Source organism: Roseobacter sp. HKCCD6576-2 (assembly GCF_013179285.1).
Classification (GTDB): Bacteria; Pseudomonadota; Alphaproteobacteria; order Rhodobacterales; family Rhodobacteraceae; genus Rhodophyticola; species Rhodophyticola oceani.
In genome coordinates this window covers 227,334-279,278 of sequence record NZ_WVNW01000005.1, presented here as the reverse complement: position 1 = coordinate 279,278, position 51,945 = coordinate 227,334, and the positions used below count along the sequence as shown (strand labels likewise).

General features: G+C 59.3%; 61 protein-coding genes and 1 tRNA gene (1 of these 62 cut by a window edge). 57 read left to right on the top strand and 5 right to left on the bottom strand.

Annotated features, from left to right (window positions below):
* A partial coding sequence (gene tuf, locus GTF44_RS17945) for an elongation factor Tu (RefSeq protein ID WP_145214922.1) occupies positions 1-1,176 on the top strand: 1,176 nt, incomplete at its 5' end.
* A gap of 78 nt (positions 1,177-1,254) precedes the next feature.
* Here tuf (GTF44_RS17945) and GTF44_RS17940 read toward each other — a convergent pair.
* The 3 genes from GTF44_RS17940 to GTF44_RS17930 form a co-directional block, all read right to left on the bottom strand.
* On the bottom strand, positions 1,255-1,509 hold the full coding sequence (locus tag GTF44_RS17940) for a hypothetical protein (protein ID WP_171562951.1): 255 nt from the start codon (positions 1,507-1,509) through the stop codon (positions 1,255-1,257).
* Between the two features lie 436 nt (positions 1,510-1,945).
* Entirely contained in the window at positions 1,946-2,512 is a 567-nt protein-coding gene (locus tag GTF44_RS17935; protein ID WP_171562950.1) for a peptide-methionine (R)-S-oxide reductase, read from the bottom strand.
* Positions 2,513-2,638: 126 nt separating this feature from the next.
* Positions 2,639-3,334, bottom strand: a complete 696-nt coding sequence (locus tag GTF44_RS17930; protein WP_171562949.1) for a lysophospholipid acyltransferase family protein — start codon at positions 3,332-3,334, stop codon at positions 2,639-2,641.
* A 154-nt stretch (positions 3,335-3,488) separates the two neighbouring features.
* Between GTF44_RS17930 and gndA the strand changes: the two genes are divergently transcribed.
* Positions 3,489-4,898 carry an NADP-dependent phosphogluconate dehydrogenase gene (gene gndA / locus GTF44_RS17925; RefSeq protein ID WP_171562947.1) on the top strand — a complete coding sequence of 470 codons (1,410 nt, stop codon included), beginning with the start codon at positions 3,489-3,491 and terminating at the stop codon, positions 4,896-4,898.
* Here the strand turns inward: gndA and GTF44_RS17920 are convergent.
* Positions 4,895-5,176, bottom strand: coding sequence for a hypothetical protein (locus GTF44_RS17920; protein WP_171562945.1), 282 nt, complete (start codon positions 5,174-5,176; stop codon positions 4,895-4,897). The two genes, gndA and GTF44_RS17920, sit on opposite strands and share 4 nt — an antisense overlap.
* A 158-nt stretch (positions 5,177-5,334) precedes the next feature.
* On the opposite strand from GTF44_RS17920, the gene GTF44_RS17915 reads away from it, so the two are divergent.
* From GTF44_RS17915 to rplP, 25 genes are all read left to right on the top strand, one after another.
* Positions 5,335-5,985, top strand: coding sequence for a CatB-related O-acetyltransferase (locus tag GTF44_RS17915; protein ID WP_171562943.1), 651 nt, complete (start codon positions 5,335-5,337; stop codon positions 5,983-5,985).
* Between the two features lie 56 nt (positions 5,986-6,041).
* Positions 6,042-6,117, top strand: a tRNA-Trp gene (locus GTF44_RS17910).
* A gap of 238 nt (positions 6,118-6,355) precedes the next feature.
* A complete protein-coding gene (gene secE, locus GTF44_RS17905; protein ID WP_171562940.1) occupies positions 6,356-6,553 on the top strand; it encodes a preprotein translocase subunit SecE in 198 nt (65 codons plus the stop codon).
* Positions 6,554-6,761: 208 nt separating this feature from the next.
* Positions 6,762-7,295, top strand: a complete 534-nt coding sequence (gene nusG, locus GTF44_RS17900) for a transcription termination/antitermination protein NusG (protein ID WP_145214945.1) — start codon at positions 6,762-6,764, stop codon at positions 7,293-7,295.
* Between the two features lie 736 nt (positions 7,296-8,031).
* Positions 8,032-8,484 carry a 50S ribosomal protein L11 gene (gene rplK / locus GTF44_RS17895; protein ID WP_145214948.1) on the top strand — a complete coding sequence of 151 codons (453 nt, stop codon included), beginning with the start codon at positions 8,032-8,034 and terminating at the stop codon, positions 8,482-8,484.
* Positions 8,485-8,487: 3 nt separating this feature from the next.
* Positions 8,488-9,189 carry a 50S ribosomal protein L1 gene (gene rplA, locus GTF44_RS17890; RefSeq protein WP_145214951.1) on the top strand — a complete coding sequence of 234 codons (702 nt, stop codon included), beginning with the start codon at positions 8,488-8,490 and terminating at the stop codon, positions 9,187-9,189.
* 423 nt (positions 9,190-9,612) lie between these two features.
* Positions 9,613-10,131, top strand: a complete 519-nt coding sequence (gene rplJ, locus GTF44_RS17885; RefSeq protein WP_171562937.1) for a 50S ribosomal protein L10 — start codon at positions 9,613-9,615, stop codon at positions 10,129-10,131.
* Between the two features lie 75 nt (positions 10,132-10,206).
* Positions 10,207-10,590, top strand: coding sequence for a 50S ribosomal protein L7/L12 (gene rplL / locus GTF44_RS17880; protein WP_145214957.1), 384 nt, complete (start codon positions 10,207-10,209; stop codon positions 10,588-10,590).
* Between the two features lie 254 nt (positions 10,591-10,844).
* Positions 10,845-14,981: a DNA-directed RNA polymerase subunit beta gene (gene rpoB, locus GTF44_RS17875; RefSeq protein WP_171562934.1), complete on the top strand. Its 4,137-nt coding sequence runs from the start codon at positions 10,845-10,847 to the stop codon at positions 14,979-14,981.
* Positions 14,982-15,075: 94 nt separating this feature from the next.
* Positions 15,076-19,284, top strand: a complete 4,209-nt coding sequence (gene rpoC / locus GTF44_RS17870; protein WP_171562931.1) for a DNA-directed RNA polymerase subunit beta' — start codon at positions 15,076-15,078, stop codon at positions 19,282-19,284.
* Between the two features lie 306 nt (positions 19,285-19,590).
* Entirely contained in the window at positions 19,591-20,508 is a 918-nt protein-coding gene (locus GTF44_RS17865; protein WP_171562928.1) for a DMT family transporter, read from the top strand.
* Positions 20,509-20,881: 373 nt separating this feature from the next.
* Positions 20,882-21,253 (top strand): 30S ribosomal protein S12, encoded by a 372-nt coding sequence (gene rpsL, locus GTF44_RS17860; RefSeq protein WP_121899615.1) that lies wholly within the window; start codon positions 20,882-20,884, stop codon positions 21,251-21,253.
* A 12-nt stretch (positions 21,254-21,265) separates the two neighbouring features.
* Positions 21,266-21,736, top strand: coding sequence for a 30S ribosomal protein S7 (gene rpsG / locus GTF44_RS17855; RefSeq protein ID WP_145214969.1), 471 nt, complete (start codon positions 21,266-21,268; stop codon positions 21,734-21,736).
* Between the two features lie 52 nt (positions 21,737-21,788).
* The gene (gene fusA, locus GTF44_RS17850; RefSeq protein WP_145214972.1) at positions 21,789-23,906 is read left to right on the top strand and encodes an elongation factor G; all 2,118 of its coding nucleotides are present in this window, start codon (positions 21,789-21,791) and stop codon (positions 23,904-23,906) included.
* A gap of 57 nt (positions 23,907-23,963) precedes the next feature.
* Complete coding sequence (gene tuf / locus GTF44_RS17845) at positions 23,964-25,139, top strand: elongation factor Tu (RefSeq protein ID WP_145214922.1); 1,176 nt, start codon at positions 23,964-23,966, stop codon at positions 25,137-25,139.
* Between the two features lie 80 nt (positions 25,140-25,219).
* Positions 25,220-25,534, top strand: coding sequence for a 30S ribosomal protein S10 (gene rpsJ, locus GTF44_RS17840; RefSeq protein WP_121899052.1), 315 nt, complete (start codon positions 25,220-25,222; stop codon positions 25,532-25,534).
* Between the two features lie 13 nt (positions 25,535-25,547).
* The gene (rplC, locus tag GTF44_RS17835; protein ID WP_145214975.1) at positions 25,548-26,399 is read left to right on the top strand and encodes a 50S ribosomal protein L3; all 852 of its coding nucleotides are present in this window, start codon (positions 25,548-25,550) and stop codon (positions 26,397-26,399) included.
* On the top strand, positions 26,396-27,016 hold the full coding sequence (gene rplD, locus GTF44_RS17830) for a 50S ribosomal protein L4 (RefSeq protein WP_145214978.1): 621 nt from the start codon (positions 26,396-26,398) through the stop codon (positions 27,014-27,016). Before rplC ends, rplD begins: the two co-directional genes overlap by 4 nt.
* Entirely contained in the window at positions 27,013-27,309 is a 297-nt protein-coding gene (locus GTF44_RS17825; RefSeq protein WP_145214981.1) for a 50S ribosomal protein L23, read from the top strand. The genes rplD and GTF44_RS17825 overlap by 4 nt, the downstream gene beginning before the upstream one ends.
* Positions 27,310-27,447: 138 nt before the next feature.
* Complete coding sequence (locus GTF44_RS17820; RefSeq protein WP_171561503.1) at positions 27,448-28,593, top strand: serine/threonine-protein kinase; 1,146 nt, start codon at positions 27,448-27,450, stop codon at positions 28,591-28,593.
* Positions 28,594-28,770: 177 nt separating this feature from the next.
* Complete coding sequence (rplB, locus tag GTF44_RS17815) at positions 28,771-29,613, top strand: 50S ribosomal protein L2 (protein ID WP_145214987.1); 843 nt, start codon at positions 28,771-28,773, stop codon at positions 29,611-29,613.
* 3 nt (positions 29,614-29,616) lie between these two features.
* Positions 29,617-29,895 (top strand): 30S ribosomal protein S19, encoded by a 279-nt coding sequence (rpsS, locus tag GTF44_RS17810; RefSeq protein WP_171561501.1) that lies wholly within the window; start codon positions 29,617-29,619, stop codon positions 29,893-29,895.
* Positions 29,892-30,272 carry a 50S ribosomal protein L22 gene (gene rplV, locus GTF44_RS17805; RefSeq protein WP_145214993.1) on the top strand — a complete coding sequence of 127 codons (381 nt, stop codon included), beginning with the start codon at positions 29,892-29,894 and terminating at the stop codon, positions 30,270-30,272. Before rpsS ends, rplV begins: the two co-directional genes overlap by 4 nt.
* Complete coding sequence (gene rpsC / locus GTF44_RS17800) at positions 30,272-30,976, top strand: 30S ribosomal protein S3 (protein ID WP_145214996.1); 705 nt, start codon at positions 30,272-30,274, stop codon at positions 30,974-30,976. Before rplV ends, rpsC begins: the two co-directional genes overlap by 1 nt.
* 12 nt (positions 30,977-30,988) lie before the next feature.
* The gene (gene rplP, locus GTF44_RS17795; protein ID WP_145214999.1) at positions 30,989-31,402 is read left to right on the top strand and encodes a 50S ribosomal protein L16; all 414 of its coding nucleotides are present in this window, start codon (positions 30,989-30,991) and stop codon (positions 31,400-31,402) included.
* Between the two features lie 157 nt (positions 31,403-31,559).
* Here rplP and GTF44_RS17790 read toward each other — a convergent pair whose 3' ends face one another.
* Complete coding sequence (locus GTF44_RS17790; RefSeq protein ID WP_171561499.1) at positions 31,560-32,543, bottom strand: arginase family protein; 984 nt, start codon at positions 32,541-32,543, stop codon at positions 31,560-31,562.
* A 114-nt stretch (positions 32,544-32,657) separates the two neighbouring features.
* On the opposite strand from GTF44_RS17790, the gene GTF44_RS17785 reads away from it, so the two are divergent.
* From GTF44_RS17785 to GTF44_RS17640, 30 genes are all read left to right on the top strand, one after another.
* The gene (locus tag GTF44_RS17785; RefSeq protein ID WP_171561497.1) at positions 32,658-33,281 is read left to right on the top strand and encodes a 2OG-Fe(II) oxygenase family protein; all 624 of its coding nucleotides are present in this window, start codon (positions 32,658-32,660) and stop codon (positions 33,279-33,281) included.
* The gene (locus tag GTF44_RS17780; RefSeq protein ID WP_171561496.1) at positions 33,268-33,954 is read left to right on the top strand and encodes a hypothetical protein; all 687 of its coding nucleotides are present in this window, start codon (positions 33,268-33,270) and stop codon (positions 33,952-33,954) included. The genes GTF44_RS17785 and GTF44_RS17780 overlap by 14 nt, the downstream gene beginning before the upstream one ends.
* 117 nt (positions 33,955-34,071) lie before the next feature.
* Positions 34,072-34,281 (top strand): 50S ribosomal protein L29, encoded by a 210-nt coding sequence (rpmC, locus tag GTF44_RS17775; RefSeq protein WP_171561494.1) that lies wholly within the window; start codon positions 34,072-34,074, stop codon positions 34,279-34,281.
* A 4-nt stretch (positions 34,282-34,285) separates the two neighbouring features.
* Positions 34,286-34,516, top strand: coding sequence for a 30S ribosomal protein S17 (rpsQ, locus tag GTF44_RS17770; protein WP_145215008.1), 231 nt, complete (start codon positions 34,286-34,288; stop codon positions 34,514-34,516).
* A 66-nt stretch (positions 34,517-34,582) separates the two neighbouring features.
* Positions 34,583-34,951 (top strand): 50S ribosomal protein L14, encoded by a 369-nt coding sequence (rplN, locus tag GTF44_RS17765; RefSeq protein ID WP_068340767.1) that lies wholly within the window; start codon positions 34,583-34,585, stop codon positions 34,949-34,951.
* A gap of 2 nt (positions 34,952-34,953) precedes the next feature.
* Entirely contained in the window at positions 34,954-35,259 is a 306-nt protein-coding gene (gene rplX / locus GTF44_RS17760) for a 50S ribosomal protein L24 (RefSeq protein WP_171561492.1), read from the top strand.
* Positions 35,259-35,822 (top strand): 50S ribosomal protein L5, encoded by a 564-nt coding sequence (gene rplE / locus GTF44_RS17755; RefSeq protein ID WP_171561490.1) that lies wholly within the window; start codon positions 35,259-35,261, stop codon positions 35,820-35,822. Before rplX ends, rplE begins: the two co-directional genes overlap by 1 nt.
* A gap of 19 nt (positions 35,823-35,841) precedes the next feature.
* Positions 35,842-36,147 (top strand): 30S ribosomal protein S14, encoded by a 306-nt coding sequence (gene rpsN, locus GTF44_RS17750; RefSeq protein WP_145215020.1) that lies wholly within the window; start codon positions 35,842-35,844, stop codon positions 36,145-36,147.
* 14 nt (positions 36,148-36,161) lie between these two features.
* Positions 36,162-36,554: a 30S ribosomal protein S8 gene (gene rpsH, locus GTF44_RS17745; RefSeq protein ID WP_145215023.1), complete on the top strand. Its 393-nt coding sequence runs from the start codon at positions 36,162-36,164 to the stop codon at positions 36,552-36,554.
* 10 nt (positions 36,555-36,564) lie between these two features.
* On the top strand, positions 36,565-37,098 hold the full coding sequence (rplF, locus tag GTF44_RS17740) for a 50S ribosomal protein L6 (RefSeq protein ID WP_145215026.1): 534 nt from the start codon (positions 36,565-36,567) through the stop codon (positions 37,096-37,098).
* 11 nt (positions 37,099-37,109) lie between these two features.
* The gene (gene rplR, locus GTF44_RS17735) at positions 37,110-37,469 is read left to right on the top strand and encodes a 50S ribosomal protein L18 (protein WP_171561489.1); all 360 of its coding nucleotides are present in this window, start codon (positions 37,110-37,112) and stop codon (positions 37,467-37,469) included.
* Between the two features lie 123 nt (positions 37,470-37,592).
* Complete coding sequence (gene rpsE / locus GTF44_RS17730; protein ID WP_171561487.1) at positions 37,593-38,174, top strand: 30S ribosomal protein S5; 582 nt, start codon at positions 37,593-37,595, stop codon at positions 38,172-38,174.
* 5 nt (positions 38,175-38,179) lie between these two features.
* A complete protein-coding gene (rpmD, locus tag GTF44_RS17725; protein ID WP_171561485.1) occupies positions 38,180-38,368 on the top strand; it encodes a 50S ribosomal protein L30 in 189 nt (62 codons plus the stop codon).
* A gap of 136 nt (positions 38,369-38,504) precedes the next feature.
* A complete protein-coding gene (locus GTF44_RS17720) occupies positions 38,505-38,924 on the top strand; it encodes a globin domain-containing protein (protein WP_171561483.1) in 420 nt (139 codons plus the stop codon).
* A gap of 177 nt (positions 38,925-39,101) precedes the next feature.
* The gene (gene rplO / locus GTF44_RS17715; RefSeq protein WP_145215038.1) at positions 39,102-39,575 is read left to right on the top strand and encodes a 50S ribosomal protein L15; all 474 of its coding nucleotides are present in this window, start codon (positions 39,102-39,104) and stop codon (positions 39,573-39,575) included.
* A 131-nt stretch (positions 39,576-39,706) separates the two neighbouring features.
* The gene (gene secY / locus GTF44_RS17710; RefSeq protein ID WP_145215041.1) at positions 39,707-41,074 is read left to right on the top strand and encodes a preprotein translocase subunit SecY; all 1,368 of its coding nucleotides are present in this window, start codon (positions 39,707-39,709) and stop codon (positions 41,072-41,074) included.
* Positions 41,071-41,718, top strand: coding sequence for an adenylate kinase (locus GTF44_RS17705; RefSeq protein WP_145215044.1), 648 nt, complete (start codon positions 41,071-41,073; stop codon positions 41,716-41,718). Before secY ends, GTF44_RS17705 begins: the two co-directional genes overlap by 4 nt.
* A 193-nt stretch (positions 41,719-41,911) precedes the next feature.
* Positions 41,912-42,280 (top strand): 30S ribosomal protein S13, encoded by a 369-nt coding sequence (gene rpsM, locus GTF44_RS17700; RefSeq protein WP_145215047.1) that lies wholly within the window; start codon positions 41,912-41,914, stop codon positions 42,278-42,280.
* Positions 42,281-42,292: 12 nt separating this feature from the next.
* Positions 42,293-42,682: a 30S ribosomal protein S11 gene (gene rpsK / locus GTF44_RS17695; protein ID WP_145215050.1), complete on the top strand. Its 390-nt coding sequence runs from the start codon at positions 42,293-42,295 to the stop codon at positions 42,680-42,682.
* Positions 42,683-42,798: 116 nt separating this feature from the next.
* The gene (locus tag GTF44_RS17690) at positions 42,799-43,815 is read left to right on the top strand and encodes a DNA-directed RNA polymerase subunit alpha (protein WP_171561481.1); all 1,017 of its coding nucleotides are present in this window, start codon (positions 42,799-42,801) and stop codon (positions 43,813-43,815) included.
* A 126-nt stretch (positions 43,816-43,941) separates the two neighbouring features.
* The gene (gene rplQ / locus GTF44_RS17685) at positions 43,942-44,361 is read left to right on the top strand and encodes a 50S ribosomal protein L17 (protein WP_145215057.1); all 420 of its coding nucleotides are present in this window, start codon (positions 43,942-43,944) and stop codon (positions 44,359-44,361) included.
* 177 nt (positions 44,362-44,538) lie between these two features.
* A complete protein-coding gene (locus tag GTF44_RS17680; protein ID WP_367383468.1) occupies positions 44,539-45,306 on the top strand; it encodes an autoinducer binding domain-containing protein in 768 nt (255 codons plus the stop codon).
* 79 nt (positions 45,307-45,385) lie between these two features.
* Positions 45,386-45,973, top strand: a complete 588-nt coding sequence (locus GTF44_RS17675) for an acyl-homoserine-lactone synthase (RefSeq protein ID WP_145215059.1) — start codon at positions 45,386-45,388, stop codon at positions 45,971-45,973.
* A gap of 83 nt (positions 45,974-46,056) precedes the next feature.
* Positions 46,057-47,373, top strand: coding sequence for a replication-associated recombination protein A (locus GTF44_RS17670; protein WP_145215062.1), 1,317 nt, complete (start codon positions 46,057-46,059; stop codon positions 47,371-47,373).
* A 32-nt stretch (positions 47,374-47,405) separates the two neighbouring features.
* On the top strand, positions 47,406-47,786 hold the full coding sequence (gene crcB, locus GTF44_RS17665) for a fluoride efflux transporter CrcB (RefSeq protein ID WP_171561480.1): 381 nt from the start codon (positions 47,406-47,408) through the stop codon (positions 47,784-47,786).
* Positions 47,783-48,832 (top strand): RluA family pseudouridine synthase, encoded by a 1,050-nt coding sequence (locus GTF44_RS17660; protein ID WP_171561478.1) that lies wholly within the window; start codon positions 47,783-47,785, stop codon positions 48,830-48,832. Before crcB ends, GTF44_RS17660 begins: the two co-directional genes overlap by 4 nt.
* Positions 48,829-49,518, top strand: a complete 690-nt coding sequence (locus tag GTF44_RS17655) for an HAD-IA family hydrolase (RefSeq protein ID WP_171561476.1) — start codon at positions 48,829-48,831, stop codon at positions 49,516-49,518. Before GTF44_RS17660 ends, GTF44_RS17655 begins: the two co-directional genes overlap by 4 nt.
* A complete protein-coding gene (locus GTF44_RS17650) occupies positions 49,515-50,228 on the top strand; it encodes an ATP12 family chaperone protein (protein WP_171561474.1) in 714 nt (237 codons plus the stop codon). Before GTF44_RS17655 ends, GTF44_RS17650 begins: the two co-directional genes overlap by 4 nt.
* A 236-nt stretch (positions 50,229-50,464) precedes the next feature.
* The gene (locus GTF44_RS17645; protein WP_171561473.1) at positions 50,465-51,481 is read left to right on the top strand and encodes an amino acid ABC transporter substrate-binding protein; all 1,017 of its coding nucleotides are present in this window, start codon (positions 50,465-50,467) and stop codon (positions 51,479-51,481) included.
* A gap of 129 nt (positions 51,482-51,610) precedes the next feature.
* A protein-coding gene (locus GTF44_RS17640; protein ID WP_171561471.1) for an amino acid ABC transporter permease crosses the window boundary here: on the top strand, positions 51,611-51,945 show its 5' end (the start). The gene runs 883 nt beyond the window's last position; only the first 335 of its 1,218 coding nucleotides appear in the window; the start codon lies at positions 51,611-51,613; the stop codon falls past the right edge of the window.

Sequence of the window (51,945 nt, the reverse complement as noted above, 5' to 3'; positions counted from 1 at the left end):
ATGGCAAAGGAAAAGTTTGAGCGTAGTAAGCCGCATGTGAACATTGGCACGATTGGCCATGTTGACCATGGCAAGACGACGCTGACGGCAGCGATTACGAAGCAGTTTGGCGATTTCAAAGCCTATGACGAGATTGACGGTGCGCCGGAAGAGAAAGCGCGCGGGATCACGATCTCGACGGCGCATGTGGAATATGAGACGGACAACCGTCACTACGCCCATGTGGACTGCCCCGGCCACGCCGACTATGTGAAGAACATGATCACCGGTGCGGCGCAGATGGATGGCGCGATCCTGGTGGTGAACGCGGCTGACGGCCCGATGCCGCAGACCCGTGAGCACATCTTGCTCGGCCGCCAGGTGGGTATCCCCTACATGGTCGTGTTCATGAACAAAGTGGACCAGGTCGACGACGAAGAACTGCTGGAGCTGGTCGAGATGGAAATCCGCGAACTGCTCTCCTCCTACGAGTATCCGGGCGACGATATCCCGATCATCGCAGGGTCGGCCCTGGCCGCTCTGGAAGGTCGCGACGACGCCATCGGGTCGGAGAAGATCGCTGAGCTGATGGCGGCGGTTGACGAGTACATCCCGACGCCGGCGCGCGCCGTGGATCAGCCGTTCCTGATGCCGATCGAAGACGTGTTCTCGATCTCTGGCCGCGGCACGGTTGTGACCGGTCGGGTTGAGCGTGGCGTGATCAATGTGGGTGACGAGATCGAGATCGTGGGCATCCGCGACACCTCGAAAACCACCTGTACCGGCGTTGAAATGTTCCGCAAGCTGCTGGATCGCGGTGAAGCGGGCGACAACATCGGCGCGCTCTTGCGTGGTGTGGACCGTGACGGCGTTGAGCGTGGCCAGGTTCTGTGTAAGCCGGGTTCTGTGACCCCGCACACGAAGTTCGAAGCCGAGGCGTATATCCTGACCAAGGAAGAGGGTGGCCGTCACACGCCGTTCTTCGCGAACTACCGCCCGCAGTTCTACTTCCGGACCACGGATGTGACCGGCACGGTTGAGCTGCCCTCGGGCACCGAGATGGTGATGCCGGGCGACAACCTGAAGTTCAACGTTGAGCTGATCGCGCCGATCGCGATGGAAAACGGCCTCCGCTTCGCCATCCGCGAAGGCGGCCGCACCGTCGGCGCCGGCGTCGTCTCCAAAATCATCGAGTGACATAAAGGGCGACAACGCCTTTGGACCAAAAGGAAGGGGCCGCATCATGCGGCCCCTTCTGTGTTTTAGGTGCGATGCTTATTCGTTGACGAACACATCGATCGACCGACGCATCTCGCCAGCGCTGTCGCCATTGGCGAGCATCTGTTGCACAAGGCGCAGCTCTGCAATTGTCAGGTTTTCCAGGCCTTCCGTTTCGATACCCCGGCTCGACAGCTCTCCTTCCAGGGCCTCCATCAAGGCATCAATCTCGGCCTCCATGGCAAAGCTGGCTGGCGCAAGCCCCACGGACAGGGTTGCGGCCAGGGCAAGTGCGGTCAAAGTCGCTTTCATTATCAATCTCCTCAGATTGTCTTGGTTTCACAAGGCGCGGGGTTGTCGGCCCCGCACGCACAACATCGGGAGTTGGATCACCCCGGTAAAAACACCATTTTCCTCACGCTCCCTCGCGCAGGGTTTGGTTGCTTGGCAGTGGCTGTGAAGAGAGCGTGATCAAAGGCGATGGATCGGCGTCATTGCTTTGATAAAGAACCACAAATTCCTTCACATTTCGGCCACTCTGCGTGAGCAGTATGGGTCTTCAGCGCGGCCTCGGCCCCCGGTTGTGCAAAGGTTGCAACGCAACACCATTCCGTGTGTCAAAACGCTGTGATCGTCTTGGGGGCCGTTGCTCACCAGCGCGTCAAAAAACCCCTGGTCTGTGTTACAAGACCAGGGGCAAGGGGCAGTGAAACCAGAGCGGGCAGCGACTCAGTCTTGCGCTGATCGGTTAGGCGAGTTGGAAATCCAGGCTGGTGCCATTGATGCAATGCAACACCTGACCCTCGATCGCAACGATATGGCCCAGATGGCTGCCGCAGCGACGGCAATGCGCTTCGACAAAGGCTTGATCTGGATCGCCATTGCCCATGTCTGCGCTGGCTTCTTCCGTGACCTCCGCATCGGGCGGCTGCGGGCCAGAATCGATGCCGGTCAGCACGGCGTTGGGTCGCGAATGGTGAAAGAACACCCAGCCCATTGGCAAGATGACCTTCCAATCGCTGTCATAGAGCGTCAGGTCGCAACCGCGGCAGCAATAAGTCCCGGCGCGGGTCTCCTGCCAAAGCGGGCTGGAGCGCGGCACTTCCGTTTGGTTGAGCCGCATGACTTGAAACTCTTGCTCGCTCAACCGGCTCAGCCATTCTGAGAAGCTGCGAGTGACCTCGTATTGAAACTCTTCGGAGCCGCCGGCGGCAGGCTCCGAGGCGGCACTGGCTTGCCCGGCAAGCAAGCTGGCCGCCGATGTGGCAGTGGCCGCGGCCAGAAACCGGCGGCGGGGGAGGTTTGGTAAAGACATTCGGGTTCTCCTGGTGCTTGGGAGTCCAGGATAGGTCCGGGAGGTGATAACGGCCCAACCAACCCTGCGTGACGGGCCGTGATGGGCTGATCGCTTTTTGGTGAAACGGGCCCGCGGCGGGGGGGCTCAAAGCTGCGGTGTCGCGTGCCCCACGCGCGCGTCACACTCGGCGCTGACCGCGTTCATGAAATCCCCCAGCTCGACGGCCAGCGCGTCTGCCTCGGCCGCGTCCAACCGGCGCGGCACTGCGCGGTCCCAACGGCGCCACATCAACTCCACCCGGGTGAAGGGCAGGGGGAACATCAACCTATCCCAGGTGGGCCAGGTCCAATAGCGCCGGGCCGAGAATGTGAACACGAAAACAGGGATTTGCGTGGCCCGCGCCCATTGGATCGGCGTGACTTTGGCAACCCGGGGCGGGCCTTGCGGGCCGTCGGGCGAGATGCCGATGGAAATCCCATTCTGTAGGCCGCGCAGCACATCGCGGATCGCGCCTGCGCCCAGCATCCCGCGTTTCATCGGCATGGTTTCATAGCCAAATGCCCGGTGTATCCAGCCCACCAGCCGCCCGGCTCGGCCATCTGAAGTCAAGCTCCGGCAGGGCGCTTGGCTCAGGTCGAACATCCAGGGTGTCATCATCAAACGCTGATGCCAGCAGACGATCAAAACTGCGCCATCTGTCTCTAGGGCCTCGGCGACGGCCTCCCAACCATCGTCACGCCCGCGTGAGGTGGCCCGCACCAGCCGCATATATCCGCCGAACAGCGCCGCAACCGCTCGGTTCGAGCGCGGATGATCGGCGATGCGTTTGCGAAGGCTCATGAGCAGGCTGCGAGGTCCGTTGACGGGTCCAGGTGACATGGCCGGTCTCTCCGCGCGGGTCAATCCCATGCCGATCGGTCTCGGCACTGGCGGTGGCGCGTCCTGCCCGCTAGGGTCGGATCAAACGCGACATCTCAGGGACAGGGCAAACCCCATGGCAGAGCAAGCAGAGATCGGCCTCATCGGCCTTGGCACGATGGGCGGCAACCTGGCGTTGAACATCGCCGAGAATGGCCACCAGATCGCCGTTTTCAACCGGACCTATGCGCGGACTGAGGCGTTTCTGGCCGAGGCAGGCCCGCTGGCGGACCGCCTGACGCCTGCCGAGACGCTGGAAGGATTCGTTGCCGCGCTGCAATCGCCGCGCCGGATCATCCTACTGGTGCCAGCGGGCAAGCCGGTCGATGACCAGATCGCGGCGCTGAAACCGCTGCTCGACCCGGGCGATGTGATCATCGATGGCGGCAATTCCGACTGGCGTGACACCAATCGCCGCGCCGCTGACGCAGCCCCTTTGATCTATCTTGGCCTTGGCGTCTCTGGCGGGGCCGAGGGCGCGCGTCATGGCCCGTCGATGATGGCCGGCGGCACTGGCGAGGCCTATGCCATGGTCGCGCCGGTTCTTGAGGCCATCGCCGCCGATTTCCAGGGCGCGCCTTGCGTTGCGCATCTGGGACCGGGCGGGGCCGGGCATTACGTCAAGATGGTCCATAACGGCATCGAATATGCCGATATGCAGATGATCGCCGAGATTTACGGGCTGATGCGCGACGGGCTGGGTCTGACCGCGCCAGAGATGGCGCCGATCTTCAGCCGCTGGAACGAGGGCGTCTTGCGGTCTTACTTGATCGAGATCACCGCCGAGATTGCAGGGACACAGGACCCCGCGACCGGCCAATCGATGCTGGATGTGATCGCCGACCGCGCCGGGCAGAAAGGCACCGGACGCTGGACGGTGATGGATGCCCAAGATCGCGGTGCGCCGTTGCCCGCGGTGGAGGCGGCGGTGACAGCGCGGGTTCTGTCCTCGCGCGCTGAGGATCGCGGGGCGGGGGAGGCGCTTTATGGCGCCGGGCCGATGGCTCTGCCACGCGATGCACTGACCGAGGCGATGATGGAAGGCGCGCTGATCGCTGGCAAGATCATCGCTTATGCCCAAGGCTTTGAGCTGCTGGCGAAGGCCAGCGCCGAGGAGTCCTGGGATATGCCTCTGCCCCGGGTTGCTGAGATCTGGCGCGCGGGCTGCATCATCCGCTCAGCGATGCTCGACGATATGGCGGCGGCATTGGGCGAGGCGGCGGATCGCGCGCTGATCATGGCGCCGCATTTCGCGTCTCTGATGACGCAGCACCACACCGCTCTCCGCCAGACCGTCAGCTTGGCCGCCGCTCATAGCATCGCTGTGCCCGCGCTCTCTTCCGCGCTTGGCTATTTCGATACGATGCGCACCGCACGCGGTACCGCCAATATGCTTCAGGCGCAGCGGGATTTCTTTGGTCAACACGGGTTCGAGCGGCTCGACCGCCCGGGAGAGAGCGGGTTTCACGGCCCCTGGGTCGATTAACGGAACAATCCCTCGCGGCGGAACACGGCCTCAATTCGCTGCCGCGTTCGGGTCAGCGGGATACCAAACCGGTCGCTGTCATTGTCCAAGAGGAAATAAATCTGCGTGATCCCGAGGCAGGACAGGTCGCGGATATCCAAGCCTTCGCTGATCCGTGGCATCCGCATTTCTACGCTGCGCACGAGTTGCTCCGAGCAGGCGTCGGTCTGCGCCGAGGCCATGTTGGGCAGGGCGATTGGGGCCATAAGGGCGAGGGCGATTGCGCTGGCACGTAGCATGAGAACCTCCATTGGCGGCGGGTGTTGGTGATGTAGATGTGTGTATCCTCTTTCCTTCGGTCAATTCCTGCCTGCATCGCGAGGCAGATATGTTCGGGTTGCAGTCGCCCCGCGTCACTGCCAAGACCGGGCAAACTTACATTTAAAGAGATGCCGTTATGCCATTTCCCAGCCCCGATACACGCCATCCCGCCCGACTGCCTGATGGCACTGAGCTGCCAATAAATGTGTTTTTGAAAGCGGTCATCGACCACCCACGGATCGAGGTTGGTGACTACACCTATTACAGCGATTTCGATCCGCCTGCCGATGTCTCGGGTTGGGCCGCGCGCATTGCGCCTTACATCTTCCCAAGCTCATCCGAACGGTTGCGGATCGGTAAGTTTGGCCAATTCGCCCACGGTACGCGCTTTGTGACCGCCTCGGCCAATCATAAGATGGATGGCATCTCCACATATCCGTTCGCGATCTATGATCCGGAGCGGATTTTCAGTTATCCCTCCAGCCTGCCGCAGGGCCGCGATACGGTGGTCGGTCACGATGTTTGGATCGGCATGAACAGCCTCATCCTGCCGGGCGCGCGTATCGGCAATGGGGTGATCGTGAGTTCCGGCTCGGTCGTCTCGGGCACCATTCCCGACTACGCGATTGTCGGCGGCAACCGGGCGCAGGTGTTGCGGATGCGGTTCGCAGAGGCGGATATCGCTCGGCTCAATGCCATTGCCTGGTGGGATTGGCCGATCGACAAGATCATCGCGCATGAGGCCCTGATCACCGGCGGTGATATCGACGCGCTGGCCCGCGTCTGAGCGCCGCTTTGCCGCTTGCAATGCGCCCGCCTCAGGGCTAAACGATCCCTCGGCCTAGGGGTGTAGCTCAGTTGGTAGAGCACCGGATTCCAAATCCGACGGTCGGGAGTTCGAGTCTCTCCACCCCTGCCAAGGCCACTTCAAATCTCCCCTCTGACAGGTCTTGCTTGGTGCGCGGCGCGCACTGTCTTCGTGGCGTTCTTGCCGCCCCAGAAGCGTTAAGAAAGAGTTATTAAAACCGCTAATAGGGTCGCGTTTTCCGGCGATCTGCTATTTTTTGTAACCTATTCTTCTGTGCAGGGCCGCTTGCACGCGCGTCGTGGGCTGCGTATATGGCGCTCAGCACCCGTGAAGGATCGGACGTTTACCCATGGCTATGACCAACCCGTTTCAGTTTCTGCAGCAGACCCGCGCCGAGGTGGCCAAAGTCGTTTGGCCGGGCCGCCGCGAGGTGCTTCTGACGACGGTCATGGTGTTCATCATGGCGGTTTTGGCAGCGATCTTTTTCTTCTTCGTCGATTGGCTGATCCGCCAGGGGCTGGAACTGATCCTGACCTTTTTCGGCTAGGCGGTCTGGGCTGGCCTCGTTGGATTAGAAATCCCGGCGCGGCTCTTGATTTTCGGCCATCGGGGCGATAGGCACGCCCCACTTCCCTGATCATGGCGTGCGTCGATTCGTGATGCGCGCTGTTTTTTGTTCGGGGCGGAGGGTTCAACCCTCTGGAAAGATGAGATTTTTCCGGGCCGAAATGGTCGGGACAGGAGCGGTGAGACATATGGCAAAACGGTGGTATTCGGTCAGCGTGCTGTCGAACTTCGAAAAGCGCATTGCCGAGCAGATCAGAACTGCCGTGGCCGAAAAGGGCCTCGAGGAAGAAATCGAAGAGGTCTTGGTCCCCGAAGAGGACGTGATCGAAGTGCGCCGGGGCAAGAAGGTTACCGTGCCGCGCCGCTTCATGCCCGGCTATGTCCTGGTCCGTATGGAGCTAACCGACGCAGCCTATCACGCAATCAGCTCCATCCCCCGCGTGACCGGCTTTTTGGGCCCGCAAGGCCGCCCGATGCCGATGCGCGATGACGAGGTCAATTCGATTCTGAACCGCGTCGAAGAGGGCGAAGCCGCACCGCGCAACACGATCACCTTCGAAGTTGGTGAAAAGATCAAGGTCAATGACGGACCATTCGAAGACTTCGATGGCATGGTTGAGGAAGTGGACGACGAAAACCAGCGCCTCAAGGTGACGGTTTCGATCTTTGGTCGTGCGACGCCGGTGGAACTGGAATACACGCAGGTCTCGAAACAAGCTTAGTTCTGAAGAGAGTTGATTTGGTATATAGTGTGGTCTTCAAGCGTTCGTGCGAGTGGGTGTTTTCGTTCGCAGTTTTAGCATTTCTGAGTGCTTGTGTTGCACCTGAGCCGGTGCCGATTGTCGCGGCTCAGCAACCTGCGCCGACCGACTCAGCAACGCGCGTTATCCAATTTGAATCTGAGGATCGACGTGTTGCGGTTGCGGCCCGCTGTACCGTAGCCGGTGAGGACTTCAGCGCAAGCTTCACTACACCAGCTCAGATCGAAGTTCCTCTTAACGATGGAGACCGCGCAGCCATTGGCAGTGTTGTTTGCTCTTACGGCGGTAGAGAAGCAGCATGGACTGGAATTCCTGGCACTCAGACGAGAGCGATCAAGGCGGTCTTCAATTCTGAGGGTATGTTTGGCGATGCCGCGTTCCTTTTTGGACCGCGCCCCGGCCAAGTCCAGTATTTTGTCCGCAATGGCCAGTTCGTTACTGTATCGGGATCGCCTGCACCTTAAAGGATCCGGAGTCCTCGGCTTTCGACCACCTTGATCATTGCATCGCCAAGACAGGGATTGGAGGTCACCAACGTTAGTGCTTGAAATTTTTGAACCGTTCGCATAGTCGCCCTTCATTGTCGTAACCATGACGACGCTTGTGGGAGGCGAGTGGCACGCGTGCCGCGGACCAGACCACATCAACAAAGGCTTCCTGACGCGTCAGGCGGCTGTTGGAAAAAGGAGAGGCCAAGATGGCCAAGAAACTTGCTGGCACGATGAAGCTGCAGATTCCTGCAGGTCAAGCCAACCCCTCGCCGCCGGTGGGCCCCGCCCTCGGTCAGCGCGGGATCAATATCATGGAGTTCTGCAAGGCGTTTAACGCCAAGACCCAGGATATGGAGCCGGGCAGCCCCTGCCCGACGATCATCACCTATTACCAGGACAAATCCTTCGCGATGGAAATCAAGACGCCGCCTGCGTCTTATTACCTGAAGAAGGCCGCTGGCCTGAAACCTGTCGGCAAACGGAACCGCCCACGTGGCGCGGAGACCCCCGGCCGCGAGACCGTGGCAACCGTCACCGTCGCTCAGGTGCGTGAGATCGCCGAAGCGAAGATGAAAGACCTCAGCGCCAATGACGTTGAGGCCGCTATGAAGATCATCGTTGGCTCGGCCAACTCGATGGGTATCGAGGTGAAAGGTTAAGTCATGGCTAAAGTTGGAAAACGCGTCAAAGCGGCCCGTGAAGCCTTTGCTGGCAAAGAAAACCTCACCGTCGAAGAGGCGGTCGATCTGATCAAGGCAAACGCCTCGGCGAAATTCGACGAGAGCATTGAGATCGCGATGAACCTGGGCGTTGACCCGCGTCACGCCGACCAGATGGTCCGTGGCACGGTGAACCTGCCCAACGGCACCGGCAAATCGGTGCGCGTTGCTGTATTTGCTCGTGGCCCGAAGGCCGAAGAAGCAACCGCGGCGGGCGCCGATATTGTGGGCGCCGAAGACCTGATGGAAACCGTCCAAGGCGGCACCATCGAGTTTGATCGCTGCATCGCCACGCCGGATATGATGCCCATCGTGGGTCGTCTGGGTAAGGTGCTTGGGCCCCGCAACCTGATGCCGAACCCGAAGGTCGGCACTGTGACGATGGATGTCAAAGAAGCCGTGGAAGCGGCCAAGGGCGGCCAGGTTCAGTTCAAAGCCGAGAAAGCCGGTGTGGTTCATGCCGGTGTTGGAAAAGCCAGCTTCGATGCAGACAAGCTCGCCGCCAATATCCGCGCCTTTGTGGATGCGGTGAGCAAAGCGAAACCTGCCGGTGCCAAAGGCGCCTATATGCAGAAAGTGTCGCTCAGCTCCACCATGGGGCCCGGTGTCTCGGTGAACGTGGATAGCGCGACCGGCAACGCCTAAGGGCGTCGCCAGAACGGATTGGAAGGGCAGGTTCCGTGCGGGCCTGCCCTTTTTCTGTTGTGAGGTGATCTGCCGGTGATGCGACGCTGATTTAGCCGGGATCGCCAGTGTTGCCACAAAAACTGCCCAAAACCGTAGATTTCCTAGCCTCTGGGGCTTGGCAAATCGTTTCGCGCACACTACTCACGCCCTTGCACCAGAGCGCGTGATTCGTCCCGCGCTCTTTTGCGTTTCGTCCGAGACGGCGGGTTGGGGCCTGAGCGCCCTTGTAATTCCTACCTGAGGCGGGATCAGACCGATCAAGTTTAGGCTCTCTCCGTTTGAGCGCCTGGCGGTGGTGGTTCCCGTTGACCAAGGACCAAAACCGCCGGAGCGATCCGGTAGAAACGAGCCGGGGGGTGACCCCCAAATTGGAGTAAAACTGTGGATAGAGCCCAGAAAGAGAAAGTGGTCGAGGAACTCGGCCAAATCTTTGAAAGCTCTGGCGTCGTCGTGGTCTCGCACTACGAAGGCCTCACGGTTGCTGAAATGCAGGACCTGCGCGCGCAAATGCGTGATGCGGGTGGGTCCGTTCGCGTTGCCAAAAACAGGCTCGCCAAAATCGCCCTCGAAGGAACGCCTGCCGCTGGCATCGCCGACCTGATGACGGGGATGACCGTTCTTTCCTATTCCGAGGATCCTGTGGCTGCGGCCAAGGCCGCGGATGCCTATGCCAAGGAAAACGACAAGTTCGTGATCCTGGGCGGCGCGATGGGCGAGAACGTTCTGGACCAGGCTGGTGTCAAAGCCGTTGCGAAAATGCCGTCGCGTGAGGAGCTTATTGCTTCGATCGTGGGCTGCATTGGCGCACCTGCTTCGAACATTGCCGGGGCCATTGGCGCACCTGCTTCGAATATCGCGAGCATCCTTTCGACCATCGAAGAGAAGGCGGAAGCCGCGTAAAGCAATCTGGAGACCTGTCGTAGGGCTTGGCCCTTGCGATGTTGGAAAACACACCTACATACGGAAACCGTGAAAATGGCTGATCTGAAAAAACTGGCTGAAGAGATCGTGGGTCTGACCCTTCTCGAAGCACAAGAACTCAAAACCATTCTGAAAGACGAATACGGCATCGAGCCCGCCGCTGGCGGCGCAGTGATGGTTGCCGGTGCTGCAGGCGGCGACGCCGGTGGCGCAGCTGCTGAAGAGCAGACCGAATTTGATGTCATCCTGAAGGCCGCTGGCGCCTCCAAGATCAACGTCATCAAGGAGGTCCGCGCGATCACTGGCTTGGGTCTGAAAGAAGCCAAAGAGCTGGTCGAAGCCGGCGGCAAAGCCGTCAAAGAAGGCGTCGACAAAGCCGAAGCAGAAGAGATCAAAGGCAAGCTGGAAGCAGCTGGCGCAGAGGTCGAACTGAAGTAATCCGCGCCGGGCTGCGGCTCGGACGTGCAAGATTGGCTGGACCTGGGCGAAAACCTGGGTCCAGCCGAACCTGTCTTAGCGAGGGCCCGTGTCGGACACGGGCGGGTCTTCCCTAAGGTGGCGTTCAATGGATCGGGAGCTTGCCGGTGGGACGGCAGGCATGAATTGGTCCGAACCCGCTTGTTTCAGTGTGAGGCCATGTCGGTGCCCCGACGGCATGGCAGCGCGAGGAAACCAAAAAGGTGTTTGAGAGCATGGCTCAGACCTACGCAGGCCAAAAACGTATCCGCAAATTCTACGGCAAAATCCGCGAAGTGCTGGAGATGCCGAACCTCATCGAGGTCCAAAAGTCTTCTTACGATCTTTTTCTGAAATCCGGCGACATGCCCGACCCGCTGGACGGCGAAGGGATCAAAGGCGTGTTCCAATCGGTCTTCCCGATCAAGGATTTCAACGAAACCGCCGTGTTGGAGTTCGTGAAATACGAGCTGGAACACCCGAAATATGACGTCGAAGAGTGCCAGCAGCGCGACATGACCTATGCCGCGCCGCTCAAGGTTACGCTCCGTCTGATCGTGTTTGATATCGATGAAGATACCGGCGCGAAATCGGTCAAAGACATCAAAGAACAAGACGTGTTCATGGGGGACATGCCCCTCATGACGCCGAACGGGACGTTCATCGTGAACGGCACCGAACGGGTTATCGTCAGCCAGATGCACCGCTCGCCCGGCGTGTTCTTCGATCATGACAAAGGCAAGACCCATTCCTCGGGCAAATTGCTCTTTGCTTGCCGCATCATCCCCTATCGCGGCAGCTGGCTGGACTTCGAGTTCGACGCCAAGGATATCGTGTTCGCACGGATCGACCGTCGCCGGAAACTGCCGGTGACCACGCTGCTCTATGCGCTTGGTCTCGACCAGGAAGGCATCATGGATGCCTATTACGACACGGTCGATTTCAAGCTGAAGAAGAACAAAGGCTGGGTCACCAAGTTCTTCCCTGAGCGGGTGCGGGGCACGCGCCCGGCGACCGATCTGATCGACGCCAAAACCGGTGATGTGATTGCCGAGGCGGGCAAGAAAGTCACGCCGCGCGCGGTGAAACAGCTGATCGACGAGGGCAAAGTCACCGATCTGTTGGTGCCGTTTGACGCCATCGTGGGGCGCTTTGTGGCCAAGGACATCATCAACGAAGAAACCGGCGCGATTTATGTCGAAGCGGGTGACGAGTTGACCTGGGAACTCGACAAAGACGGCGAAGTCACCGGCGGCACGCTGAAAGAACTGCTGGATGCCGGCATCACCGACATTCCCGTTCTCGACATCGATAATGTCAATGTCGGCCCGTATATCCGCAACACCATGGCGGCAGATAAGAACCTGAACCGCGACACCGCGCTGATGGACATCTATCGCGTGATGCGCCCGGGCGAGCCGCCCACCGTTGAAGCGGCCTCGGGTCTGTTCGATCAGCTGTTCTTTGACAGCGAGCGCTATGACCTTTCCGCCGTGGGCCGGGTCAAAATGAACATGCGCCTCGCCTTGGATGCCGAAGATACGCAGCGGACGCTTCGCAAGGAAGACATCGTCGCCTGTATCAAGGCGCTGGTCGATCTGCGCGATGGGCGTGGCGATATCGACGATATCGACCATCTCGGCAACCGCCGGGTGCGCTCGGTTGGCGAATTGATGGAGAACCAGTATCGCGTTGGCCTTCTGCGGATGGAGCGCGCGATCAAAGAACGAATGTCGTCGGTTGAGATCGACACCGTGATGCCGCAGGACTTGATCAACGCGAAGCCTGCCGCCGCTGCTGTGCGTGAGTTCTTCGGCTCCTCGCAGCTGTCGCAGTTCATGGACCAGACCAACCCGCTCTCGGAAGTCACCCACAAACGTCGCCTGTCGGCGCTTGGCCCGGGTGGTCTGACGCGGGAGCGTGCGGGTTTTGAGGTGCGCGACGTGCACCCGACCCACTATGGCCGGATGTGCCCGATTGAAACGCCGGAAGGGCCGAACATCGGTCTGATCAACTCGCTGGCGACCTATGCTCGGGTGAACAAATACGGCTTCATCGAAACGCCCTATCGCAAGGTGGATAATGGCCAGGTGACCGATGAGGTCCACTATATGTCCGCCACCGAAGAGATGCGGCATACCGTGGCCCAGGCCAACGCGACGCTGACCGAAGATGGGCAGTTCATCAATGATCTGGTTTCGACCCGTCAGTCTGGGGAATACACGCTCGCACCGCGCGAGAATGTGGACCTGATCGACGTCAGCCCGAAGCAGTTGGTCTCTGTCGCGGCCTCGCTGATCCCGTTCCTTGAGAACGACGACGCGAACCGCGCTCTGATGGGCTCGAACATGCAACGTCAGGCGGTTCCGCTTTTGCAGGCGGATGCGCCTTTCGTGGGCACCGGCATCGAAAGCGTTGTGGCCAAGGACTCAGGCGCGGCGATCATGGCGCGCCGCGGGGGTGTTATCGACCAGGTCGATGCGCAGCGGATCGTTGTGCGCGCCACCGAGGATCTGGAACTGGGTGATGCGGGCGTCGATATCTATCGCCTGCGGAAATTCCAGCGCTCGAACCAGAACACCTGCATCAACCAGCGTCCGCTGGTGAAAGTGGGTGACAAGGTCTCGAAGAACGAGGTGATTGCCGACGGCCCGTCCACCGATATGGGGGAACTGGCGCTTGGCAAGAACGTCGTCGTCGCCTTCATGCCGTGGAATGGCTACAACTATGAGGACTCGATCCTGATCTCCGAACGCATCGTGCGCGATGACGTCTTCACCTCGATCCATATCGAGGAGTTTGAAGTCGCCGCTCGTGACACGAAGCTGGGGCCGGAAGAGATCACCCGCGACATCCCCAATGTCGGTGAGGAGGCGCTGCGCAACCTCGACGAGGCGGGCATCGTCTATATCGGCGCCGAAGTGGGGCCGGGCGATATCCTCGTGGGTAAGATCACGCCAAAGGGCGAAAGCCCGATGACGCCGGAGGAAAAACTGCTCCGCGCGATCTTTGGCGAGAAAGCCTCCGATGTGCGCGACACCTCGCTCCGCCTGCCGCCCGGCGATTTCGGGACCGTTGTGGAAGTGCGTGTCTTCAACCGCCATGGTGTGGAGAAAGACGAACGCGCCCTGCAGATCGAGCGCGAAGAGGTTGAGCGTCTGAGCCGCGACCGCGATGACGAGCTGCACATCCTGGAGCGCAACATCTACGCGCGTCTGAAAGGTATGATCCTCGGCAAGAAAGCCGTGAAAGGCCCGAAAGGCGTCAAGTCTGGCTCCGAGATCACCGAAGAGCTGCTGGAGACGCTCTCCAAAGGTCAGTGGTGGCAGCTTGCCCTGGGTGAGGAGAAAGACGCAGCTCATGTGGAAGCGCTGAACGAACAATTCGAAGCGCAGAAGCGTGCGTTGGATCACCGGTTCGAGGATAAGGTCGAGAAGGTCCGCCGTGGCGACGACCTGCCCCCGGGGGTGATGAAGATGGTCAAAGTCTTCATCGCGGTGAAGCGCAAGCTGCAGCCGGGTGACAAGATGGCCGGTCGGCACGGCAACAAAGGTGTGATCTCCAAGGTTGTGCCGATGGAAGACATGCCGTTCCTGGGCGACGGCACCCCGGTTGATTTCGTGCTGAACCCGCTTGGCGTTCCGTCGCGGATGAATGTGGGTCAGATCCTTGAGACCCATATGGGGTGGGCCGCACGCGGCATGGGTCTGAAAATCGACGAGGCTCTGGGTGAGTATCGCCGCTCCGGTGACATGACCCCGGTGCAGGATGCGATGAAGATCGCCTATGGTGAGGATGTCTACAACGAGGCCACGGCCGGGATGGAAGACAGTCAAATCCTTGAAGCGGCGTCGAACGTCACGCGCGGTGTTCCGATTGCGACCCCGGTGTTCGACGGTGCGAAGGAAGCGGATGTGAACGACGCGCTGGCACGGGCGGGCTTTGACAGCTCTGGCCAGTCGGACCTCTATGATGGCCGGACGGGCGAGCAATTCTCCCGACAGGTCACGGTGGGTGTGAAGTATCTGCTGAAACTGCACCATTTGGTCGATGACAAGATCCACGCACGTTCCACCGGGCCCTACAGCCTGGTCACGCAGCAGCCTCTGGGCGGCAAAGCGCAGTTCGGCGGCCAGCGGTTCGGGGAAATGGAGGTCTGGGCACTGGAAGCTTATGGCGCGGCCTACACCCTGCAGGAGATGCTGACCGTCAAGTCGGATGACGTGGCGGGCCGGACCAAAGTCTACGAGTCGATTGTCAAAGGCGAAGACAATTTCGAGGCGGGCGTTCCGGAAAGCTTCAACGTGCTTGTCAAAGAAGTGCGAGGCCTCGGCCTCAACATGGAACTCCTGGATGCGGAGGAAGAAGAGTGAGGGAAAACGGAGTTTTGCAAAACTCCGACCCGTTTTCTTGCAAGAAAACGGGCCCCCAGCCTTTCCCCTCCCGCCCGATATTTGAGGTATCAAGATGAACCAGGAACTGACCAACAACCCGTTCAACCCGCTCACCCCGCAAAAGGCCTTTGACGAGATCAAAGTCAGCCTAGCGAGCCCGGAGCGGATTCTCTCGTGGTCCTACGGCGAGATCAAGAAGCCCGAGACCATCAACTACCGGACCTTCAAGCCGGAGCGTGACGGCCTGTTCTGCGCCCGTATCTTCGGGCCGGTGAAAGACTACGAATGCCTTTGCGGCAAATATAAGCGGATGAAGTATCGCGGCGTTGTCTGCGAGAAATGCGGCGTGGAAGTCACGCTGCAGAAGGTCCGCCGTGAGCGCATGGGCCATATCGAACTGGCGGCCCCTGTCGCGCATATCTGGTTTCTGAAATCGCTGCCGTCGCGCATCGGTTTGATGCTGGACATGACGCTGCGCGACCTGGAGCGGATTCTCTATTTCGAGAACTATGTGGTGATCGAACCGGGCCTGACGGATCTGACCTATGGGCAGTTGATGTCCGAAGAAGAGTTCATGGATGCGCAAGACGCCTATGGCGCCGATGCGTTCCAGGCCAATATTGGCGCAGAAGCCATCCGTGAGATGTTGCAGAACATCGACCTGGAGGCCGAAGCTGCGCAATTGCGCGAAGACCTGAAAGAAGCCACCGGTGAGCTGAAGCCGAAGAAGATCATCAAACGGCTGAAAATCGTTGAGAACTTCCTGGATTCGGGTAACCGCCCGGAATGGATGATCTTGACTGTCGTGCCGGTCATCCCGCCAGAACTGCGCCCGTTGGTGCCGCTGGACGGTGGTCGGTTCGCGACTTCGGACCTGAACGATCTCTATCGCCGGGTGATCAACCGGAACAACCGTTTGAAGCGGCTGATCGAGCTGCGCGCGCCGGATATCATCATCCGGAACGAAAAGCGGATGTTGCAGGAATCCGTCGACGCTCTGTTCGACAACGGTCGTCGCGGCCGGGTGATTACGGGGGCCAATAAACGCCCGCTGAAATCGCTCAGCGATATGCTGAAAGGTAAGCAGGGCCGCTTCCGTCAGAACTTGCTCGGCAAGCGCGTGGACTTCTCGGGCCGCTCAGTCATCGTGACGGGGCCGGAACTGAAGCTGCACCAGTGTGGCTTGCCGAAGAAGATGGCGCTCGAACTGTTCAAGCCGTTCATCTACTCACGGCTTGAAGCCAAAGGTCTGTCTTCAACTGTCAAGCAGGCGAAGAAACTGGTCGAAAAAGAACGCCCCGAAGTGTGGGATATTCTCGATGAGGTGATCCGCGAACACCCCGTGCTTCTGAACCGCGCGCCGACGCTGCACCGTTTGGGCATCCAGGCTTTTGAGCCGGTGCTGATCGAAGGCAAGGCGATCCAGCTTCACCCGCTCGTCTGCTCGGCCTTCAACGCCGACTTCGACGGGGACCAGATGGCGGTTCACGTCCCGCTGAGCCTTGAGGCCCAGTTGGAAGCCCGTGTCTTGATGATGTCCACGAACAACGTTCTGTCGCCCGCCAACGGCGCGCCGATCATCGTGCCGTCGCAGGATATGATCCTGGGCCTCTACTATGTGACTCTCGAGCGCGAAGGCATGGTCGGCGAAGGCATGACCTTTGCCAATGTCGAGGAAGTCGAGCACGCGTTGAATGCCGGTGAAGTGCATCTGCACGCCAAAATCACCGCGCGGCTCAAGCAGATCGATGAGGAAGGCAACGAGGTCTATCAGCGCTTTGAAACAACCCCGGGCCGGATCCGTCTCGGCTCGCTCTTGCCGCTGAATGCCAAGGCGCCTTTTGAACTGGTGAACCGTCTTCTGCGGAAGAAAGAGGTGCAGCAGGTCATCGACACCGTCTATCGCTATTGCGGTCAGAAAGAGTCGGTCATCTTCTGCGACCAGATCATGACCTTGGGCTTCCGTGAAGCGTTCAAGGCGGGGATCTCCTTCGGCAAAGACGACATGTTGATCCCCGACACCAAATGGGAGTTGGTCGATGAGACCCGCGGCCAGGTGAAGGAGTTCGAACAGCAGTACATGGACGGCCTGATCACCCAGGGTGAGAAGTACAACAAGGTCATCGATGCCTGGTCGAAAGCCAACGACAAGGTCACCGACGCCATGATGGGCTCGATCTCGGCCAATCAGAAGGATGAGAACGGGGCCGAGATGGAACCGAACTCGGTCTATATGATGGCCCATTCCGGCGCGCGGGGCTCGGTCACCCAGATGAAGCAGTTGGGCGGCATGCGCGGCCTGATGGCCAAACCCTCGGGTGAGATCATCGAGACGCCGATCATCTCGAACTTCAAGGAAGGTCTGACCGTTCTTGAATACTTCAACTCGACCCACGGCGCCCGGAAGGGTCTGTCGGATACCGCGTTGAAGACGGCGAACTCGGGCTATCTGACCCGTCGTCTGGTGGATGTGGCCCAGGATTGCATCGTTCGGATGATCGATTGCGGTACGGAAAACACCATCACTGCGGAACCTGCGGTTAATGACGGGGAGGTTGTCTCCTCCCTGGCTGAGCGCATTCTGGGCCGGACCGCTGGTGAGGACGTGCTGGTGCCTGGCACCGATGAGGTGCTTCTGACCAAAGGTGAGTTGATCGACGAACGCAAAGCGGACGCGGTGGAACAAGCCGGTGTCGTGTCGATGAAAATCCGCTCGCCACTGACCTGTGAGGCTGAAGAGGGCGTGTGCGCGACCTGTTATGGCCGTGACTTGGCCCGCGGCACCCGCGTTAATGTGGGTGAAGCTGTCGGTATTATCGCCGCGCAGTCGATCGGGGAGCCTGGCACGCAGCTGACGATGCGGACCTTCCACATCGGTGGCGTTGCTCAAGGTGGTCAGCAGTCGTTCCAAGAGGCTGGCGCCGAGGGCAAGATCGAGTTCCGCAACACCAACCTGCTGGAAAATGCGGCGGGCGACATCATTGTCATGGGCCGGAACATGGTCATGGCGATCATGGATGAGCATGGCGCAGAACGGGCGAGCTTCAAGCTCGGCTATGGCACCAAGGTCCATGTGGCCGAAGGCGCTGACGTCAAACGCGGCGACCGTCTGTTCGAATGGGATCCGTATACCCTGCCGATCATCGCTGAGAAGGCCGGTACGGTACGGTTTGTCGATCTGGTCTCTGGCATTGCTGTCCGGGATGAGACCGATGATGCCACCGGCATGACCCAGAAGATCGTGATGGATTGGCGCGCGGCCCCGAAAGGCAACGAGCTCAAGCCAGAGATCATCGTGGTTGGTGCAGATGGCGAACCGGTCCGCAACGATGCGGGCAACCCGGTGACCTATCCAATGTCGGTGGATGCGATCCTCTCGGTCGAAGATGGCCAAACCATCGAGGCCGGCGACGTTGTCGCTCGTATCCCGCGCGAAGGCGCCAAGACCAAGGACATCACCGGGGGTCTGCCCCGCGTGGCGGAATTGTTCGAGGCGCGGCGTCCGAAAGATCACGCCATCATCGCTGAGAAAGATGGCTATGTGAAATTCGGCCGTGACTTCAAAAACAAGCGCCGGATCGCCGTTGTGCCCGCCGATGAGAGCCAAGAAACCGTGGAATACATGGTGCCGAAGGGCAAACACATCCCTGTTGCCGAGGGCGATTTCGTCCAGAAAGGCGACTACATCATGGATGGGAACCCGGCACCGCATGATATTCTGCGGATCATGGGGATCGAGGCCTTGGCCGATTACCTGATCGACGAGGTGCAGGACGTGTATCGTCTTCAAGGCGTGAAGATCAACGATAAGCATATCGAAGTGATCGTTCGCCAGATGTTGCAGAAATGGGAGATCCTGGATTCAGGGGAAACCACACTCCTGAAAGGCGAAAACGTCGATAAGGCGGAGTTTGACGAGGCCAATGAAAAGGCGCTGGCCGAAGGTCGTCGCCCGGCCCAAGGCGAGCCGATCCTTCTGGGGATCACCAAAGCGTCGCTTCAGACCCGGTCGTTCATCTCGGCGGCGTCGTTCCAGGAAACCACCCGTGTTCTGACCGAGGCGTCGGTGCAGGGCAAACGCGACAAGCTGGTGGGCCTGAAAGAGAACGTCATCGTGGGTCGCCTGATCCCGGCGGGTACTGGTGGTGCCACGCAGCGCGTTCGCCGGATCGCAACCGAGCGCGATGCGGTGGTGATCGAAGCGGCGCGGGCCGAGGCGGAAGCTGCCGCAGCCCTTGCCGCCCCGGAAGACACCGATGCAGGTGAGAGCGCGGCGGAGTAATCCCGAGCCTCAAGCCGGAGACGTCTGCCCCCGCCGAATGAGAGTTCGGCGGGGGTTTCTTTTTCCAAGGGGATTGCCATAGTCTGGCCGTCGGGGACGGTCGGAGGAGTAACGCGGTTCAGCAATTAGTCATTGGCGTTTGTCGGCTCTCCGATCTGATCCATGGTGGCGTCGCCGTCACAAGACAGATGCAGGGTGACGGCGCCGTTGATCCTTGGCGGAGTTCATTGGCCGAGATCTGAACCCCATGCTTCCGATCATGCACCGATTTGCACAAGCAAATGCTTCTAACAATGGCGAGGAAGAATGAGCCCTAATCTCAAAGGCGCGCTGTTCATGATGGGCAGCATGGCCGGGTTCACGCTTAACGATGCCTGCGTCAAACTTCTGGCCGCGGATTTGCCGCTGTTTCAGGTGGTTTTCTTGCGTGGGGTGACCACGACGGTGATGATGGCTGTGATGGTCTGGGCATTGGGCGGGCTGAATTTCCGCATCCCTCCAAGGGACCGCGGCCGCGTGTTCTGGCGGACGGTGACCGAGATTGCCGCCATGGTCGCGTTTCTAACGGCGCTGATCAATATGCCGATTGCCAATGTCACCGCGATCCTATCGGCGCTGCCGCTGACGGTCACGTTGGCGGCTTATGTCTTCCTGGGCGAACCGGTCGGGTGGCGGCGGCTTCTTGCGATCTTAATCGGGTTTGTCGGTGTGATGTTGATTGTGCAACCTGGCGGCGATGGTTTCACGATCTACGCGCTTGTTGCCTTGGGGGCGGTGGCGATGGTGACGGCTCGCGATCTGATTACCCGGCAGCTGAGCCCCGAGACGCCGTCCATGGGGGTGGCGGTGATTACGGCGGCTGTTGTCGGCGTATTTGGCGGGCTTGTTTCGTTGACGGAACCTTGGGGGGCGACCGATCTGCGAAGTATCGCGCTGATCTTTGCCGCTTCGACTGTGATCATCGCGGCCTATCTGTTTTCGATCATGGTCATGCGGGTTGGCGAGATTAGCTTTGTTTCGCCGTTCCGGTACACATCTCTGATCTGGGCTCTGATCCTTGGATGGCTGATTTTCGGCGAGTGGCCGGATCGATTGACGTTGATTGGCGGCGCGATTGTGGTCGCGACCGGGCTCTTTACCCTCTGGCGCGAGCAGGTCACGGCCCGCCGCGCGGAGCAGAATGGCTCGGGCAACGACGGAGGAAATGACGCCCGCCCGCTCTAGACGAGGACGTCCAAGGCCAGGCAAGAGAGACACCGCTTGCCACGCTCAATCAGACAGCAGTTCGGCCAAGATATCTCGACGGGTCGATATGCCCGCTGTGCCTTTAGTGCAAAGGCCAGAGCCAAGCTCGGGGCGCTGTTGACAGCCCATCCGATTCCCCCTATACCGCGCGCCACTTGGCAGGGGTGCGTCATGCGCCCAGATTGCCAGACATACAGATTTGAGTGGCCATGATCCGGGCGGTTTAAGTGCCCCGATCCTCTGGGAAACCCACCGCGGCGTCCTCCAGGTAGGAAAGGGACGCATGCGGTTTTGGTGTTTTCGTCATGTGACGTGGCGCCAATTGACATGAATGAGCAAGACGGGGAACCGAATGCCGACGATCCAACAGCTGATCCGCAAACCGCGGCAGCCCAAAATCAAACGCTCCAAGTCGCAGCACTTGGAAGCCTGCCCGCAGAAACGCGGCGTATGTACGCGCGTCTACACCACAACGCCGAAGAAGCCGAACTCGGCGATGCGGAAAGTGGCCAAGGTGCGTCTGACCAACGGCTATGAGGTCATCAGCTATATCCCCGGTGAAAGCCACAACCTTCAGGAACACTCTGTAGTTCTGATCCGCGGCGGTCGTGTGAAAGACCTTCCCGGTGTGCGTTATCACATCCTGCGCGGCGTTCTGGATACCCAAGGTGTCAAAGATCGTCGTCAGCGCCGCTCGAAATACGGCGCCAAGCGCCCCAAGTAAGAGGATCAGCCTATGTCCCGCCGTCACGCTGCCGAGAAGCGCGAAGTTCTGCCCGATGCCAAATTTGGCGACCGGGTTTTGACCAAATTCATGAACAACCTGATGATCGACGGCAAAAAATCCGTCGCCGAGCGCATTGTGTATAATGCCTTTGATCGGGTTGAAGAGAAGCTGAAGCGCGCGCCTGTGGAAGTGTTCCACGAAGCGCTCGACAACATCAAGCCCGCGCTGGAAGTTCGCTCCCGCCGGGTTGGTGGTGCCACCTATCAGGTGCCGGTCGAAGTGCGCCCTGAGCGTCGTGAGGCACTCGCGATCCGTTGGCTGATCTCGGCCAGCCGGTCGCGCAACGAAAACACAATGGAAGAGCGTTTGGCAGGTGAACTGATCGACGCTGTGAACTCGCGCGGTTCCGCTGTGAAGAAGCGTGAAGACACCCATAAAATGGCGGATGCCAACAAGGCATTCTCTCACTACCGCTGGTAATTTGTCGGGCTTCGCCCGGCGTCTGCAAATTTCTGTCTGAGGACTGAACCAAATGGCTCGCGACTATCCGCTCGACCGCTACCGTAACTTTGGGATCATGGCCCATATCGATGCAGGGAAAACCACCTGCTCGGAGCGGATCCTGTATTACACTGGCAAATCCCACAATATTGGTGAGGTGCATGACGGCGCCGCCACCATGGACTGGATGGAGCAGGAGCAGGAGCGCGGCATCACGATCACCTCGGCGGCCACGACCACCTTCTGGGAGCGGACCGAAGACGGGCAAACCGCAGATACCGAAAAGCATCGTCTGAACATCATCGACACCCCTGGCCACGTGGACTTCACCATCGAAGTTGAGCGCTCGCTGGCGGTTCTTGATGGCGCGGTTGCCGTGCTCGACGCCAATGCCGGTGTTGAGCCGCAGACCGAGACTGTGTGGCGCCAAGCTGACCGCTACAAGGTTCCGCGTATTGTCTTCGTCAACAAGATGGACAAGATCGGCGCCGACTTCTTCAACTGCGTGCACATGATCCAGGATCGTACAGGGGCCACACCGGCACCTATTCAGATCCCGATCGGCGCTGAGAACGAGTTGGAAGGTGTGGTCGACCTGATCACCATGGAAGAGTGGGTCTGGGCCGGCGAAGACCTGGGGGCGTCCTGGGAAAAACGGCCGATCCGCGACAGCCTGAAAGAGACCGCCGAGGAATGGCGCGGCAAGCTCATCGAGACCGCGGTCGAGATGGATGACGATGCCATGATGGCGTATCTCGAAGGTGAAGAGCCTGATGTGGACACGTTGCGTGCGTTGATCCGTAAGGGCACGCTCGAGATCAAATTCATCCCCGTTCTGGCCGGTTCCGCGTTCAAGAACAAAGGTGTTCAGCCGCTGTTGAACGCTGTGATCGATTACCTGCCCAGCCCGCTGGATGTGGTCGATTACATGGGCTTCAAACCCGGTGACGAAACGGAAACCCGCGACATCGCCCGCCGCGCCGATGACAACATGGCCTTCTCTGGCCTGGCGTTCAAAATCATGAACGACCCGTTTGTCGGCTCGCTGACCTTCACACGCCTCTATTCCGGTGTGCTGAAGAAAGGCGACACGATGCTCAACTCCACCAAGGGGAAGAAAGAGCGTGTCGGCCGGATGATGATGATGCACTCGATCAACCGCGAAGAGATCGAAGAAGCCTTTGCGGGCGACATCATCGCGCTGGCCGGTTTGAAAGACACCACCACGGGCGACACGCTTTGCGACGTCAACGATCCGGTGGTTCTGGAAACCATGACCTTCCCCGATCCGGTGATCGAGATCGCGGTGGAGCCGAAGACCAAAGCCGACCAAGAGAAAATGTCGCAAGGCTTGGCCCGTCTGGCCGCTGAAGACCCGTCCTTCCGCGTGGAGACCGATCTGGAATCCGGTCAGACCATCATGAAGGGCATGGGGGAATTGCACCTCGACATCTTGGTTGACCGCCTGAAGCGGGAATTCAAGGTCGAAGCCAATATCGGTGCGCCGCAGGTGGCCTATCGTGAGACCATCGGCCACGAGGTCGAGCATAGCTACACCCACAAGAAGCAGTCCGGTGGGTCGGGTCAGTTCGCCGAAGTGAAAATGATCATCTCGCCGACCGAGCCGGGCGAAGGGTATTCCTTCGAGTCCCGCATCGTCGGTGGTGCTGTTCCGAAGGAATACATTCCTGGCGTGGAAAAAGGCATCAAATCGGTCATGGATAGCGGCCCGCTGGCCGGTTTCCCGGTGATCGACTTCAAAGTCGCGCTGATCGACGGGAAATTCCACGATGTGGACTCCAGCGTTCTGGCCTTTGAAATTGCCGCCCGTATGGGCATGCGCGAAGGCATGAAGAAAGCTGGCGCGAAATTGCTCGAGCCGATCATGAAGGTCGAAGTGGTGACGCCCGAGGACTACACTGGTGGGATCATCGGCGATCTGACCTCGCGTCGGGGTCAGGTGACGGGCCAAGAGCCGCGCGGTAACGCCATTGCCATCAACGCGATGGTGCCGCTGGCCAATATGTTCGGCTACATCAACACGCTGCGTTCGATGTCTTCGGGCCGTGCGCAGTTCACCATGCAGTTCGATCATTACGATCCGGTCCCGCAGAACATCTCGGAAGAGATTCAGTCGCAATACGCATAACCGGGTGGCGGGGAGATCCCCGCTCTACCCACCACCCGAAAAGACAAGGAGGCCATCATGGCAAAGGAAAAGTTTGAGCGTAGTAAGCCGCATGTGAACATTGGCACGATTGGCCATGTTGACCATGGCAAGACGACGCTGACGGCAGCGATTACGAAGCAGTTTGGCGATTTCAAAGCCTATGACGAGATTGACGGTGCGCCGGAAGAGAAAGCGCGCGGGATCACGATCTCGACGGCGCATGTGGAATATGAGACGGACAACCGTCACTACGCCCATGTGGACTGCCCCGGCCACGCCGACTATGTGAAGAACATGATCACCGGTGCGGCGCAGATGGATGGCGCGATCCTGGTGGTGAACGCGGCTGACGGCCCGATGCCGCAGACCCGTGAGCACATCTTGCTCGGCCGCCAGGTGGGTATCCCCTACATGGTCGTGTTCATGAACAAAGTGGACCAGGTCGACGACGAAGAACTGCTGGAGCTGGTCGAGATGGAAATCCGCGAACTGCTCTCCTCCTACGAGTATCCGGGCGACGATATCCCGATCATCGCAGGGTCGGCCCTGGCCGCTCTGGAAGGTCGCGACGACGCCATCGGGTCGGAGAAGATCGCTGAGCTGATGGCGGCGGTTGACGAGTACATCCCGACGCCGGCGCGCGCCGTGGATCAGCCGTTCCTGATGCCGATCGAAGACGTGTTCTCGATCTCTGGCCGCGGCACGGTTGTGACCGGTCGGGTTGAGCGTGGCGTGATCAATGTGGGTGACGAGATCGAGATCGTGGGCATCCGCGACACCTCGAAAACCACCTGTACCGGCGTTGAAATGTTCCGCAAGCTGCTGGATCGCGGTGAAGCGGGCGACAACATCGGCGCGCTCTTGCGTGGTGTGGACCGTGACGGCGTTGAGCGTGGCCAGGTTCTGTGTAAGCCGGGTTCTGTGACCCCGCACACGAAGTTCGAAGCCGAGGCGTATATCCTGACCAAGGAAGAGGGTGGCCGTCACACGCCGTTCTTCGCGAACTACCGCCCGCAGTTCTACTTCCGGACCACGGATGTGACCGGCACGGTTGAGCTGCCCTCGGGCACCGAGATGGTGATGCCGGGCGACAACCTGAAGTTCAACGTTGAGCTGATCGCGCCGATCGCGATGGAAAACGGCCTCCGCTTCGCCATCCGCGAAGGCGGCCGCACCGTCGGCGCCGGCGTCGTCTCCAAAATCATCGAGTAAAAGACCCTAAGGGTTCGACGAGGGGTGGCCGTGGTGGCCACTCCTCCTATCAACTCCAATTGCCTCGAAAGGCTGATAACATGGCAGTCCAAAGCCAAAATATCCGCATCCGGCTGAAGGCCTTTGACTATCGCGTTCTGGATGCCAGCACGCAAGAGATCGTCAATACGGCCAAACGCACAGGTGCGCAGGTGCGCGGGCCGATCCCGCTGCCGAACAAGATTGAGAAGTTCACGGTCCTTCGTGGCCCGCATGTGGACAAGAAAAGCCGCGACCAGTGGGAGATTCGGACCCACAAGCGTCTTTTGGACATTGTTGACCCGACCCCGCAGACCGTGGACGCGCTGATGAAGCTCGACCTGGCCGCCGGTGTCGATGTCGAGATCAAAGTTTAAGGGGGTGACGGATATGTTGCGCTCTGGAGTGATCGCGAAAAAGGTGGGGATGACCCGCCTGTTCATGGAGGATGGCCGCCAGGTTCCGGTGACCGTTCTGCAACTGGATAAACTGCAGGTGGTGGCACAGCGGACGCCCGAGAAGGATGGCTATTCGGCCGTTCAGCTTGGCGCTGGCACGGCCAAGGCCAAACGCACAAGCGCCCCGATGCGCGGCCATTTTGCGGCCGCCAAGGTGGAGCCGAAGCGCAAGGTGGCTGAGTTCCGCGTGGCCGCAGAGAACTTGATCGGCGTGGGTGAAGAAATCACCGCCAATCACTACTTTGAAGGCCAGTTCGTGGATGTCTCTGGCACCTCGATCGGTAAAGGCTTCGCCGGCGCGATGAAGCGGCACAACTTCGGGGGTCTTCGGGCGTCTCACGGTGTGTCGATCTCTCACCGCTCGCATGGTTCGACCGGTCAGTGTCAGGACCCGGGCCGCGTGTTCAAAGGCAAGAAAATGGCCGGGCACATGGGAGCTGCCAAGGTGACGACGCAGAACCTGCAGGTTGTGCGCACCGATGCAGACCGTGGCCTGATCATGATCAAAGGCGCCGTTCCCGGCTCCAAAGGGGGCTGGGTGACGATCAAGGATGCGGTGAAAAAACCGTTCCCTGAGAATGCCATTCTGCCTGCCGCGCTGAAATCGGCTGCTGAGGAAGCTGAAAAAGCCGCAGAGGAAGCCGCTGCCGCCGCCGCTGCGGAAGCCGAAGCTGCCGCTGCTGCTGCCGCAGAAGCGGAACAGGCCGCGATGGAAGCAGCAGAAGCCGACACCGCAACCGAGGCACCTGCCGAGGACGCCGAGAAGAAGGACGGTGAGGAATGAAACTCGACGTGATCAAACTGGACGGCAAGAAAGCCGGTTCCGTCGATCTGGGCGAAGACATCTTCGGCCTGGAGCCGCGTGCCGACATTCTGCACCGTGTGGTCCGCTGGCAGCGCAACAACGCGCAGGCCGGCACCCATAAGGTCAAGACCCGGTCCGAGGTCAGCTATTCGACCAAGAAGATCTATCGCCAGAAAGGCACCGGCGGCGCCCGCCACGGTGCGCGCTCTGCGCCGATCTTCCGCGGCGGTGGTGTCTATAAGGGCCCGGTTGTCCGCAGCCACGGCCATGACCTGACCAAGAAGTTCCGCAAACTGGGCCTGAAGCACGCGCTTTCGGCAAAGATGGCGGAAGGCTCGCTGGTCGTGATCGACAACGCCGATTTGGACGCACCCAAGACCAGCGCGCTGGCCAAGCAGGTCAAAGACCTGGGCTGGAAACGCGCGCTGATCATCGACGGGGCCGAGGTGAATGAAAACTTCGCCATGGCCGCACGCAACATCGAAGGTCTCGATGTGCTGCCGTCGATGGGCGCAAATGTCTATGACATCCTCAAGCGTGACACGTTGGTGCTCACCAAAGCGGGTGTCGAAGCACTGGAGGCTCGCCTGAAATGAGCGCAGACGCATCCCATTACGACGTGATCCGCAAGCCGGTCATCACCGAGAAAGCCACCATGGCGTCCGAACAGAACGCCGTGGTCTTCGAAGTGGCGATCGACGCGAACAAACCGCAGATCAAAGAGGCGGTTGAAACCCTCTTTGGTGTGAAGGTCAAAGCGGTCAACACGACGATCACCAAAGGCAAATCCAAGCGGTTCCGGGGCCAACTCGGCCGCCGCAAGGACGTCAAGAAAGCCTATGTGACCCTCGAAGAGGGCAACACGATTGATGTGAGCACTGGTCTCTGATTTTCCGGATCAGGTGTGAAGATTGAAGCCCCGGCTGCGCGAGCGGTCGGGGTTTTTGCTGTAACCGCTGCGGTTGCTCGGCTCAGGTTTCGGTGTTCTATTCTTAATCGCTGCCAAACGCTGAAGGATCGCCACCATATGAATGAGGAACGTGAGGTTGAATTCAATCGGCCAGCGAAATTTCGGATAGTTGAGGAGTTGGGAGCGGGTGCATGTGGTGTGACCGTTCGCCTTAGAGATGACGGCATGGATGCTGAGTTCGTAGCAAAAAAGTATCAGCCGATCGTATCACGCCAAGAGAACAAGGAGTTATTCGATGACTTGCTTCTAAGGTTCCGCGACGAAGCAAGAACCCTCTTTCGGTTGAATCATCCTAATGTTGTTAGAGTCTTTAACTTCTTCGATTATGAGGAATATGGGACCTCGTATATCCTCATGGAGTATGTTTCCGGGATGAAGGTGCTGGATTTCATACAGTCGAATCCTGCAAGCGCAGAAAGGGTTTTTGAAGAAGTAGTGGACGGCTTCGCGCATTTGCAGCAGCGGGGAGTTTTGCACCGAGACATCCGGCCAGCCAACATACTAGTGACCGAAGAAGGTGCTCCCAAAATCATAGACTTTGGCTTTGGGAAGCGGGTGGAAGCAACGGTTGGTAAGCCTGATGAAAAGAGTATCTCACTCAATTGGTGGTGCGAAAAACCACCTGAGTTCGCGGACGGCATTTATGATTTTCAGACGGAAGTCTACTTTGTTGGCAAGCTGTTCCAATTGGCGGTAGAGGAATACGGATTAAGCGATTTCAAGTTCCGGGCACTATTGGGAAAGATGTGTGACCCTGACCGGGGAAGTCGTTGCAAGGATTTCTGGCATGTGAAGGGGCAAGTTACGACGGGAAGCTTTACAGGTCTCGCATTCTCTGAGGAGGAAATCGCGTCCTACAGAGACTTTTCTAACGGTCTGTCGGAAGTCGCAGCGTCAATACGGGCGGATGCCAAGTTTGAACGCGATGCAACTCGAATCCTTACCAAACTTGAGGAACTGCACAGGAAGACGATGCTCGAAGAGGTTTTGCCAGCACCGAACAAGCTCTTGCAAGTCTTCGTGCAAGGAGGCTTCAGCTATTTCACATCTGTCGACTTCGAGGTCCAAACGTTGGAGAGGTTTCTCGATTTATTCCGTGGGCTATCGGACGAGAAGCGAGGCGTAGTGATCGATAATCTACAGATGCGGCTCGAAGCCTGTGAAAGAACATATCCGGATATGGACGACGAGATCCCTTTTTAGCCTCTCTCTCTACTTGACCCCTCGCCCACCATCCCTTAACAGACCCCATCGGCAAGGCCCCGGATTCGTCCGGGGTTCTGCTTTTGGTCGAAAGACCTCCAAATTCAGGGACCTCCGGGGCCCTATATATCAAGAGACGGGATCAACCTCCCGCAAAGCAAACGGAAGACAGAAAGCATGGCACTCAAGTCGTATAAGCCGACGACGCCGGGCCAGCGTGGGCTGGTGCTGATCGACCGTTCGGAGCTTTGGAAAGGTCGTCCGGTCAAGTCCCTCACCGAGGGTTTGACCAAGAATGGCGGCCGGAACAATACCGGACGGATCACGATGCGTCGCAAGGGCGGTGGGGCGAAACGCCTTTATCGCATCGTCGATTTCAAGCGGAACAAGATGGATGTCGCGGCAACCGTCGAGCGGATCGAATATGACCCGAACCGGACCGCGTTTATCGCCCTGATCAAATATGAAGATGGCGAGCAGGCCTATATCCTGGCGCCGCAGCGTCTGGCGATTGGCGACAAGGTGATCGCGTCCGCCAAGGCCGATATCAAGCCGGGCAACGCGATGCCGTTCTCGGGCATGCCGATCGGCACGATCATCCACAATATCGAGATGAAGCCCGGCAAAGGCGGCCAGATCGCTCGCGCGGCAGGCACCTATGCCCAGTTTGTGGGTCGTGACGGTGGCTACGCGCAGATCCGGCTCTCCTCGGGCGAGCTGCGTCTGGTGCGTCAGGAATGCATGGCCACGGTTGGCGCGGTCTCGAACCCCGACAACTCGAACCAGAACCTCGGTAAAGCGGGCCGCAACCGTCATAAGGGCATCCGCCCCTCTGTGCGTGGTGTTGTGATGAACCCCGTCGATCACCCCCATGGTGGTGGTGAAGGCCGGACCTCTGGCGGTCGTCACCCTGTGTCGCCTTGGGGCAAGCCCACCAAAGGGGCCCGGACCCGGAACAAGAACAAAGCGTCGTCGAAGCTGATCATCCGCTCGCGTCACGCCAAGAAGAAGGGGCGCTAAAGCATGTCGCGTTCTGTTTGGAAGGGTCCTTTTGTCGACAGCTATGTCCTCAAGAAGGCCGAAGCCTCCCGCGAGAGCGGCCGCAAGGAGGTCATCAAGATCTGGTCGCGCCGCTCCACCATCCTGCCCCAGTTCGTGGGCCTCACCTTTGGTGTCTATAACGGTCGGAAGCATATCCCCGTGAACGTCACCGAAGAGATGATCGGTCAGAAGTTCGGGGAATACTCGCCCACGCGGACCTATTACGGTCACGCCGCCGACAAGAAGGCGAAACGCAAATGAGCAAGGATAAGAACCCCCGCCGCGTGGCGGAGAATGAAGCGATGGCAAAGTCCCGCATGCTGCGCACGAGCCCGCAGAAGCTGAACCTTGTGGCGCAGATGATCCGTGGCAAGAAGGTGGAGAAGGCTCTGGCCGATCTGACCTTCTCGAAAAAGCGGATCGCCGTGGATGTGAAGAAATGCCTTCAGTCCGCCATCGCCAATGCCGAAAACAACCATAACCTGGATGTGGATGAGTTGGTCGTTGCCGAAGCCTATGTCGGCAAGAACCTGACCCTGAAACGCGGACGTCCGCGGGCTCGGGGCCGGTTTGGCCGCATCATCAAGCCGTTCAGCGAGCTGACCATCACGGTCCGCCAGGTCGAGGAGCAAGCGTAATGGGTCATAAGGTCAATCCGATTGGCATGCGCCTGCAGGTGAACCGCACCTGGGACAGCCGCTGGTATGCCGATACCAAAGATTATGGTGATCTTCTGCTGGAAGACATCCGTATGCGCGAATTCATCAACGAAGAGTGCAAGCAGGCGGGCGTGTCCCGTGTGATCATTGAGCGTCCGCACCGCAAGTGCCGCGTCACGATCCACACAGCGCGCCCGGGTGTCATCATCGGTAAGAAAGGCGCGGATATCGAAACGCTGCGCCGGAAACTTGCCGCGATGACCGAGAGCGAGCTGCATTTGAACATCGTCGAGGTGCGCAAGCCCGAGCTGGACGCCGCGTTGGTGGCCGAAAGCATCGCGCAGCAGCTTGAGCGTCGGGTGTCGTTCCGGCGCGCGATGAAGCGCTCGGTTCAGAACGCGATGCGTATGGGCTCGCTCGGGATCCGGGTGAATGTCGCGGGCCGTCTTGGCGGCGCCGAGATCGCGCGGACCGAATGGTATCGTGAGGGCCGGGTGCCGCTGCACACGCTCCGCGCCGATATCGACTACGCGCACGCGGAAGCCAAAACCGCCTATGGTATCATCGGCATCAAAGTCTGGATCTTCAAAGGTGAGATCATGGAGCACGACCCGTCGGCTCGCGATCGTAAGCACCAGGAGCTCCAGGAAGGTGGTGGCCCGCGCCCCCGCCGCGACCGCTAAGGAGTAGATGAGATGCTGCAACCAAAGCGCACAAAGTTCCGCAAACAGTTCAAAGGCCGGATCAAGGGTGAAGCGAAGGGCGGGTCTGACCTGACCTTCGGCACCTATGGTTTGAAGGCGCTTCAGCCTGAGCGTGTCACCGCGCGACAGATCGAAGCCGCCCGTCGCGCCATGACCCGTCACATGAAACGTCAGGGCCGGGTCTGGATCCGGATCTTCCCCGACGTGCCGGTGACCTCCAAGCCCACCGAAGTGCGGATGGGTAAAGGTAAGGGGTCGGTCGATTACTGGGCCTGCAAAGTGAAGCCGGGTCGGATCATGTTCGAGATCGACGGTGTGTCGGAGCCCGTCGCCCGCGAAGCCCTGCGCCTCGCCGCGATGAAGCTGCCGGTGAAAACCCGTACAGTCGTTCGCGAAGACTGGTAAGCGATGGCTTTGCCGCAGCGTGAGGTGTGGGCGATTTTCGAAAAATCGTCCGGGCCTCACCCCGGTTAAGAATTTGGTAACCCTCGTCCCGGAACTGGGCGGGGGTTATCTCTTTTTTGTGGGCAATTTGGCTGTCTCAATGCGGCACTGTGCGAGATCATTCGCCCGTTTGAGTCGTCTCAGCGATCATCGAAATCATCTCGAACATCACCGCCGTTGCCGTCAGAGCCGTGATTTGGTTCGGGCTGTCTTTCGTCGGCATCATGCAGACAATGTCGCCGCCGATGATATTCATGCCGCGCACCGCGCGCAAAAGCGCCACCGCCTCGTCGATGTCGAAACCTCTTTCTCCGGGTTCCAGGTTTGACACCCCGGGGGCGATCGTCGGGTCGAGGCAATCTAGATCGAAGGTGATATAGACGGGCCGACCGGCCAGAACCTCTTTGATCTGCGCCACCACATCCGCCAGGCCACGGCTGCGGAACTCGGCCATGGTCACGACATTGTAGCCATAGTCATAAGACGGTTGCAGCCAGTCGAGCGTGCGCGGATGACCGCGAAGCCCGATTTGCATCGAGTGATGCGGGTCAACCTGACCCTGATCGGCCAGATAGGCGCCCCAATGCGCGGCCGACTTTTTCGCCCCCAGGAAATGATCCACCTTGGTGAAGACATCTGTATGCGCGTCGAGATGGAGGAAGCAAACCGGCTCACCGTCCGCGATCTGACCCTGGCCAAGGGCTTGGACAATGCCGCCGGTGATGGAGTGATCGCCACCCACGGAAACCGGGCGTGCGCCCGCGGCGTCGATCTCTTTGTAGAAGGCGGTGATGTCGGCGATGCAGGCCTCGTTATCGTTCGCGCGCGGCAGGGGCACATCGCCGACATCGACGATCTTTGCCGCCGCCCAGGGGTCGATCCCGAAGGCCCCATGCACCCGGCGCGACACGGCCGAGACGTTTCTGAGCGCGCGGGGGCCAAGGTGTTGATCGCGCTCGGTGGTGCCGTTGCCGGTGGAATGCGGCACGCCGACCAGCGCGATATCGGCCCCCTCCGCCGAGGCGTTTGGGCAGCGGAACATCGTCGGGATGCCCCACCAATAGAGATTGTCCATCATCGAGGTGAGATGTTGATCCGCCATGTCCGCGCCTTTCTGGTGCCTCGTATCAGAGCCCGAACGTTAGGGTTGCCGACCTTTTCGAGCAAGGCATTCGCGCCTCTCGCCAATTGGTGATGGCTCGGCTATTCAGGCGCCATGTCCCAGATCAAATCCCTCTTCGCGACCCGCCTCTATCACGCCCGCTTGTCCGAGTTGGGCAAGACCTCCATCGACCCAGATGAATTGGAGGCGTCTTGCCTGTCGATTGCCGAGGATGACGCGGCGGGGCAGGATTGGTGCGTCGAGAACGGCTATCCAGGCTATACGAGCTACGCCTCGCTCGCCGATCTGCCCTGGCGGTTTCCGATCTTCAAGGACCTGAAAAAGACGCTCGACAAACATGTAAAGGCCTTTGCCAAGGATCTGGAGTTTGACCTGGGGGAGAAGAAGCTGAAACTCGACTCGCTTTGGATCAACATCCTGCCCGAGGGCGGTATCCATACCAGCCACATCCACCCGCATTCGGTGATCAGCGGCACGACCTATGTCGCCGTACCCGAAGGTGCCAGCGCGATCAAATTCGAAGACCCGCGCTCAGCGATGATGATGGCCGCCCCGACGCGTGTGGCAGAGGCACGCGAGGAGTTGCGCAGTTTCATCTATGTGGCGCCCGCGGTGGGGGATGTGCTGCTCTGGGAAAGCTGGCTCCGGCATGAGGTGCCGATGAATATGGCGGAGGATGACCGGGTGAGTGTGAGTTTTAATTATGGGTGGGAGTGATATTAGTTTCGCAGAGTCAGATTTGCTCCGCAAAAATCCCACGATATCTGAATATGGTGAATCGATTGAACTCGCAGGCACTTTCGAAAATCAAATGTTATATCGCATGTGCGCGGAAAAACCCTCGCATACTGACAGTCGGATTATTGCTGGCAAACTGATTTCAATTGGGCGCATCTATGCAGCGTCGCCTGAACGAGGTGTCAGACCAAGTTGGTATGATGGCACTAGCTTTGTCGAACATCTTGGCCGCCAGCTCAAGAAGAGCAATTTGGACGAAAGACTGAGTTCTCTGGACGCTGCAGGCTTCTTTGAACTGGATCCAGAACAGCCTGTACGCGTTCACCGTTGGTTAGTTAAAGAACTGAGAGGCTGGTCGAGTTCATGGTTTGAAAGCACATCGGACTCCAACGCGCGAACCAGGCCACGGAAAGCCCGTGAGCACAGGTCTTTCGTCTCAAAGTACTTGCATTTTCATCGACCAAACGTGTTTCCGATCATGGATAGCTTCGCCACAAAAGGCCTGCGAGCCGCAGGCCACCGCGTGTCTGGACAAAACTACTGTACTTTCTGTCCGAAGATACGCCTGTTCGGGCTGGTGCAAGAGCGGCGTCTAATGACCTTGCGAGAGTTGGACATGTATCTTGTCGAGCAGGGCCGCCTCGCTTCTTGAATACCTCTTGCCAATTCAAGCACTGCGCCCTATACGCACCCTTCATTCACCACCTCCACCAGAATCACGGTGACCCTGAGCGGGGCCGTCTGGTGATGTTGAAAGGAAGATCAGGCGATGAACGCCCAAGAACTGCGTGACAAGACGCCGGATCAGCTTCGTGAGGAGCTCGTCCAGCTGAAGAAGGAGGCCTTCAACCTCCGCTTCCAGCAAGCCACTGGTGCGCTGGAAAACACCGCCCGTATGCGCGAGGTCCGTCGGGGCGCCGCGCGGGTGAAAACCATTCTGAATCAAAAAGCGGCAGACGCTGCCAAGTCGGAGGCCTGAGACTATGCCCAAACGCATTTTGACAGGCACCGTGACCAGCGACGCCAATGCACAGACCGTGACCGTCTCCGTGGAGCGCCGCTTCAAGCACCCGGTCATGCAGAAGACCATCCGGAAGTCCAAGAAGTATCGGGCGCATGATCCGGAGAACACGTTCAAGGTAGGCGACACCGTCCGTATTCAGGAATGTGCCCCTGTCTCGAAATCCAAACGCTGGGAGGTGCTTGCCTCCTAAGGGCAATCACACCCGGTTTGAGCGAAACCCTGGGGCGGAAGGTCCCCAAAGGTCGGGAGAAACCAAATGATCCAGATGCAGACCAATCTGGATGTTGCTGACAATAGCGGCGCGCGCCGTGTTCAGTGCATCAAGGTCTTGGGTGGGTCCAAGCGGAAATACGCAAGCGTCGGTGACGTGATCGTAGTCTCCGTGAAGGAAGCCATCCCACGTGGTCGCGTGAAGAAGGGCGATGTCCGCAAGGCCGTCGTCGTGCGCACCGCCAAAGAAGTCCGCCGCGAAGACGGCACTGCGATCCGCTTTGATCGGAACGCCGCCGTCATTCTCAACAACAACAACGAGCCGATCGGCACCCGGATTTTCGGGCCGGTTGTGCGCGAGTTGCGTGGCAAGAACTTCATGAAAATCATCTCGCTTGCGCCGGAGGTGCTCTGAAGATGGCTGCTAAACTGAAAAAGGGCGACAAGGTCGTCGTATTGGCCGGCAAGGACAAGGGCAAAGAGGGCGAGATTTCGTCTGTTGACCCGAAATCCAGCAAGGCCGTCGTGGATGGGATCAACATCGCCATCCGTCACACCAAGCAAAGCCAGGCCAGCCAGGGCGGTCGCATCCCTCAGGCGATGCCGATCCAGCTGAGCAACTTGGCGCTTCTGGACGCCAATGGCAAAGCGACCCGCGTCGGCTTCAAAATCGAAGACGGCAAAAAGGTGCGTTTCGCCAAGACCACGGGGGACGTGATCTGATGTTGGACACTGCAAACTATACCCCGCGTCTCAAGGCGCTGTATGCCGAGACCATCAAACCGGCGCTGATCGAAGAGTTCAGCTATGCCAACCCGATGATGGCGCCCCGTCTGGACAAGATCGTTCTGAACATTGGTGCTGGTGCAGAAGCCGTCCGTGACAGCAAGAAGGTCAAATCCGCTCAGGAAGACCTGACCGCTATCGCCGGTCAGCAGGCTGTCGTGACCAAGGCCAAGAAATCCATCGCGGGTTTCCGGGTGCGTGAAGAGATGCCGCTTGGCGCCAAAGTCACGCTGCGCGGCGACCGGATGTATGAATTCCTGGACCGCTTGATCACCATCGCCTTGCCGCGCGTCCGCGACTTCCGCGGCGTATCCGGCAAGTCGTTCGATGGCCGTGGCAACTATGCCATGGGTATGAAAGAGCACATCGTGTTCCCAGAGATCAACTTCGACAAGGTCGATGAGGTCTGGGGGATGGATATTGTCATTGCCACCACCGCGAACACCGACGCGGAAGCGAAGGCGCTGTTGAAAGCTTTCAACATGCCTTTCAACAGCTGAGCGCGGGAGAGAAGAGACCATGGCAAAAAAAGCAATGATCGAACGCGAATTGAAGCGTCAGAAGCTGGTGGCACAATATGCCACCAAGCGCGCGGCGCTGAAAGAAATCGCGAATGATGAAACCAAACCGATGGAAGAGCGTTTCAAGGCCCGCCTGAAACTGGCGAAACTGCCGCGCAACAGCTCTGCCACCCGGTTGCACAACCGTTGCCAGCTGACCGGACGCCCCAAGGCGTATTACCGCAAGCTGAAAATGTCGCGGATCAAGCTGCGTGATTTGGCCTCCAATGGTCAGATCCCCGGCATGGTCAAGTCGAGCTGGTAGGGGAGATATAGATTATGACTGATCCTATCGCAGACATGCTCACCCGGATCCGCAACTCTTCGATGCGCGGCAAATCCACGGTGATGACGCCCGCCTCCAAACTTCGGGCCTGGGTTCTGGATGTGTTGGCCGACGAAGGCTACATCCGCGGCTATGAAAAGGTAACCGGGGCCGATGGCCATCCGGCTATCGAGATTAGCCTGAAATACTACGAGGGTGAGCCCGTTATTCGCGAGTTGAAGCGGGTCTCCAAACCTGGTCGCCGCGTCTACATGGGTGTGGGTGACATTCCGCAGGTCCGTCAGGGTCTGGGTGTGTCGATTATCTCCACGTCCAAGGGCGTGATGTCGGATGCAAATGCACGCAATGCCAATGTCGGCGGCGAAGTGCTTTGCACCGTATTCTAAGGAGGGAACGATGTCTCGTATTGGCAAAAAGCCGGTTGATCTTCCCTCTGGCGTCGAAGCGTCGATCTCGGGTCAGACGATTGAAGTGAAAGGCCCGAAAGGCGCTCGCAGCTTCACCGCAACCGATGATGTGACCCTGGCCGTGGAAGATAACGCTGTGACGGTGACCCCGCGCGGCAAGTCGAAACGTGCCCGGCAGCAGTGGGGCATGAGCCGCACGATGGTGCAGAACCTGGTCACCGGCGTGACCGACGGGTTCAAGAAAGAGCTTGAGATCCAGGGCGTGGGCTATCGGGCGCAGATGCAGGGCAACACCTTGAAACTGTCGCTTGGCTTGTCCCATGAAGTGAACTTCGAAGTGCCGGCCGGTGTGACCGTGACGGCGCCGAAAGTCACCGAAGTGATCATCGAAGGCAATGATGAGCAACTCGTCGGCCAAGTCGCGGCCAACATCCGCGAGTGGCGGAAGCCAGAACCCTATAAGGGCAAAGGCATTCGCTATAAGGGCGAGTATATCTTCCGCAAGGAAGGCAAGAAGAAGTAAGGGCGCGAACAATGGCAAACAGCAAACGAGTTCTGTTCCAGAAACGCCGCCTGCGCGTTCGGAACAAATTGCGGAAAACGGCAGATGGGCGTCCGCGCCTGTCCGTGCACCGTTCCAACAAAAACATCAGCGTGCAGCTGATCGACGATGTGAACGGCGTGACGCTCGCCTCGGCTTCCTCGTTGGAGAAGGATCTGGGTGTCGTCGGCAAGAACAATGTCGAAGCGGCCACCAAGGTGGGTGAGGCGATTGCCGCGCGCGCCAAGAAAGCCGGTGTCGAAGACTGCTATTTCGACCGCGGCGGGTTCCTCTTCCACGGCAAAGTGAAGGCCCTGGCCGACGCTGCGCGTGAAGGTGGTCTGAAGTTCTAAGACCCGTTCAGGGTCCAAGCAAATGTAGGCGGCGTTCGCGCCGCCTCGATGATCGGGGGGCAATGTGCCCACTGCGATCGGAGATCAAGGCGCGGAGTGCGCCGCTAGGAAAGGATGCCGCTCATGGCAGAACGTGAAAACCGAGGGCGTGGCCGCGGCCGCAACCGCGAAGAGGAAACGCCGGAATTCGCCGACCGTCTGGTTGCGATCAACCGGGTGTCCAAAACCGTGAAAGGTGGTAAGCGCTTTGGCTTCGCCGCTTTGGTGGTTGTGGGCGATCAGCGGGGTCGTGTGGGCTTCGGCAAGGGCAAAGCCAAAGAGGTGCCCGAGGCGATCCGCAAGGCAACCGAGCAGGCCAAGCGTCAGTTGATCCGCGTGCCTCTGAAAGAGGGCCGGACGCTGCATCACGACATGTTGGGCCGTCATGGCGCGGGCAAAGTCGTCATGCGCACGGCACCGGAAGGAACCGGGATCATCGCCGGTGGTCCGATGCGGGCCGTGTTTGAGATGCTGGGCGTGAAAGACGTGGTCTCGAAATCGACCGGGTCACAGAACCCCTATAACATGATCCGCGCCACGCTGGACGGTCTCAAGAAAGAGTCTTCCCCGCGTCAGGTTGCGGCACGTCGCGGCAAAAAGGTCGCTGACATCCTGCCCAAGCGGGATGAAGCACCGGCAGCCGAGACTGCGGCTGAGGAGGCCTGAGACCCATGGCAAAAACCATTGTTGTGAAACAGATCGGTTCGCCGATCCGCCGCCCGGAAAAGCAGCGCCAGACGCTGATCGGCCTGGGCCTGAACAAAATGCACAAGACGCGCGAGCTTGAGGACACCCCCGCCGTGCGCGGCATGGTCCGCAAGATCCCGCATCTGGTGGAGATCATCGAAGAGCGCAGCTAAGAGCCGAGGTTTTCGAGGGAAGACGAGACGCTCCGGCGGCAACGCCGGGGCGTTTTCTTTTTGCGGGGTTTGGGGTGCCTGCTCGTTTCCAATGATTTTGTGATATACTTGTTTGACGCAACTAATGGAGGCGTCAATGTCCCTTACATCTGCCGAACTCGCGATGGTGCGGGACAGTCTGGGCCGCCTGCGCAAGGATTTCGAAGCGCACTCGACCTATTTCTATGATGCGCTGTTTCGCCGAGCTCCCGAGCTACGCAAGATGTTCCGTGACGACCTGACCGGGCAGGGGATGAAGTTCATGACCACGCTGGATGTGATCGTGCAGAAACTGGATGACGAAGAGCACCTCGCCAGTCGGTATCAGAGCCTTGGCCGGAGCCATGCGATCTTGGGCGTGCATGCGGGCGACTTCGCGCCGATGGAGGAGGCGCTGATCGACACGATGCGGAACGCATTGGGGGAGGGTTTCACGCCAGAGCTAGAGCAGGCCTGGCGCAAGGCTTATGCCGAGGTGAGCCGCAATATGATCCGGCGGGGAGGGATCGAGGCATGATGCGGTCGGATCGCGCAGCGTCCTGTCTTCGCTTGTCCACCCCACATACTCACTTGAAAACCTGATAACGCCCGTCTATACGCCGCCAGTGGTCTTTCGAAGACCCGACTCAAACATCAAGAAACGCCGCGTCTGTCCATCTCGCTTCGGGGGCAGTTCCGGCTAAGGAGAAGCGATATGAAATTGCATGAACTGCGCGACAATCCCGGCGCAACCAAGAAAGCCAAGCGCGTGGGCCGTGGCCCTGGCTCTGGCACCGGTAAGACTGCCGGTCGCGGGATCAAAGGTCAGAAATCCCGCTCGGGTGTGGCGATCAATGGCTATGAGGGTGGCCAAATGCCACTCTATCAGCGTTTGCCCAAGCGTGGCTTCAACAAGCCGAACCGGAAGAAATTCGCGGTGGTCAACCTGGGCCTGATCGAGAAATTCGTCGAAGCTGGCAAGCTGGACGCGAAGAAAGACATCACTGAGGACACGCTGCTCGAGGCTGGCATCATCCGTCGCAAGCTTGATGGTGTGCGGGTTCTGGCGAAGGGTGAGGTTACGTCCAAGCTGAAGCTGTCCGTGACTGGCGCGTCGAAAGCGGCCGTTGAAGCGGTTGAGAAAGCCGGTGGCAGCCTCACCGTGGCGGCGGCTCCTGCGGCGGAATAACCCTCTAAAGGGTTCGTGACCTTTTAGACGGTTGTGGGGGGCGGGCCCGCCCCTTACATCTAGCCCCAAGGTTTTTTCCGCGCCGCGCGATCGAACCCCGATCTCGCGGCGCAATGCATAAGAGAGACAGCATGGCATCTGCGGCAGAGCAAATGGCAGCGAACATGAGCTGGAGCGCGTTCGGCAAAGCGACCGAGTTGCGCCAGCGTATCTTGTTCGCGATTGGTCTTCTGATCATCTACCGGATCGGTACCTATATCCCTGTGCCGGGGATTGATGGTGTCGAGCTACAACGGTTCTTCGACGATGCGGCGGCGGGTTTGGGCGGCGTGCTCAACATGTTCACCGGCGGGGCGCTGTCTCGCATGGGCGTCTTCGCGCTCGGGATCATGCCCTATATCTCGGCCTCGATCATCGTGCAGCTGATGGCGGCGATGGTGCCGCAACTCGAAGCGTTGAAGAAAGAGGGCGAGTCCGGTCGCAAGAAGCTGAACCAATATACCCGGTATGGCACCGTGGTTTTGGCGACGTTTCAGGCTTACGGTATTGCCGTGTCGCTTGAATCCGGTGGCTTGGTGACGGACCCGGGTTGGTTCTTCCGCGCCGCTTGTGTGATTACGCTGGTTGGCGGCACGATGTTCCTGATGTGGCTGGGTGAGCAGATCACCGCGCGCGGCATCGGCAACGGCATCTCGCTGATCATCTTCGTTGGCATTATCGCCGAACTTCCCGCCGCTTTGGCGCAGTTCTTTGAGCAAGGCCGTCAGGGCGCATTGGCGACGCCGGTGATCCTTGGGGTGATCTTCATGCTCTTGGCGACGCTAACGTTCGTGGTGTTTATGGAGCGATCGCTTAGGAAGATTCATATCCAATATCCGCGTCGTCAGGTGGGAATGAAGGTCTATGACGGCGGCACCAGCCATTTGCCGGTCAAGGTCAACCCGGCCGGTGTGATCCCCGCGATCTTTGCGTCATCGCTCCTTTTGTTGCCGACGACGCTCTCGACCTTCTCGGGCACTGAGGCCTCTGGCCCGGTGATGGCCTGGATCCTGGCGAATTTCGGGCCGGGGCAGCCGCTCTATCTGCTGTTCTTTGCCTCGATGATCATCTTCTTCACGTATTTCTATACGCTGAACGTGTCGTTTAAGACCGATGACGTGGCCGATAACCTGAAGAACCAGAACGGGTTCATCCCCGGTATTCGGCCGGGCAAGAAGACCTCGGAGTATCTGGAATATGTGGTCAATCGTGTCCTGGTTCTGGGCTCTGGCTATTTGGCGCTGGTTTGTCTTCTGCCTGAGATCGTGCGGACTGAACTGGCAATTACGGCCTATTTCGGTGGCACCTCGATCCTGATTATCGTCTCGGTGGGGATGGACACGGTGCAACAAATCCAGTCTCATCTCTTGGCCCATCAATATGAGGGGCTGATTGAGAAATCGCAGCTACGCGGCAAGAAGGGCCGAGGCACTGCACGGAAGGGACCAGCACGTCGATGAACATCATACTTCTGGGGCCGCCAGGCGCCGGTAAGGGCACGCAAGCCCGCCGGCTGGTGGAAGAGCGCGGCATGGTGCAGTTGAGCACCGGAGACATGCTGCGCGAAGCGCGGACCTCAGGAACGGAGATGGGCCAGCGGGTCGCCGCGATCATGGATGCGGGCGAGTTGGTTACCGATGAGATCGTCATCGGGTTGATCGAGGAAAAGCTGCAAGGCGATATCGGCGGCGGGGTGATCTTCGATGGGTTCCCGCGCACGCTTGGTCAGGCCGATGCGCTGGCAGACTTGTTAGAGCGCAACGGCCAAAGCCTCGATCACGTGGTCGCCATGGAAGTGAATGACGACGCGTTGGTTCAGCGGATCACCGCACGTGCGACCTGCGGCAGTTGCGGCGAAGTCTATAACGACATCACCAAGCCGATCCCGGCTGATGGAAAGTGCTCGAACTGCGGCGCGTCTGACTTCAAACGCCGGGCCGATGACAATGAGGAAAGCCTCAAAACCCGGCTGATGGAGTATTACAAAAAGACCTCGCCGCTGATCGGATATTACCACGCCAAGGGGCAGCTTAGATGGGTGCCGGGCCTGGGCGAGATTGATGAGGTTGCGGCGTCGATCAAGGAAACACTTGACACCCCGTAAAACACTCTTGACGACTGCGCCAAATGATCTTAGGTGCAAGCCTTCCTTAGGGAATCGATAGGTATTCCTCGACGCTTCTATGTCGTAGATGCCTGACCAGATATGACAGGGCCCGCAGGACTGCATCCTCGGGCCTTATGTTGTGAAAAAAGGTTCTGGAACCACGGAACCGCAACGAAGAAGGAAACGATACGTGGCACGTATTGCCGGGGTGAACATCCCCACCGCCAAGCGCGTACCGATCGCGCTGACCTATATCACCGGAATTGGACATACCTCGGCCGCACAGATCTGCGAAGCCGTCGGCATTGACACGTCGCGCCGGGTCAATGAGCTGTCGGATGCCGAAGTTCTGCAAATCCGCGAACATATCGACGCAAACTTCACCGTTGAAGGTGACCTGCGCCGTGACACGCAGATGAACATCAAACGTTTGATGGACCTGGGCTGCTATCGCGGTCTGCGTCATCGTCGGAACCTGCCCGTGCGCGGTCAGCGCACCCATACCAACGCGCGCACCCGCAAAGGCCCCGCAAAGGCCATTGCCGGCAAGAAGAAGTAAGGGGGCAGATCAATGGCACGCGATAAGACACGGACTAAGCGTAAAGAGCGCAAAAACATCGCCGCAGGTGTGGCGCATGTGAACAGCTCGTTCAACAACACCAAAATCCTGATTTCGGATGTGCAGGGCAACGCGATTTCCTGGTCCTCCGCCGGAACCATGGGCTTCAAAGGCTCGCGGAAATCCACGCCTTATGCGGCGCAGATGGCCGCTGAAGATGCCGGCAAGAAAGCTCAGGAACATGGTGTGAAGACCCTAGAGGTCGAAGTTCAAGGCCCGGGTTCGGGCCGCGAGTCCGCGCTTCGGGCGCTGGCCGCCGTTGGCTTCTCGATCACGTCGATCCGCGATGTGACCCCGATGGCCCATAACGGCTGCCGCCCGCCGAAACGCCGCCGCGTTTAACGTATGATTTACTCGCGACGGGCTGCGGCATTCCGCGTGGCCCGTTGCTGTCATTTTTGATCCTCGAGCGTTCAGAGCCACGGATCCAGGCCCTGAGCAAGAATGGAGGCGACACCATGATCCATAAAAACTGGCAAGAACTTATTAAGCCGACCCAATTGGTTGTGAACCCGGGCAATGAACCCGCGCGTCAGGCGACCGTTGTGGCCGAGCCGTTGGAGCGGGGCTTTGGCCTGACGCTCGGCAACGCCCTGCGCCGCGTGCTGATGAGCTCGCTGCAGGGTGCTGCAATCACCTCGGTGCAAATCGACAATGTTTTGCACGAATTCTCGTCCATCGCCGGTGTGCGGGAAGACGTGACCGATGTGGTTCTGAACCTCAAAGGCGTGGCGATCCGGATGGAAACCGATGGGCCCAAGCGCGTGTCGATCACGGCGAAAGGTCCAAAGGTTGTTACTGCGGGTGACATTTCGGAATCCGCTGGCATCGAAGTGCTGAACAAAGAGCATGTGATCTGTCACTTGGATGATGGCGCCGATCTCTACATGGAGCTGACCATCAGCACCGGGAAAGGCTATGTCGCCGCCGACAAGAACCGCCCCGAGGATGCGCCGATTGGCCTGATCCCGATCGATGCGATCTATTCGCCGGTCAAGAAGGTCAGCTATGATGTGCAGCCGACCCGTGAGGGCCAAGTGCTGGATTATGACAAGCTGACGCTGAAGCTGGAAACTGACGGCTCGGTGACCCCGGATGATGCTGTGGCCTATGCCGCGCGGATCATTCAGGACCAGCTGTCGATCTTCGTGAACTTCGATGAGCCGGAAAGCGCCAGCCGTCAGGATGACGAGGACGATCTGGAGTTCAACCCGCTGCTTCTGAAGAAAGTGGACGAGTTGGAATTGTCGGTTCGTTCGGCCAACTGCCTGAAGAACGACAACATAGTCTATATCGGTGATCTGATCCAGAAGACCGAAGCCGAGATGCTCCGCACCCCCAACTTTGGCCGCAAATCCTTGAATGAGATCAAGGAAGTGCTTTCGGGCATGGGCCTGCATTTGGGCATGGATATCATTGACTGGCCGCCCGATAACATTGAGGACTTGGCCAAGAAATACGAAGACAACTTCTGAGGCGCGAGACGCGCTTTGGAGCTTTAAATGCCCGCATAGATGCGGGGACTAACTGGGCATGATGCCCCAAGGAGAGGGCCCCGCACGCATGGGGCCCCAGACAAAGCATAAAACGGAGTAAATGACATGCGTCACGCACGAGGCTACCGCCGCCTGAACCGCACCCATGAGCACCGCAAGGCGCTCTTTGCAAATATGGCTGGCTCGCTCATTGAACATGAGCAAATCAAGACGACTCTGCCGAAAGCCAAAGAGCTGCGGCCGATTGTTGAGAAGTTGATCACGCTTGGCAAACGCGGCGATTTGCACGCCCGCCGGCAAGCTGCGGCCCAACTCAAACAGGATGCTTATGTGGCAAAACTGTTCGAGGTTCTGGGCCCACGCTATGCAGAGCGCCAGGGAGGCTATGTCCGGGTTCTGAAGGCGGGGTTCCGCTATGGCGATATGGCGCCGATGGCGATCATCGAATTCGTTGATCGTGATGTGGATGCCAAAGGCGCAGGCGACCGTGCACGCGTTGAAGCCGAAGAAGCGGCGGACGATTAACCGCCGCATTTGAGACACAGTTTAAAAAAAATGAAACCCCGCTGAATGGCGGGGTTTTTTGTTTAAGAGGGCTTTAACGCGGCTTTCGGGGGCGTATCCCGATTGGCCACATCTTGGATAAGCCGTTCCAATTCGGCCTCCGCAACAGGCGTTTCACCCAAAAACTCAAGAAGGTCATTGCGCGCGGGCTGTGACAATCCCATCAAACGCGCAAAAAGATCTGGTTCGATCTTTTCCGACATACCGCTCACCTTTAGTCCAGAGGGCTCAGAGTTTATTGTTGACCCTGTTTCTGGCAACCTGTCTAAAAAGACATGTCTTTTTGTCGGTTCAATGTCTAAAACGCCTGCACTCGACCTGCTTTTGCATGAACTCTCTCTGGCGACGCCTGGGGGCTACGCTGTCGGTTTGCATATTCGGTACGTGTCGCCGCTGATCATGGTGAACACATATCCCGAAGAGTGGCAGGAGATTTATACGGCCAAGGTCTACGGGCTTCGAGATCCGACTTTGGCTTGGGGGCTCAGCCATACGGGCGTGCGCCGGTGGAGCGAGATCGGTTTGCCGGACCCGTTTGGAATTCTGAAAGAGTCGGCGGAGTATGGAATGCACTACGGGATGATCTGTTCGATCGGCCCGTTGTCTTCGCGGACGATCGCCGGGGCCACGCGCCCCGACCGCGAATACACACAGGAGGAAATGGAACACGTCCATAAGATCGTGCAGCGCATGCACGATCTGTCTGTGCCGCCGACAAAACTGTCGAATGCGCAGATCGAAGCTTTGAGATGTATCGCGGAAGGGGACCGCCATGCAGCTGCCGCCGCCAAACTTGGCATTTCTGAAAGTGCTTTCAAAGCACGTCTGACCTCTGCTCGTCAGAAGCTTATGGCCCGAACAACGGCCGAGGCTGTCCAGCGCGCAAAGGAATATGGCTTGATTTGAAAGACAGGATACATGGTGAGCCGCTGGCGTGATCCTCCGCGGGGAAAGTTTCTTAACCCGAGCCGAAGGAGGCAAATCTATGCAGTCTACCACCCTGTCTTTCGACAATATCCACAATCATGGTGACCTGTTCACCAATATGCTGCGCGCCCGGCACAACAAGTTCATCGAACACATGCACTGGGATCTGCCGAATGCCGATGGCATGGAGTTCGATCAATATGATACGCCGCAAAGCCGGTGGGTTTGTGTCCATGAGAACGGCAAAGTGCTTGCAGGTGTTCGTTTGACCCCGACGACGGCCCGGTGCGGCATTTATTCTTACATGGTGCGGGATGCGCAGCGCGGTTTGCTGGAGGAAATCCCTTCGAATCTGCTTGATGATCCGGCGCCGATTGCCGCGCATATCTGGGATGCAAACCGCCTTTTTGTCGCCGAAGGGGTCAGCACCGACATCCGTCGGGATGTTCAGATGTCTCTGATGGGGCATATGGTGCGGTCCGCGCGCGCATTGGGGGCGACGATGCTTTTGGGCCTTCTGCCGATTGGTATCCCGCGCCTTGGCCGCCGCCTTGGTATCTCGATGGAGCCGGGCGGCCCGATCATGAAGATCGGTGGTGTGGCACACCGCTGCTATTTCGTGTCGATGGCCTCGAAGATGCACTGAGATGGCTTGGTCACACTCCAAACACTCAAACCTGCGATGGGCGGGGTCTATGCACCTGCCCGCTGCCCCCTTAGATAGAGGGGATGGCAGATTTGTTTGACACCAGTGTTTCTGATCCCACTGTCCGAGCCGGGCCGCGCCCCCTGGCCGATCGGCTGCGACCGCGCAGCTTGGCCGAGGTGATTGGACAGGAGCATTTGCTGGGCCCGGAAGGCAGCCTCAAAGTGATGCTGGACAGCGGCGCGTTGTCGTCGCTGGTGTTTTGGGGGCCGCCCGGTGTGGGGAAGACGACCATTGCCCGGCTTTTGGCTGATGAGACCGATCTGCATTTTGTGCAGATCAGCGCGATTTTCACAGGTGTGCCAGATCTGCGCAAAGTCTTTGAGGCCGCCAAGCTGCGCCATGCCAATGGCAAAGGCACGCTTTTGTTCGTGGACGAAATCCATCGTTTCAATAAAGCGCAACAGGACGGGTTCCTGCCGCATATGGAAGATGGAACCATCCTTCTTGTGGGCGCTACGACGGAGAATCCGTCATTTGAGTTAAACGCGGCGCTTCTGTCCCGGGCCCAAGTTCTGGTTTTGAACCGGCTGGACGAGGCGGCTCTGGAAAAGATCTTGGCGCATGCCGAGCTTGAGATGCACCATCCGATGCCGCTCCGGCCAGAGGCGCGGATGGCGCTTCTTGAGATGGCGGATGGCGATGGGCGCGCGCTCCTCAATCTGGCGGAGCAGGTCGCGGCCTGGAAGGTGGATGGGCAGCTGACCGTCGATCAACTGGCCACCCGGCTGCAACGCCGCGCGGCGCAATACGATAAATCCGGTGATGCGCATTACAACCTGATCTCGGCTTTGCATAAATCCGTGCGGGGCTCGGACCCTGATGCCAGCCTTTATTGGTTGGCCCGGATGCTGGAAGGCGGAGAGGATCCCCGTTTTCTGGCCCGCCGGATCACCCGCATGGCGGTCGAAGACATCGGTCTCGCCGAGCCGCAAGCGCAGCGGGTCTGCCTAGATGCATGGGAAACCTATGAGCGGCTTGGGTCGCCCGAAGGGGAACTGGCGCTGGCGCAGGCCGTGCTCTACCTCGCCCTCGCGCCGAAATCGAATGCGACATATGTAGCGTATAAAGACGCGCGCCGCTCCGCCAAATCCACCGGATCAAAGCCGCCGCCGAAACACATCCTCAACGCGCCGACTAACTTGATGAAAGATCAGGGCTATGGCGCGGGATACGATTATGACCACGATGCGAAAGATGGGTTCTCTGGTCAGAACTACTTCCCGGACCAGATGGGCCGGGCGCAGTTTTACCAGCCCGTGCAGCGTGGATATGAGCGGGAGTTGGCCAAGCGCTTGGCCTATTTCAACAAGCTCCGCGCGGATCGTCAGCACAGTTGACAAGCTCGGCCCAAGCGCCGATGACCCGCCCCATGATGACAGCGGTTTTTCAAGTGGCCCTTGGCGGCGCGGCGGGGGCGGTTTTACGCTATCTGACCGGTATCGGCGTCGTCCGGCTCCTGGGGCATACGCCGTTTCCGTACGCGATCCTGAGTGTGAATATCCTGGGCTCGTTCCTGATGGGCGTTTTCGTCGTTGCGGCGGCCCATCGCGGGCTGACCCATTTGTCGCCCTTGGTGATGACCGGGCTTCTGGGCGGGTTTACGACCTTCTCGGCCTTCTCGCTTGAGGCGGTGACACTCTATGAGCGTGGCGAGGTGACGTCGGCGGTGATCTATGTCGTGGCATCGGTTTGTTTGTCGATTTTCGGGCTGGTTCTGGGCCTGTGGCTGGCGCGGGGGCTGTTTGCATGAGTGGTGTTCAAACGCTTGAGGTTGCGCCGGGGGACGGCGACCAGCGATTGGATCGTTGGTTTCGGCGACAGTTCCCGCAGATCAGCCAGGGCCGGATCGAAAAGATGTGTCGTAAAGGTGAGATCCGGGTCGATGGCGGCCGGGTGAAACCCGCAACGCGCGTCGAGGCCGGGCAGAAAGTGCGCATTCCGCCTCTCCCGGATCAGGCCGCGCCGCAGCCGGCGGTCTCGCGCAGCAAAATCTCCGACGCGGATGCCGAGATGATGCGAGCGGCGGTGCTCTATCGTGATGACCATCTTATTGCGCTGAACAAGCCACCGGGCCTGCCGAGCCAAGGCGGAAGCAAACAGACCCGCCATGTCGATTGGCTGGCGGAGGCGCTGCTTTTTGGGTTCGAGGACAAGCCGCGTCTGGTGCATCGGCTCGACAAGGACACCTCCGGCATTCTGCTTCTGGCCCGCACACGGCAGGCCGCCGCGGCGCTGACCAAAGCGTTCCGGGCGCGCGACACTCGTAAGATCTACTGGGCCGCTGTTGCGGGTGCGCCTTTGCCACGCATGGGCACAATCAAATTCGGGCTGGTGAAGGCACCGGGCCATGGCAAGGGCGGCGAGGGGGAGAAGATGCTCTGCCTGCACCCCGATGAGGTTGATCGGACGCCAGATGCCAAACGCGCGACAACCGATTACGCGGTTCTGAGCAATCTCGGCAGTCGGGCAGCTTGGGTGGCGCTGGTGCCGGTGACGGGACGCACGCATCAGCTTCGCGCGCATATGGCCGAGATTGGCCACCCGGTTATCGGCGACGGAAAATATGGCGGCTCAGGGCAAGAGAACCTTGGCGACGGCTGGGGCGCGCAATTGGGTGGTGAGATCAGCCGCAAACTGCATCTGCATGCCCGTTCGCTTGCGCTGACCCATCCGATCACCGGCGCACGGCTCAACCTGGTGGCGCCCCTGCCGGAGCATATGGCGCGGACCTGGGAGACGCTCGGGTGGTATGCAAATGACGTGCCCGCCGACCCGTTTGACGAGGATAGCTTTTGACCGACACTCCCTTGAAGCTGGTGATTTTCGACGTGGATGGCACCTTGGTCGACAGCCAGGCGCATATCCTGGCATCAATGAACTGGGCCTTTGCGGCATTAGATATGACGCCACCAAGCCGGGAGCAGACGCTCTCGATTGTTGGGTTGTCGCTGCCGCAAGCGATGGCGCGGCTGGTGCCGGAAGCTTCGGCGGAGCTCAATGCACAACTGGTCGAGGCCTATAAAAACAGCTTTGCCGATCTCAGGCAGCGCGGCGAGTCGGCGGCGGCCTCGCCGCTTTTCCCGGGTGCGATCGAGGCTTTGCAGGCGCTCGCCGCGCAGGACGAGATGTTTCTCGGGATCGCGACCGGAAAATCCCGGCGCGGGCTGGACCATCTGTTTGAGTTGCATGGATTCGGGCCGCTCTTCCATACGGTGCAGGTCGCTGATGATCATCCGTCCAAGCCGCACCCATCGATGGTGCTCACCTGTTTGGATGAGACCGGCGTGGCGCCGGAAAACACAGTCATTCTGGGCGACACGACCTATGATATCGAGATGGGTCGCGCGGGCGGGATCCAGGCCATTGGTGTCGATTGGGGGTATCACGAAACCGACGCGTTGACGGCGGCTGGGGCGGCGATGATCCTGTCGGATTTTGCGGCATTGCCCGAGGCGCTGGATCAAATCTGGGGGGTGGCATGAGCGAGTGGGCGGTGAAGCGATTCTGGACCAATGCCGAGGTGGCAGAGGTTGAAGGCGGGTTTTCCGTCACGCTGGATGGCCGGCCCGTTCGTACACCGTTCAAATCCGCGCTGGTGCTGCCGACCCGTGACATGGCCGAAGCGATGGCCGCCGAATGGGCCGCGCAGGAAGACCAAGTCGACCCGCTAAGCATGCCGGTCACCCGCTCCGCCAACTCCGCCATCGACAAGGTGGCCACGCAACATGGCGCTGTGGCCGACATGTTGGCGGCCTATGCCGAAACCGATCTGCTCTGTCATCGGGCGGAGAGCCCCGAGGAATTGGTCCGCCGTCAAGCCGACGGGTGGGACCCGATCCTGATCTGGGCGGCGGAGACCTTTGGCGCGCCTTTGGTTGTCACACAAGGTGTCTTGCCGGCCGACCAGCCGGAGGCAAGTCTCCAGGCCTATGGCGCGGCTGTGGCCAGTTTTGCGCCCTTCTCCCTGACCGCCTTGCATGACCTGGTCACGCTGTCTGGGTCTCTGGTTCTGGCACTGGCCGTTGCCGGTGGCCGGATTGCCCCCGAACAGGGCTGGTTGCTGTCGCGAATCGACGAGCTGTGGCAGATTGAACAGTGGGGCGATGACGATGAAGCGCGCGATTTTGCCGCCCAGAAACAGGAGGCTTTCCTCCACGCAGCCCGGTTCTTGGAGCTGTCAGGCGAGGCGTGATTGCTCTAATGGCATATAAGCCTTTGTGATGCATAGCATTTGAGCGCTTTCTGAAACCAAGCCGTCGGAAATGGCTTAACCCAACGGAAAGCGCAGCCCCAAGACTTGACCTATCGCAGCATATTTGCCCAATTAAGAGGCAGTGAGAGGGGTGAAAGCCTCTCATGATCTATGCCAAGGCACTCTTGGCTATCGGAAACTGTCCTTAAGGGCGGTCCATCAGGAAGAGGTAAACAATGAAAAAATCCGTACTTATCGGTACTATGGCCATCGCTGGTCTGGCCGCTGGGTTCGCTTCCGCACAGACGTTGGACGAAGTCCAAGCGCGCGGCAGCTTGAACTGTGGCGTGACCACCGGCCTCGTCGGCTTTGCCGCGCCGAATGCAAGCGGCGAATGGGAAGGCTTCGATGTCGGCGTTTGCCGCGCTGTGGCCGCCGCCGTCTTCGGCGATGCCACCGCTGTGAACTTCGTGCCCACCACTGGTCAGACCCGCTTTACCGCGCTGGCCTCTGGTGAGATCGACATGCTGGCCCGGAACACCACCTGGACCTTCAGCCGCGACGTTGACCTGCGCTTCGAATTCGTGGGCATCAACTACTATGACGGTCAGGGCTTCATGGTTCCCCGTGAACTGGGCGTGGCCTCGGCGATGGAACTGGATGGTGCAACCGTCTGCATCCAGACCGGCACCACGACCGAACTGAACCTGGCTGACTTCTTCAGCTCGAACGGCATGAGCTATGAGCCTGTGCCGATCGAAACCAACGCCGAAGCGCAGCAGCAGTATCTGGCTGGTGCCTGCGACGTCTACACTACGGACGCCTCGGGCCTGGCCGCAACGCGCGCCACGTTCGAAGATCCCTCCGCGCATGTGGTTTTGCCCGAGATCATCTCGAAAGAGCCGCTTGGTCCGCTTGTGCGCCATGGTGACCACGAGTGGGGCGATGTCGTCCGCTGGACGCTGAACGCTCTGATCGCAGCTGAAGAGCTGGGCATCACGTCGGCAAATGTCGGTGAACTGGCCGCTGGCACCGAAAACCCAGAGATCAACCGTCTCTTGGGGTCCGAAGGTGAACTGGGCGGTATGCTCGGCCTCGATGCGGCTTGGGCACAGAACGCCATTGCCGCGGTCGGCAACTACAGCGAGCTGTTCGAAGGCAACATCGGTGAGGCGACGCCAATTGGTCTCTCGCGCGGTCTAAACGCGCAGTGGACTGATGGTGGTCTGCTCTACGCACCGCCGTTCCGGTAACATCTTAAGCGAAGGGCGCGGTCACTCCGCGCCCTTCGTCTATCTAGAACAACGAATGACCAAACCGGGCAGACCAACAAAGGTGCTGTTACAGAGTTTGGCAATCCAACAGTTGCAGGGGTGCCCGATATGGCAACGATGACGGAACCACCCGCCGAGACTTTCCGACTAAGCCAGTTGATTTATGACACCCGCTACCGGTCGCTGACGATCCAGGTGGTGGCGTTCATTTTGATCATGGCCGGTTTGTTTTGGCTGGCGAGTAACACGGTCCAGAACCTTCAATCTCTGGGAAAGGACTTCAATTTCGGCTTCTTGGGACAGCGAGCCGGGTATGACATTAACCAACGGCTTGTCGAATACACCAATGACTCGACTCATGCGCGTGCGGCGTTGGTTGGTATTCTCAACACACTTCTTGTGGCCTTCGTGGGCTGTATCATTGCCACGATCGTCGGCGTGAT

Bases quoted from the DNA above. Each gene is read 5' to 3' on its own strand.
- rplN (WP_068340767.1), top strand. From the start codon at position 34,583: ATGATCCAGATGCAGACCAATCTGGATGTTGCTGACAATAGCGGCGCG.
- rplO (WP_145215038.1), top strand. From the start codon at position 39,102: ATGAAATTGCATGAACTGCGCGACAATCCCGGCGCAACCAAGAAAGCC.
- rpsS (WP_171561501.1), top strand. From the start codon at position 29,617: ATGTCGCGTTCTGTTTGGAAGGGTCCTTTTGTCGACAGCTATGTCCTC.
- rplV (WP_145214993.1), top strand. From the start codon at position 29,892: ATGAGCAAGGATAAGAACCCCCGCCGCGTGGCGGAGAATGAAGCGATG.
- rplX (WP_171561492.1), top strand. From the start codon at position 34,954: ATGGCTGCTAAACTGAAAAAGGGCGACAAGGTCGTCGTATTGGCCGGC.
- GTF44_RS17675 (WP_145215059.1), top strand. From the start codon at position 45,386: ATGCAGTCTACCACCCTGTCTTTCGACAATATCCACAATCATGGTGAC.
- secY (WP_145215041.1), top strand. From the start codon at position 39,707: ATGGCATCTGCGGCAGAGCAAATGGCAGCGAACATGAGCTGGAGCGCG.
- GTF44_RS17790 (WP_171561499.1), bottom strand. From the start codon at position 32,543: ATGGCGGATCAACATCTCACCTCGATGATGGACAATCTCTATTGGTGG.
- rplB (WP_145214987.1), top strand. From the start codon at position 28,771: ATGGCACTCAAGTCGTATAAGCCGACGACGCCGGGCCAGCGTGGGCTG.
- GTF44_RS17705 (WP_145215044.1), top strand. From the start codon at position 41,071: ATGAACATCATACTTCTGGGGCCGCCAGGCGCCGGTAAGGGCACGCAA.
- nusG (WP_145214945.1), top strand. From the start codon at position 6,762: ATGGCAAAACGGTGGTATTCGGTCAGCGTGCTGTCGAACTTCGAAAAG.
- rpoB (WP_171562934.1), top strand. From the start codon at position 10,845: ATGGCTCAGACCTACGCAGGCCAAAAACGTATCCGCAAATTCTACGGC.
- gndA (WP_171562947.1), top strand. From the start codon at position 3,489: ATGGCAGAGCAAGCAGAGATCGGCCTCATCGGCCTTGGCACGATGGGC.
- rpoC (WP_171562931.1), top strand. From the start codon at position 15,076: ATGAACCAGGAACTGACCAACAACCCGTTCAACCCGCTCACCCCGCAA.
- rpsE (WP_171561487.1), top strand. From the start codon at position 37,593: ATGGCAGAACGTGAAAACCGAGGGCGTGGCCGCGGCCGCAACCGCGAA.
- GTF44_RS17825 (WP_145214981.1), top strand. From the start codon at position 27,013: ATGAGCGCAGACGCATCCCATTACGACGTGATCCGCAAGCCGGTCATC.
- GTF44_RS17690 (WP_171561481.1), top strand. From the start codon at position 42,799: ATGATCCATAAAAACTGGCAAGAACTTATTAAGCCGACCCAATTGGTT.
- rpmC (WP_171561494.1), top strand. From the start codon at position 34,072: ATGAACGCCCAAGAACTGCGTGACAAGACGCCGGATCAGCTTCGTGAG.
- GTF44_RS17930 (WP_171562949.1), bottom strand. From the start codon at position 3,334: ATGAGCCTTCGCAAACGCATCGCCGATCATCCGCGCTCGAACCGAGCG.
- tuf (WP_145214922.1), top strand. From the start codon at position 23,964: ATGGCAAAGGAAAAGTTTGAGCGTAGTAAGCCGCATGTGAACATTGGC.
- rplP (WP_145214999.1), top strand. From the start codon at position 30,989: ATGCTGCAACCAAAGCGCACAAAGTTCCGCAAACAGTTCAAAGGCCGG.
- rpsL (WP_121899615.1), top strand. From the start codon at position 20,882: ATGCCGACGATCCAACAGCTGATCCGCAAACCGCGGCAGCCCAAAATC.
- GTF44_RS17940 (WP_171562951.1), bottom strand. From the start codon at position 1,509: ATGAAAGCGACTTTGACCGCACTTGCCCTGGCCGCAACCCTGTCCGTG.
- rpsQ (WP_145215008.1), top strand. From the start codon at position 34,286: ATGCCCAAACGCATTTTGACAGGCACCGTGACCAGCGACGCCAATGCA.
- rplE (WP_171561490.1), top strand. From the start codon at position 35,259: ATGTTGGACACTGCAAACTATACCCCGCGTCTCAAGGCGCTGTATGCC.
- GTF44_RS17780 (WP_171561496.1), top strand. From the start codon at position 33,268: ATGGGTGGGAGTGATATTAGTTTCGCAGAGTCAGATTTGCTCCGCAAA.
- rplK (WP_145214948.1), top strand. From the start codon at position 8,032: ATGGCCAAGAAACTTGCTGGCACGATGAAGCTGCAGATTCCTGCAGGT.
- GTF44_RS17645 (WP_171561473.1), top strand. From the start codon at position 50,465: ATGAAAAAATCCGTACTTATCGGTACTATGGCCATCGCTGGTCTGGCC.
- GTF44_RS17920 (WP_171562945.1), bottom strand. From the start codon at position 5,176: ATGCTACGTGCCAGCGCAATCGCCCTCGCCCTTATGGCCCCAATCGCC.
- rpsC (WP_145214996.1), top strand. From the start codon at position 30,272: ATGGGTCATAAGGTCAATCCGATTGGCATGCGCCTGCAGGTGAACCGC.
- rpsJ (WP_121899052.1), top strand. From the start codon at position 25,220: ATGGCAGTCCAAAGCCAAAATATCCGCATCCGGCTGAAGGCCTTTGAC.
- rpsG (WP_145214969.1), top strand. From the start codon at position 21,266: ATGTCCCGCCGTCACGCTGCCGAGAAGCGCGAAGTTCTGCCCGATGCC.
- GTF44_RS17670 (WP_145215062.1), top strand. From the start codon at position 46,057: ATGGCAGATTTGTTTGACACCAGTGTTTCTGATCCCACTGTCCGAGCC.
- rplQ (WP_145215057.1), top strand. From the start codon at position 43,942: ATGCGTCACGCACGAGGCTACCGCCGCCTGAACCGCACCCATGAGCAC.
- GTF44_RS17720 (WP_171561483.1), top strand. From the start codon at position 38,505: ATGTCCCTTACATCTGCCGAACTCGCGATGGTGCGGGACAGTCTGGGC.
- rpmD (WP_171561485.1), top strand. From the start codon at position 38,180: ATGGCAAAAACCATTGTTGTGAAACAGATCGGTTCGCCGATCCGCCGC.
- rpsN (WP_145215020.1), top strand. From the start codon at position 35,842: ATGGCAAAAAAAGCAATGATCGAACGCGAATTGAAGCGTCAGAAGCTG.
- secE (WP_171562940.1), top strand. From the start codon at position 6,356: ATGGCTATGACCAACCCGTTTCAGTTTCTGCAGCAGACCCGCGCCGAG.
- rplA (WP_145214951.1), top strand. From the start codon at position 8,488: ATGGCTAAAGTTGGAAAACGCGTCAAAGCGGCCCGTGAAGCCTTTGCT.
- rplD (WP_145214978.1), top strand. From the start codon at position 26,396: ATGAAACTCGACGTGATCAAACTGGACGGCAAGAAAGCCGGTTCCGTC.
- GTF44_RS17785 (WP_171561497.1), top strand. From the start codon at position 32,658: ATGTCCCAGATCAAATCCCTCTTCGCGACCCGCCTCTATCACGCCCGC.
- rplR (WP_171561489.1), top strand. From the start codon at position 37,110: ATGGCAAACAGCAAACGAGTTCTGTTCCAGAAACGCCGCCTGCGCGTT.
- GTF44_RS17935 (WP_171562950.1), bottom strand. From the start codon at position 2,512: ATGTCTTTACCAAACCTCCCCCGCCGCCGGTTTCTGGCCGCGGCCACT.
- GTF44_RS17915 (WP_171562943.1), top strand. From the start codon at position 5,335: ATGCCATTTCCCAGCCCCGATACACGCCATCCCGCCCGACTGCCTGAT.
- rplC (WP_145214975.1), top strand. From the start codon at position 25,548: ATGTTGCGCTCTGGAGTGATCGCGAAAAAGGTGGGGATGACCCGCCTG.
- rplF (WP_145215026.1), top strand. From the start codon at position 36,565: ATGTCTCGTATTGGCAAAAAGCCGGTTGATCTTCCCTCTGGCGTCGAA.
- rplL (WP_145214957.1), top strand. From the start codon at position 10,207: ATGGCTGATCTGAAAAAACTGGCTGAAGAGATCGTGGGTCTGACCCTT.
- rpsK (WP_145215050.1), top strand. From the start codon at position 42,293: ATGGCACGCGATAAGACACGGACTAAGCGTAAAGAGCGCAAAAACATC.
- GTF44_RS17820 (WP_171561503.1), top strand. From the start codon at position 27,448: ATGAATGAGGAACGTGAGGTTGAATTCAATCGGCCAGCGAAATTTCGG.
- crcB (WP_171561480.1), top strand. From the start codon at position 47,406: ATGATGACAGCGGTTTTTCAAGTGGCCCTTGGCGGCGCGGCGGGGGCG.
- rpsH (WP_145215023.1), top strand. From the start codon at position 36,162: ATGACTGATCCTATCGCAGACATGCTCACCCGGATCCGCAACTCTTCG.
- GTF44_RS17660 (WP_171561478.1), top strand. From the start codon at position 47,783: ATGAGTGGTGTTCAAACGCTTGAGGTTGCGCCGGGGGACGGCGACCAG.
- GTF44_RS17865 (WP_171562928.1), top strand. From the start codon at position 19,591: ATGAGCCCTAATCTCAAAGGCGCGCTGTTCATGATGGGCAGCATGGCC.
- GTF44_RS17650 (WP_171561474.1), top strand. From the start codon at position 49,515: ATGAGCGAGTGGGCGGTGAAGCGATTCTGGACCAATGCCGAGGTGGCA.
- fusA (WP_145214972.1), top strand. From the start codon at position 21,789: ATGGCTCGCGACTATCCGCTCGACCGCTACCGTAACTTTGGGATCATG.